The sequence below is a fragment of the Rhodococcus sp. 24CO genome (genome assembly GCF_050586165.1).
Lineage (GTDB): Bacteria > Actinomycetota > Actinomycetes > Mycobacteriales > Mycobacteriaceae > Rhodococcus_F.
The window spans coordinates 171,305-228,769 of record NZ_JAZFNF010000008.1 but is presented as its reverse complement, the minus strand read 5'-3'; the positions used below and the strand labels follow the sequence as shown (position 1 = coordinate 228,769).

Annotated in this window: 56 protein-coding genes (2 of these 56 only partly in view); 23 read left to right on the top strand and 33 right to left on the bottom strand. The window is 62.6% G+C overall.

All coding sequences use genetic code 11. From position 1 onward, the window contains the following. The 4 genes from V2B23_RS21280 to V2B23_RS21265 all read left to right on the top strand — a co-directional run. On the top strand, window positions 1–639 hold the 3' portion of the coding sequence (locus V2B23_RS21280) for a TetR/AcrR family transcriptional regulator (RefSeq protein ID WP_430952163.1). The gene continues 27 nt to the left of window position 1, outside the view; 639 of the gene's 666 nt are visible here — the last part of the coding sequence; the start codon falls outside the window, past its left edge; it ends in the stop codon at window positions 637–639. Between the two features lie 128 nt (window positions 640–767). Next, window positions 768–2,234, top strand: a complete 1,467-nt coding sequence (locus V2B23_RS21275) for a wax ester/triacylglycerol synthase domain-containing protein (protein WP_430952162.1) — start codon at window positions 768–770, stop codon at window positions 2,232–2,234. A 3-nt stretch (window positions 2,235–2,237) separates the two neighbouring features. Further along, window positions 2,238–4,550: a glycerol-3-phosphate 1-O-acyltransferase gene (locus tag V2B23_RS21270; RefSeq protein WP_430952161.1), complete on the top strand. Its 2,313-nt coding sequence runs from the start codon at window positions 2,238–2,240 to the stop codon at window positions 4,548–4,550. After that, entirely contained in the window at window positions 4,547–5,980 is a 1,434-nt protein-coding gene (locus V2B23_RS21265; protein WP_430952160.1) for an HAD-IB family hydrolase, read from the top strand. The genes V2B23_RS21270 and V2B23_RS21265 overlap by 4 nt, the downstream gene beginning before the upstream one ends. A 47-nt stretch (window positions 5,981–6,027) precedes the next feature. On the opposite strand, the gene V2B23_RS21260 is transcribed toward V2B23_RS21265, so the two are convergent. From V2B23_RS21260 to V2B23_RS21250, 3 genes are read right to left on the bottom strand one after another with little or no spacing between them, the layout of a single operon-like run. Beyond that, entirely contained in the window at window positions 6,028–6,858 is an 831-nt protein-coding gene (locus tag V2B23_RS21260; protein WP_033235501.1) for a sugar phosphate isomerase/epimerase family protein, read from the bottom strand. A gap of 7 nt (window positions 6,859–6,865) precedes the next feature. Beyond that, a complete protein-coding gene (locus V2B23_RS21255) occupies window positions 6,866–7,954 on the bottom strand; it encodes a hypothetical protein (RefSeq protein ID WP_430952159.1) in 1,089 nt (362 codons plus the stop codon). Continuing rightward, entirely contained in the window at window positions 7,954–8,904 is a 951-nt protein-coding gene (locus tag V2B23_RS21250) for a hypothetical protein (protein ID WP_430952158.1), read from the bottom strand. Before V2B23_RS21250 ends, V2B23_RS21255 begins: the two co-directional genes overlap by 1 nt. A gap of 66 nt (window positions 8,905–8,970) precedes the next feature. On the opposite strand from V2B23_RS21250, the gene V2B23_RS21245 reads away from it, so the two are divergent. Further along, a complete protein-coding gene (locus V2B23_RS21245) occupies window positions 8,971–9,756 on the top strand; it encodes a hypothetical protein (RefSeq protein WP_430952157.1) in 786 nt (261 codons plus the stop codon). Between the two features lie 57 nt (window positions 9,757–9,813). Here the strand turns inward: V2B23_RS21245 and V2B23_RS21240 are convergent, their stop codons facing one another. From V2B23_RS21240 to V2B23_RS21205, 8 genes are all read right to left on the bottom strand, one after another. Continuing rightward, window positions 9,814–10,503: a winged helix-turn-helix domain-containing protein gene (locus tag V2B23_RS21240; RefSeq protein WP_430952156.1), complete on the bottom strand. Its 690-nt coding sequence runs from the start codon at window positions 10,501–10,503 to the stop codon at window positions 9,814–9,816. Next, window positions 10,500–11,735 (bottom strand): sensor histidine kinase, encoded by a 1,236-nt coding sequence (locus V2B23_RS21235; protein WP_430952155.1) that lies wholly within the window; start codon window positions 11,733–11,735, stop codon window positions 10,500–10,502. The genes V2B23_RS21240 and V2B23_RS21235 overlap by 4 nt, the downstream gene beginning before the upstream one ends. A 162-nt stretch (window positions 11,736–11,897) precedes the next feature. Then, window positions 11,898–12,653: a phosphoglyceromutase gene (locus tag V2B23_RS21230; RefSeq protein WP_185993285.1), complete on the bottom strand. Its 756-nt coding sequence runs from the start codon at window positions 12,651–12,653 to the stop codon at window positions 11,898–11,900. 46 nt (window positions 12,654–12,699) lie between these two features. Beyond that, the gene (locus V2B23_RS21225) at window positions 12,700–14,301 is read right to left on the bottom strand and encodes an AMP-binding protein (RefSeq protein WP_430952154.1); all 1,602 of its coding nucleotides are present in this window, start codon (window positions 14,299–14,301) and stop codon (window positions 12,700–12,702) included. Between the two features lie 135 nt (window positions 14,302–14,436). After that, complete coding sequence (locus tag V2B23_RS21220) at window positions 14,437–14,967, bottom strand: YbjN domain-containing protein (RefSeq protein ID WP_430952153.1); 531 nt, start codon at window positions 14,965–14,967, stop codon at window positions 14,437–14,439. Then, complete coding sequence (gene mshA, locus V2B23_RS21215) at window positions 14,964–16,322, bottom strand: D-inositol-3-phosphate glycosyltransferase (RefSeq protein WP_430952152.1); 1,359 nt, start codon at window positions 16,320–16,322, stop codon at window positions 14,964–14,966. Before mshA ends, V2B23_RS21220 begins: the two co-directional genes overlap by 4 nt. A gap of 12 nt (window positions 16,323–16,334) precedes the next feature. Further along, window positions 16,335–17,162 carry an alpha/beta fold hydrolase gene (locus tag V2B23_RS21210; RefSeq protein ID WP_430952151.1) on the bottom strand — a complete coding sequence of 276 codons (828 nt, stop codon included), beginning with the start codon at window positions 17,160–17,162 and terminating at the stop codon, window positions 16,335–16,337. Beyond that, complete coding sequence (locus tag V2B23_RS21205) at window positions 17,108–18,334, bottom strand: MFS transporter (RefSeq protein WP_430952150.1); 1,227 nt, start codon at window positions 18,332–18,334, stop codon at window positions 17,108–17,110. Before V2B23_RS21205 ends, V2B23_RS21210 begins: the two co-directional genes overlap by 55 nt. Before the next feature lie 101 nt (window positions 18,335–18,435). Here V2B23_RS21205 and V2B23_RS21200 point away from each other — a divergent pair, with 101 nt between their 5' ends. From V2B23_RS21200 to V2B23_RS21190, 3 genes are read left to right on the top strand one after another with little or no spacing between them, the layout of a single operon-like run. Next, window positions 18,436–19,209 carry a PIG-L family deacetylase gene (locus V2B23_RS21200; protein ID WP_430952149.1) on the top strand — a complete coding sequence of 258 codons (774 nt, stop codon included), beginning with the start codon at window positions 18,436–18,438 and terminating at the stop codon, window positions 19,207–19,209. Window positions 19,210–19,254: 45 nt separating this feature from the next. Continuing rightward, entirely contained in the window at window positions 19,255–19,647 is a 393-nt protein-coding gene (locus V2B23_RS21195) for a PaaI family thioesterase (RefSeq protein ID WP_430952148.1), read from the top strand. Then, window positions 19,644–20,648 (top strand): tocopherol cyclase family protein, encoded by a 1,005-nt coding sequence (locus V2B23_RS21190; RefSeq protein ID WP_430952147.1) that lies wholly within the window; start codon window positions 19,644–19,646, stop codon window positions 20,646–20,648. Before V2B23_RS21195 ends, V2B23_RS21190 begins: the two co-directional genes overlap by 4 nt. Here V2B23_RS21190 and V2B23_RS21185 read toward each other — a convergent pair. Continuing rightward, entirely contained in the window at window positions 20,614–21,483 is an 870-nt protein-coding gene (locus tag V2B23_RS21185; protein ID WP_430952146.1) for a LysR family transcriptional regulator, read from the bottom strand. The genes V2B23_RS21190 and V2B23_RS21185 overlap by 35 nt on opposite strands. A gap of 70 nt (window positions 21,484–21,553) precedes the next feature. Here V2B23_RS21185 and V2B23_RS21180 point away from each other — a divergent pair, with 70 nt between their 5' ends. Further along, entirely contained in the window at window positions 21,554–21,913 is a 360-nt protein-coding gene (locus tag V2B23_RS21180) for a YybH family protein (RefSeq protein ID WP_430952145.1), read from the top strand. A 15-nt stretch (window positions 21,914–21,928) separates the two neighbouring features. Here V2B23_RS21180 and V2B23_RS21175 read toward each other — a convergent pair whose 3' ends face one another. Next, complete coding sequence (locus tag V2B23_RS21175; RefSeq protein WP_430952144.1) at window positions 21,929–23,191, bottom strand: ROK family protein; 1,263 nt, start codon at window positions 23,189–23,191, stop codon at window positions 21,929–21,931. Between the two features lie 317 nt (window positions 23,192–23,508). Here V2B23_RS21175 and V2B23_RS21170 point away from each other — a divergent pair, with 317 nt between their 5' ends. Both V2B23_RS21170 and V2B23_RS21165 read left to right on the top strand, forming a co-directional pair. Further along, window positions 23,509–25,830, top strand: coding sequence for an arylsulfatase (locus V2B23_RS21170; protein ID WP_430952143.1), 2,322 nt, complete (start codon window positions 23,509–23,511; stop codon window positions 25,828–25,830). 15 nt (window positions 25,831–25,845) lie between these two features. Then, on the top strand, window positions 25,846–26,595 hold the full coding sequence (locus V2B23_RS21165; RefSeq protein WP_430952142.1) for an SDR family NAD(P)-dependent oxidoreductase: 750 nt from the start codon (window positions 25,846–25,848) through the stop codon (window positions 26,593–26,595). Here V2B23_RS21165 and V2B23_RS21160 read toward each other — a convergent pair. From V2B23_RS21160 to V2B23_RS21145, 4 genes are all read right to left on the bottom strand, one after another. Next, the gene (locus V2B23_RS21160; protein ID WP_430952141.1) at window positions 26,592–27,341 is read right to left on the bottom strand and encodes an ESX secretion-associated protein EspG; all 750 of its coding nucleotides are present in this window, start codon (window positions 27,339–27,341) and stop codon (window positions 26,592–26,594) included. The genes V2B23_RS21165 and V2B23_RS21160 overlap by 4 nt on opposite strands. Window positions 27,342–27,358: 17 nt before the next feature. After that, complete coding sequence (locus V2B23_RS21155; RefSeq protein ID WP_430952140.1) at window positions 27,359–28,876, bottom strand: hypothetical protein; 1,518 nt, start codon at window positions 28,874–28,876, stop codon at window positions 27,359–27,361. An 87-nt stretch (window positions 28,877–28,963) separates the two neighbouring features. Further along, window positions 28,964–30,160, bottom strand: coding sequence for a L,D-transpeptidase (locus tag V2B23_RS21150; RefSeq protein ID WP_430952139.1), 1,197 nt, complete (start codon window positions 30,158–30,160; stop codon window positions 28,964–28,966). A gap of 33 nt (window positions 30,161–30,193) precedes the next feature. Further along, window positions 30,194–31,237 carry a UDP-N-acetylmuramate dehydrogenase gene (locus V2B23_RS21145; protein ID WP_430952138.1) on the bottom strand — a complete coding sequence of 348 codons (1,044 nt, stop codon included), beginning with the start codon at window positions 31,235–31,237 and terminating at the stop codon, window positions 30,194–30,196. 74 nt (window positions 31,238–31,311) lie between these two features. Here V2B23_RS21145 and V2B23_RS21140 point away from each other — a divergent pair, with 74 nt between their 5' ends. From V2B23_RS21140 to V2B23_RS21130, 3 genes are read left to right on the top strand one after another with little or no spacing between them, the layout of a single operon-like run. After that, the gene (locus tag V2B23_RS21140) at window positions 31,312–31,809 is read left to right on the top strand and encodes a DUF2505 domain-containing protein (RefSeq protein WP_033235518.1); all 498 of its coding nucleotides are present in this window, start codon (window positions 31,312–31,314) and stop codon (window positions 31,807–31,809) included. Between the two features lie 60 nt (window positions 31,810–31,869). Next, window positions 31,870–32,370, top strand: a complete 501-nt coding sequence (locus V2B23_RS21135) for a DUF2505 domain-containing protein (RefSeq protein ID WP_045063896.1) — start codon at window positions 31,870–31,872, stop codon at window positions 32,368–32,370. Window positions 32,371–32,376: 6 nt separating this feature from the next. Further along, window positions 32,377–33,165 carry a class I SAM-dependent methyltransferase gene (locus V2B23_RS21130; RefSeq protein WP_430952137.1) on the top strand — a complete coding sequence of 263 codons (789 nt, stop codon included), beginning with the start codon at window positions 32,377–32,379 and terminating at the stop codon, window positions 33,163–33,165. Between the two features lie 73 nt (window positions 33,166–33,238). Here V2B23_RS21130 and V2B23_RS21125 read toward each other — a convergent pair whose 3' ends face one another. The 3 genes from V2B23_RS21125 to V2B23_RS21115 all read right to left on the bottom strand — a co-directional run bounded on the left by V2B23_RS21125 (window position 33,239) and on the right by V2B23_RS21115 (window position 37,507). After that, a complete protein-coding gene (locus V2B23_RS21125) occupies window positions 33,239–35,095 on the bottom strand; it encodes an Ig-like domain-containing protein (RefSeq protein WP_430952136.1) in 1,857 nt (618 codons plus the stop codon). A gap of 255 nt (window positions 35,096–35,350) precedes the next feature. After that, the gene (locus tag V2B23_RS21120) at window positions 35,351–36,781 is read right to left on the bottom strand and encodes an Ig-like domain-containing protein (protein ID WP_430952135.1); all 1,431 of its coding nucleotides are present in this window, start codon (window positions 36,779–36,781) and stop codon (window positions 35,351–35,353) included. A 147-nt stretch (window positions 36,782–36,928) separates the two neighbouring features. Continuing rightward, the gene (locus tag V2B23_RS21115) at window positions 36,929–37,507 is read right to left on the bottom strand and encodes a type IV toxin-antitoxin system AbiEi family antitoxin domain-containing protein (protein ID WP_430952134.1); all 579 of its coding nucleotides are present in this window, start codon (window positions 37,505–37,507) and stop codon (window positions 36,929–36,931) included. A gap of 126 nt (window positions 37,508–37,633) precedes the next feature. Between V2B23_RS21115 and V2B23_RS21110 the strand changes: the two genes are divergently transcribed. Together V2B23_RS21110 and V2B23_RS21105 are read left to right on the top strand one after the other, a co-directional pair. After that, entirely contained in the window at window positions 37,634–38,404 is a 771-nt protein-coding gene (locus V2B23_RS21110) for an LmeA family phospholipid-binding protein (RefSeq protein ID WP_430952133.1), read from the top strand. A 79-nt stretch (window positions 38,405–38,483) separates the two neighbouring features. Further along, window positions 38,484–39,992 carry a DUF222 domain-containing protein gene (locus V2B23_RS21105; RefSeq protein WP_430952132.1) on the top strand — a complete coding sequence of 503 codons (1,509 nt, stop codon included), beginning with the start codon at window positions 38,484–38,486 and terminating at the stop codon, window positions 39,990–39,992. 28 nt (window positions 39,993–40,020) lie between these two features. Here the strand turns inward: V2B23_RS21105 and deoC are convergent, their stop codons facing one another. Then, window positions 40,021–40,686, bottom strand: coding sequence for a deoxyribose-phosphate aldolase (gene deoC, locus V2B23_RS21100; RefSeq protein WP_033235526.1), 666 nt, complete (start codon window positions 40,684–40,686; stop codon window positions 40,021–40,023). 64 nt (window positions 40,687–40,750) lie between these two features. Between deoC and purU the strand changes: the two genes are divergently transcribed. Then, a complete protein-coding gene (gene purU / locus V2B23_RS21095) occupies window positions 40,751–41,638 on the top strand; it encodes a formyltetrahydrofolate deformylase (RefSeq protein ID WP_430952131.1) in 888 nt (295 codons plus the stop codon). A 44-nt stretch (window positions 41,639–41,682) separates the two neighbouring features. Here the strand turns inward: purU and V2B23_RS21090 are convergent, their stop codons facing one another. The 6 genes from V2B23_RS21090 to V2B23_RS21065 all read right to left on the bottom strand — a co-directional run bounded on the left by V2B23_RS21090 (window position 41,683) and on the right by V2B23_RS21065 (window position 46,948). Beyond that, on the bottom strand, window positions 41,683–42,714 hold the full coding sequence (locus tag V2B23_RS21090) for an alpha/beta fold hydrolase (RefSeq protein ID WP_430952130.1): 1,032 nt from the start codon (window positions 42,712–42,714) through the stop codon (window positions 41,683–41,685). Window positions 42,715–42,764: 50 nt separating this feature from the next. Further along, entirely contained in the window at window positions 42,765–43,700 is a 936-nt protein-coding gene (locus V2B23_RS21085) for an AurF N-oxygenase family protein (RefSeq protein ID WP_430952129.1), read from the bottom strand. A gap of 105 nt (window positions 43,701–43,805) precedes the next feature. Then, window positions 43,806–44,099: a DUF2516 family protein gene (locus tag V2B23_RS21080; protein WP_033235530.1), complete on the bottom strand. Its 294-nt coding sequence runs from the start codon at window positions 44,097–44,099 to the stop codon at window positions 43,806–43,808. A 93-nt stretch (window positions 44,100–44,192) separates the two neighbouring features. Next, complete coding sequence (locus V2B23_RS21075) at window positions 44,193–45,062, bottom strand: heparin-binding hemagglutinin (RefSeq protein ID WP_430952128.1); 870 nt, start codon at window positions 45,060–45,062, stop codon at window positions 44,193–44,195. After that, complete coding sequence (locus V2B23_RS21070) at window positions 45,052–45,561, bottom strand: helix-turn-helix domain-containing protein (RefSeq protein ID WP_430952127.1); 510 nt, start codon at window positions 45,559–45,561, stop codon at window positions 45,052–45,054. Before V2B23_RS21070 ends, V2B23_RS21075 begins: the two co-directional genes overlap by 11 nt. A 103-nt stretch (window positions 45,562–45,664) precedes the next feature. After that, window positions 45,665–46,948, bottom strand: a complete 1,284-nt coding sequence (locus V2B23_RS21065) for a DUF445 domain-containing protein (RefSeq protein WP_430952126.1) — start codon at window positions 46,946–46,948, stop codon at window positions 45,665–45,667. A gap of 135 nt (window positions 46,949–47,083) precedes the next feature. On the opposite strand from V2B23_RS21065, the gene V2B23_RS21060 reads away from it, so the two are divergent. After that, window positions 47,084–47,812: a TetR/AcrR family transcriptional regulator gene (locus V2B23_RS21060; RefSeq protein ID WP_430952125.1), complete on the top strand. Its 729-nt coding sequence runs from the start codon at window positions 47,084–47,086 to the stop codon at window positions 47,810–47,812. A gap of 55 nt (window positions 47,813–47,867) precedes the next feature. Beyond that, window positions 47,868–48,722, top strand: coding sequence for a polyphosphate kinase 2 family protein (locus tag V2B23_RS21055; protein ID WP_430952124.1), 855 nt, complete (start codon window positions 47,868–47,870; stop codon window positions 48,720–48,722). Between the two features lie 7 nt (window positions 48,723–48,729). Here the strand turns inward: V2B23_RS21055 and V2B23_RS21050 are convergent, their stop codons facing one another. Then, a complete protein-coding gene (locus tag V2B23_RS21050; protein ID WP_430952123.1) occupies window positions 48,730–48,951 on the bottom strand; it encodes a hypothetical protein in 222 nt (73 codons plus the stop codon). Window positions 48,952–49,052: 101 nt separating this feature from the next. On the opposite strand from V2B23_RS21050, the gene V2B23_RS21045 reads away from it, so the two are divergent. Then, the gene (locus V2B23_RS21045) at window positions 49,053–49,631 is read left to right on the top strand and encodes a DUF2231 domain-containing protein (protein ID WP_430952122.1); all 579 of its coding nucleotides are present in this window, start codon (window positions 49,053–49,055) and stop codon (window positions 49,629–49,631) included. Window positions 49,632–49,667: 36 nt separating this feature from the next. On the opposite strand, the gene V2B23_RS21040 is transcribed toward V2B23_RS21045, so the two are convergent. Continuing rightward, complete coding sequence (locus V2B23_RS21040) at window positions 49,668–50,096, bottom strand: DUF6292 family protein (protein WP_430952121.1); 429 nt, start codon at window positions 50,094–50,096, stop codon at window positions 49,668–49,670. A 118-nt stretch (window positions 50,097–50,214) separates the two neighbouring features. Here V2B23_RS21040 and V2B23_RS21035 point away from each other — a divergent pair, with 118 nt between their 5' ends. Then, entirely contained in the window at window positions 50,215–51,486 is a 1,272-nt protein-coding gene (locus V2B23_RS21035) for a glycosyltransferase (protein ID WP_430952120.1), read from the top strand. A 56-nt stretch (window positions 51,487–51,542) separates the two neighbouring features. Here V2B23_RS21035 and V2B23_RS21030 read toward each other — a convergent pair whose 3' ends face one another. Then, window positions 51,543–52,043, bottom strand: coding sequence for an STAS domain-containing protein (locus tag V2B23_RS21030; protein WP_430952119.1), 501 nt, complete (start codon window positions 52,041–52,043; stop codon window positions 51,543–51,545). A gap of 380 nt (window positions 52,044–52,423) precedes the next feature. Between V2B23_RS21030 and V2B23_RS21025 the strand changes: the two genes are divergently transcribed. Together V2B23_RS21025 and V2B23_RS21020 are read left to right on the top strand one after the other, a co-directional pair. Further along, complete coding sequence (locus V2B23_RS21025) at window positions 52,424–52,855, top strand: ATP-binding protein (protein WP_430952118.1); 432 nt, start codon at window positions 52,424–52,426, stop codon at window positions 52,853–52,855. Beyond that, on the top strand, window positions 52,852–53,664 hold the full coding sequence (locus tag V2B23_RS21020) for a SigB/SigF/SigG family RNA polymerase sigma factor (RefSeq protein WP_430952117.1): 813 nt from the start codon (window positions 52,852–52,854) through the stop codon (window positions 53,662–53,664). Before V2B23_RS21025 ends, V2B23_RS21020 begins: the two co-directional genes overlap by 4 nt. A gap of 10 nt (window positions 53,665–53,674) precedes the next feature. On the opposite strand, the gene V2B23_RS21015 is transcribed toward V2B23_RS21020, so the two are convergent. From V2B23_RS21015 to V2B23_RS21005, 3 genes are all read right to left on the bottom strand, one after another. Further along, complete coding sequence (locus V2B23_RS21015) at window positions 53,675–54,715, bottom strand: NAD(P)-dependent alcohol dehydrogenase (RefSeq protein WP_430952116.1); 1,041 nt, start codon at window positions 54,713–54,715, stop codon at window positions 53,675–53,677. Between the two features lie 65 nt (window positions 54,716–54,780). Continuing rightward, window positions 54,781–57,087, bottom strand: a complete 2,307-nt coding sequence (gene metE, locus V2B23_RS21010; protein ID WP_430952115.1) for a 5-methyltetrahydropteroyltriglutamate--homocysteine S-methyltransferase — start codon at window positions 57,085–57,087, stop codon at window positions 54,781–54,783. Between the two features lie 90 nt (window positions 57,088–57,177). After that, window positions 57,178–57,465, bottom strand: partial view of a 3-hydroxybutyryl-CoA dehydrogenase gene (locus V2B23_RS21005; protein ID WP_033235540.1) — the 3' end only. 609 nt of this gene lie beyond the right edge of the window; 288 of the gene's 897 nt are visible here — the last part of the coding sequence; the start codon falls outside the window, past its right edge; it ends in the stop codon at window positions 57,178–57,180.

The window sequence follows — 57,465 nt, the reverse complement described above, 5'->3', positions numbered from 1 at the left end:
CAGGACGCTGCACTACCCCAGGACGCAACGCTGCCCCAGGACGAGGGGTGGCGCACCGTCGAACCACTCACACTGACGCCGCTCCTCACAGCAGCCCTGGCCACCTTCCACGAATTCGGGTACCACGGAGCCTCCGTCCGCGATATCGCCAAACGCGCCGGCGTCACCGTTCCGACGCTGTATTACCACCACGAAAACAAGCAGGGCATCCTCGTGGCATTGATGATGACCGGCATCGAAGCGGTCACCGACCGGGCACGCGAGGCGGTCGATGTTGCCGGACCCTCCCCCACCCGACAATTCGGAAACCTTGTCGAGGCCGTTGTATTGCACATGACCAGTCGAACGGACATCGCATTCCTCGATTCCGAACTGCGCTACCTCGAAGACACCGAGCGAAAAGCCTATGCCGCCAAGCGAAAGCACCTCGAGAACCTTCTTGCGGACGTACTGACAGCCGGTGTCGAAGAAGGCGAGTTCACGGTGACCGACATCGCCGGCACCGGGCGCGCCATGCTGGGCATGTGCCAATCGGTGTCACTCTGGTTCCGGCCGGACGGCCCGCAGACACCGCACGAAGTCAGTGTCTTCTATCGAGAAATCGCACTCAACGCAGTGGGCGCCGCAGCCACTGTCTGAATTGGCCGGTTCAGTCGAACGTCACATCTGTTCACTGCCACCGAAACCGGGACGCGCCGACGGTCTCGGGTCCACACTTAGATACAGAACGACGGGGTGGACCCGAAGACCGAGGGAGTTCTTGAAGTATGGCCGACAACAATCCATTTGTTCCTCCTAGTGCGGTCGACGTCGACCTCTCTGCGGTCGCGTGGGGCGCGAACCGGACGATGTCCGATTTCGAGACCGGGATGTGGCGGATGGAAGAAGCACAACCACAATTGCGCTCGCCGATCGTCGCGGTGGAAGTCCTCGACCAGGCGCCAGATTGGGATCGTCTACGCGGGGCTGTCGAATGGGCGTCGCACGTCGTACCCCGCATCCGGATGCGCGCTGTCGAACCCACCCTGAACCTGGGCAACCCGGTGTGGTCGGTAGATCCCGAATTCGACATCGGATATCACTTGCGACGCGTCCGTCTACCCGCGCCTGCCGATTTCGATCACGCACTGCGTATGTGCCGCCACCTCGCCACCGAACCGTTCGACAAGGCTCGGCCGCCGTGGAGCGCGCTGCTCATCGAAGGACTGGACGACGGCCGAGCGGTATTTGTCGTGAAAACCCACCACTCCATCACGGACGGCATGGGCGGAATCCAGATGATGACGCTCCTGCACAGCAGGCGCGCCGACCCCACACCGGACAAGCCCGATCGCACCCCGCCGCCGGCAGAGCATCTGTCCTCGATCGGCGCTTTCGGCGAAGAAGTAATCGGCGAGATCCGCCGGGCGCCGTCGCGAGTGGCACGACTCCTGCGCGGCGTCACCAACATCGCGGCCACCGCGATCACACAACCGATCAGCACAACCACCGAGGTCCTGGACTACGCCAACTCGCTGCGTCGAATTGTCACTCCGCCCGCCAGTTCCGGTTCTCCACTCCTACACGAACGCGGTCTCGGCCGCTGGTTCGGAACCTTGGAAGTTGGTGTGCCCGAACTCAAAGCAGGCGCAAAAGCAGCCGGCGGCTCACTCAACGACGCGTACGTCGCAGCGCTGCTCGGCGGATTCCGTCGCTATCACGACGCGTTCGGTCAATCGGTCGACAGTGTTCCCATGGGGATGCCGGTCAGCATGCGCACCGGTTCGGATCCGTCCGGCGGCAACAGATTTGCCGCCGTTCGCTTCAGCGGTCCGATCTCCGAGACGGATCCGGCCAAACGAATCCGGCAGGTCCGCGAAATCGTTCTGAACCTTCGCGAAGAGCCGGCACTCGACGCCCTCGATCTGGCTGCGCCCGTCCTCGCTCGCCTGCCAAATCAGCTCCTCGCGAGCTGGTACCTGTCCCAGTCCACCGGTCTCGATTTGCAAGCGAGCAACGTTGCGGGCGTTCCCGTCCCGGTATATCTTGCCGGCGCGAAGATCGAGCGGATGTTCCCGTTCGGTCCCGCCCCTGGCTGCGCTGTGATGGCAACGTTGGTCTCGCATGTCGGAATCTGCTGCATCGGAATCAATATCGACACCGCAGCCGTCACCAAACCTGCATTACTGATGCAGTGCATCCAAGACAGCCTCGACGAGATCGTGGCCCTCGGAACCACTGCGGAAGGTGTGTGAGTCATGACCGCAGACGCGACCCGGCAGAATGTCTACCTGACCGAGCCGATGACCGAAGACGAAGCCGGTGTTCTGCGAAAGTGGTTGGCCGACAAAGCTCGCGGCACAGCGCAGCCGTCGACTACCGTCGCGATCACCGATCGCACGCTCGGCGAACTGTCCCGCCGAACCGACGACCCGATGCTCGCTCCGTTGCGAGTGGTGTGGCTACCCAGCAACCAAACCGAGCAGAACGTAGTCGGGCGCGTTCGTAATGCGCTCGCCCCGCGAGATCCGTTGCACCCCGGCCGGAGCGCGCAGCGCCGCACACTGCGCACCGACCCCGACCGGTGCCAGGTCATCGAGGGCCAACCCGCGCCGCTCAGCGACCTGTCACGCCGCCTCGACGAAAGCGGCGGCGGATCTTTGCCCGAGTTCATCCGCCGTCAGGCTGCCCTCGCCCTCGAGCGAGCAGAACTCGAATTGATCGGCGGGCAGTACAAGGTGTCGCGATTCGTCGTGGACGAAATCACCGACACCCGGCGCTTCACCACCGAGACCATGGCCCTCGCCGACCGTCTCGGCATCGCTGTTGCCGAAGTGGACCGGCGTGCGCGCGAAGCACTCGAGGAAATGGTTGCCACGCAGAGCCGCCAGGCAATCGCGGTGTGGGATCGTTTGGGACGCTACTTCGCTCGCGCATACACGATTGACGTCGACACCAGCCGATTCGACGAACTGCGGGAGCTCAACAAGGAACATTCACTTGTTTTCCTTCCCAGCCACCGCTCGTATCTCGATCCGCTGGTGCTCCGCCCAGCGCTGATCAACAACGGCCTTCCGCTCAATCATGTGATGGGCGGACTCAACATCAGTTTCTGGCCCATGGGCTCCATCCTCAAGCGCAGTGGCACCGTCTTCATCCGTCGCAGCATCGGCGACGACGAGGTCTACAAGTGGTCGATGCACGAGTACATGCGGTACCTGCTCACCAAACGATTCAACCTCGAGTGGTACATCGAAGGCGGCCGTGGACGCACGGGTAAACTGCGTCCGCCGCGTTTCGGGTTGATGACGTATCTGGCCAAGGCTTTTCACGTCAGCGGCGCCTCCGACGTCTATCTGGTGCCGGTGGCGCTGAGCTACGACCAACTCTACGAAGTCGGTGCCATGGCCGCCGAGGCCCTCGGCGCCGAGAAGAAGCCTGAAGGCCTGCGCTGGATGTTCGGATACGTTCGGGCGCAAGGCAAGAGGAACGGCGTCGCGCACGTCACGATCGGGCGACCGCTTTCCTTTGCCGAAGCACTCCGGCAAGAACCCGACCAGCGCCTGGCCATTCAGAAGGCGGCGATCGAAGTGTGCCACCGCATCAACGAGGTGACGCCGATTACGGTGTCCTCTCTCGCGATGCTCCCCTTCCTCGGAATCGAGGATCGCGCGCTCACCGTCACTGAACTCACCCTCATCCTCACGCCCCTGTTCGAATACATCACGGCGCGCAAACTACCGCTCGCCGGCGATGTGGAACTCGACGATCCGCACGTCATCGACAAGGCACTGCAGACACATGTCGAGTCGGGCGTGCTGATGCATTTCGACAAGGGCGGCGAGAAGGTCTTCTACCTGGGCAAGGATCAAGGTCTTGTTGCAGCGTTCTACCGCAACAACACCATTCATTTCCTCGTTGCCCGGGCAATCGCGGAACTGGTTCTGCAGGCGGCGGTAGACGAGCAGTTCACCGACCCGATCCTCGACGGCTGGAATGAGGCCAAACGCATTCGGGACCTGATGAAGTTCGAGTTCTTCTTCAGCGACCGGGACACCTTCGAAGAAGAGATGCGCACCGAACTGGACCTGATCGACCCCAGTTGGAGCTCGGTCACCGCCGACCCGAACCGCACCGCGCACATCATCGAAGGCGTTCGCCCTTACCTAGCCCACCGTGTACTGCAACCGTTCCTCGAGGCGTACCAGGTGGTGGCCGACCAATTGGTCCTCGCGCCGGTGTCGAAGTCCTTCGACGAAAAGTCGTTCACCCGCAACTGCATCGACGTGGCCCACGAGCGTCGGTTGCGCCAGCAGATCGCCAGCAGCGAATCGGTATCCGGCGAATTGTTTGCCACCGCACTCAATTTGGCCCGCAATCGCAATCTCGTGGAAGCCGTGGACGACGGGGTCACCGCGCGTCGGATTGCCTTCGCCGAGGAACTGCGGGTTCTGGTCGACCGGTTGCGGCGGATCCGCGAACTCGCCCACTCCCGCCTCGACGCGGCAACCAGATCCTATGGCGCCGCAGCCACTCCCAATCCCACCCCTCACGAGGAAGCAGGACCGTGACCGGACTCGAGCGTCTGCACGCCGCGATCAAAGCGGCCCCAGCCGGACCCGACACCATTGCCGCGTTCGACCTGGACGGCACCCTCATCAGCGGGTACTCCGCCAGCGTTGTCTACCGTGATCGACTGCGGCGCTTCGATATCAGCCTCGGCGAACTGCTGCGGACCACCGGCGCCGCCATCGACACCCAGTTTCGCGGTGCCGACGTCGGCGCGCTCATGGACATCGCAGTCCGCGCGCTTACCGGCCGCACCGAGGAAGAACTGAACGACTGGGGCGAGCGGCTGTTCAGGCAGGAAATCGCCGCGATGATCTACCCCGACGCTCGCGAGATTCTCGCGGCGCATCGAAAGGCCGGTCACACCGTTGTGATGGCCACATCGGCCACGCCGTTCCAGGCCCGAGGGGTTGCCGCGGATCTCGACATCGAAGACGTGCTGTGCACGGAAATCGAAGTGATCGACGGCATGCTCACCGGCGACCTGTCGGCGCCGGCACTGTGGGGTCCCGCGAAGGCCGACGCACTCGCGACCTACGCCGAGAAGCGCGGCGTCGATCTGCGGAATGCCTTTGCGTATTCCAATGGTGCCGAAGATGTTCCGATGCTCGAATCCGTCGGCCGCCCCGTCGCCTTGAATCCTGATCGCACCCTGGCGAGTGTCGCGAGGCGCAAGGGCTGGCCATCCGTCACGCTGCGTAAACCACAACGCGGAGCAACTCCCCTCTCGACGGTGCGCACCGCCACCGCGATGGGAGCATTGGCTGCCACTGCTGTGGTGGGCTTCTCGGCCGGCTTGGTCACCGGCAACCGGCAACTGGGAGCCAACCTCGTAGGCACCTACGGCCCGGATATCTCCCTGTCGCTGTTGGGCATCGACGTCGACATCGACGGTGAGCACAACATATGGGATCACCGCCCGGCCGTCTTCATGTTCAATCATCAAAGCTCGCTGGACCTGCTGGTGCTGGGCACCGTTATCAAACGCGACGTGACGGGAGTAGCGAAGAAGGAAGCGGCAAACGATCCTCGGTTCATGCCGATCGGCGCCCTGTTGGACGTCGCGTACATCGATCGATCCAACACTGCCAAGGCCAAGGCGGCATTGCAACCTGCCGTCGACAAGCTGAAAAACGGCGTCTCGATAGTCATCGCACCCGAGGGAACCCGTTCCGCCACACCAAAACTCGGGGCGTTCAAGAAGGGCGCGTTCCACCTGGCCATGCAAGCGGGCGTTCCCATCGTGCCGGTTGTGATCCACAATGCCGGTGAACGCATGTGGCGAAATTCCCTTGTCGCCCATCCCGGCCCGGTCTACGTTTCGGTTCTCGACCCCATCTCGACTACCGGATGGCAACTCGACGACCTCGATTCTCACATCGAGGAAGTGCGCTCACAGTTCGACGCAGCACTCACTGCCGGACATCGCTGAATATCGGACATCACTGAACATCGGACATCACTGACAAGACGGAAGAATCAGGCCAGGTGCTCGCGTGCAAACGCGAGTGCCTGCGCCAGCATCGAGGATCTTTCCCGCCGCGTGCGAGCATTCTGAGTATTGATCTCGAGGACGGCCTGGCCGGTGAAACCTGTTGCGGCCAGGTGTCGGCATATCTCGGCGCAGGGTTGTGATCCGTGGCCGGGAATCAGGTGCTCGTCCATCGACGCGCCTCGCCCGTCCGCGAGGTGCAGATGCTGGAGTCCCTTGCCCATTCTCGCAGCCAGTTCGAATGCGTCCATGCCGGCAGTTGCGGTGTGCGACAAGTCGAGTGTGTAGTGGGAATGATCGGAATCGGTGGGATCGTACGACGGACTGAACGCCGACAATGCAGCTCCTGGACCGCCGCGCTTACGTAGCCGCTCGGCCGAGCGGTCCTTGCCGCCGAAAAAGCTGTCGGCACGCATGGGGAACATATTCTCCACAGCTACGACGACGCTGCTTCGCGATTCGAGGTCTACGACCTGATCCGCAAAGCCGTCGGCGTATTTGCGTTGCCACCGAAAGGGCGGGTGCACAACTACAGTGGTGGCGCCCAACGTCTCCGCAGTGCGGACGGACCGCTCGAGCTTCTCGATCGGATCGGCGCCCCACACGCGCTGCGAAATCAGCAGACACGGCGCGTGTACGGCCTGCACCGGAATCCCGTATTTGCGCACCAACGCCGCAACGCCACCGACGTCCTGGCTGACCGACTCGGCCCACACCATCAATTCGATGCCGTCGTACCCCAAGTCGGCCGCATAGCGAAACGCGGCTTCGGTGTTCTCGGGATAAACCGAGGCCGTCGACAAGCCCACAGCGATCATCGTCGGATCAACCCGAGGTCAACAAGAACGCCAGCGGACCCAAGGTCACGATCATGCCGACAACGACCGCAATCACAAAACTCGTGATGTCGTCCGTTTTCCGCAGAACTCGAACAACCGCGACCAGGCCGACGATAACGATCAGTGCAAGTACCAGCGCGACCCACGGCAGCATGTCCCAGAGCTTCTCGAAACCCTTGAACATCGCGCCACCGATGATGAGCGCAACAACAACCTGTCCAGCCAGGATCGCCCATTCACGGATCGAGTTCCGATCGCCGGCGTCTTCTGCGGTGGCGGACTCGGTCGGTGCAACCTCTTCCACCGCAGCCGGCGGGGACTCCGGCGCAGCAGCGGCAGCGGGTTCCGTCGAACCGGCATTCTCGGCGGGTTCGTCGCTGATCGAGTCCATCATCTCGGTGCTGACATCAGCATCAGCCGAGCTGGGTGCGACTCGCGGAGGCAGGATCGGCGAGCGCATCGACGGATTCTGGGCAACCTCGCGTTCTTGCCGCATCAGGTCACCCGCCAACGTCTGACCGGACAGCAGCGCAGGTTCCTGCGTCACCTTCGGTGGCCCAGCCGGCACCGACTTCCTGGTCGTGGTCTGCGGCACAGCCTGCGCGGGAACAACCGGCACAGCCTGAGTCGGCGCGAGAGGCACGTCCTTCTTCGGTGCGAGAGGTGCCCGGCTGACCCACTGCCCCGGCGCGCTCTTGGAGATCGGCTTGTGAAGGTCGATCTTGGTCTCGTCCGACTCGTCGTTCTCGACCGGCGGCTTGGACTGCGTCACCGGACCCTGAGTGGACTCAGGCTTGGTCTCGACGGAATTGGTCTCGACGGAATTGGTCTCGACAGCATTGGTCTCGACGGCACTGGTCTCGCCAGGCTTGGTTTCAGGCTGCGCCGGGGGTGCATCCGATTCGGCGGCCGAACGTGAACCGGCAGGCCGAACGATCGGAATTTCGCCGGTGAGCTCAGCTACGGAGATACCTCCGGCTACGCCCCTACGACGACGCCCACCGCGGGATTCGACCGTCTGACCGTTCCGCTTGAGCAGTTCCGCTACGGAAATCTGCTGACTGTCCTCGGCCATCAAGCACTCACCACCAATTCACCGCCCATTTCTGTGTCGAGCTTCCGCAGAATCAGACCCTCGCGCAATGCCCACGGACAAATTTCGAGTTCGTCCACTCCGAGCGCTCGCATGGTTGCTTCTGCGATGAGTGCGCCGGCCACAATCTGCTGTGACCGATCTGCACTCACTCCTTCCAATTCTGCACGGTCTGACGCCGTCATCCTGGATATGAAGGCTATGAGTTGCCTGAGTCCGCTGGCTGTCAGGGTCCGTTTGGCACGCGGCCCGGCTGCGGATGGGGCCGCGCCGGTGAGCCTGGCCAAGGAGCGGAAGGTCTTCGAGGTGCCCACGGTCCGGTCCCAGTCGCCGGCGCCGCGGAGTTCCTTGGCTGGTCCGAGCAGTTCTGCGTCCAACCAGTCACGGAGTACGGCGACGCGGCGCTTGCCGGGCGGGTCGGCGTGGAGCCAATCCCGGGTGAGCCGGCCTGCGCCGAGTTGGAGCGAGAACGCGACGTCGGGATCCTCGTCGCCGCCTGCGGTCAGTTCGAGTGAACCGCCACCGATATCGAGGTTCAGGATGCGTCCGGCGCTCCAGCCGTACCAACGGCGGACCGCAAGGAAGGTCAATCGGGCTTCGTCGACACCGGAGAGCACCTCGAGTCCTACGCCGGTCTCGGCGCGCACGCGGGCGAGCACTGCTTCGGAATTGTTGGCGTCGCGCACGGCGGAGGTGGCAAAAGCCATCATTTCCTCGCATCCGGACATTTTGGCGATACCGGCGAATTCCGCGACTGTGGAGACCAGCCGATCGGCTCCGACGACGGTGATGTCTCCGCCGTCGTCGGTGTTTTCCGCGAGCCGCAAAGTCGCCTTGGTGGAGCTCATGGGTGTGGGGTGGCCGCCACGGTGGGCGTCCACTACCAGTAGATGAACGGTGTTGCTTCCGACGTCGAGTACCCCTAGTCGCACATCGCCACGTTACTGGGTCTACGGTCTGCCCTTGTGACAGCAGGTAACCCAGACCGGTCCCACAAGATGACTCCAAGCCCCGAGGTCGACCTCGATTTCCCGCGCGAGTGGGTCGAATTTGTCGACCCCGACAACTCCGAACACCTCATTGCCGCCGATATGACGTGGCTGCTCTCGCACTGGACCTGCGTGTTCGGTACTCCGGCATGCCAGGGAATTCTCGGCGATCGTCCCGACGACGGCTGTTGCTCGCACGGCGCGTTTCTCTCCGATCAGGAAGATCAGGACAAGCTCGATGCGTCAGTGAAACTGCTCACAGCCGAGGACTGGCAGTTCATGGAGAAGGGTCTCGGCAAGAAGGGCTACGTCGAGGAAGACGACCTCGAGGACGAGCCGGCGCTGCGCACCCGCCGCTACAAGGGCGCGTGCATTTTCCTGAATCGGCCGGGTTTTGCGGGCGGTCAGGGCTGCGCGCTTCACTCCATGGCACTCAAGAAGGGCATCGAGCCGCTCGAGGTGAAGCCGGACGTGTGCTGGCAGCTTCCGATCCGCCGTACCCAGGACTGGGTGGACCGGCCGGACGGGGTTCAGATCCTCAAGACCACGATCACCGAGTACGACCGCCGCGGCTGGGGCGAGGGCGGCGACGACCTGTCCTGGTACTGCTCCGGCTCGCCCGACGCTCATGTCGGTCAGAAGCAGGTGTGGCAGTCGTACGCCCCCGAGTTGACCGAGCTACTCGGGAAAGCCGTTTACGACGAGCTGGCTCGCCTCTGTAGGCGCCGGGCCGGGCTCGGCCTTGTAGCAGTCCATCCGGCAACCACGATCGCTCAGAACAAAGCTCAGGCGTGAAAAAAAGTTCAGCCGCCCCACACAGTGTGTGGGGCGGCTGAACTTTTTCGTATGCCTTCAGGCTTCGAGCTTGTATCCCAGGCCACGCACGGTCACGAGATGTTCCGGCTTGGCCGGGTCCGCTTCGATCTTGGAACGCAGCCGCTTCACGTGCACGTCAAGGGTTTTGGTGTCGCCGACGTAGTCCGCTCCCCACACACGATCGATCAACTGGCCGCGGGTGAGCACGCGTCCGGAGTTGCGGAGCAAGTATTCGAGGAGATCGAACTCCTTGAGCGGCAACGTGATCGCATTGCCACCCACCTGAACGACGTGGCGTTCGACGTCCATCCGGACCGGTCCGGCTTCGAGGACACCGTTGTCCGACCCCAGGTCTGCCTCGTTCTCGACGCCACGGCGCAGCACGGCCCGGATACGGGCAATGAGCTCGCGGGCCGAATACGGCTTGGTCACGTAGTCGTCCGCACCGAGTTCGAGGCCGACAACCTTGTCGATCTCGCTGTCGCGTGCCGTCACCATGATGACGGGCACACCGGAACGAGTGCGCAGCGCCTTGCACACGTCGGTACCGCTCATACCGGGCAGCATGAGGTCCAGCAGCACGATGTCTGCGCCGGAACGATCGAATTCCGCCAACGCCGACGGACCGTCGTTGACGATGGTGGTTTCGAACCCTTCCTTGCGGAGCAGGAACGCCAGCGGATCCGCCAACGACTCCTCGTCCTCCACGATCAGCACCCTCGTCATCGTTTGGCCTCCATGCCTGTGTCTTTACTGCCTGAGTCTCGTCTACCGCTTCGCCCGGAACCGAGTGTTCCCGCGTCGCCGTCGTCGAGGTCGTCGGTCTCCTCCACATGCGCTGGTATCTGCAAGGTGAAGGTGGACCCGGTTCCTGGTTTGCTCCATACGTCGATGGAGCCGTTGTGGTTGGCCGCTACGTGTTTGACTATCGCGAGCCCCAGTCCGGTACCTCCGGTCTGGCGTGATCGCGCTTTGTCGACCCGGAAGAATCGCTCGAATACGCGTTCCTGGTCGGCTTTTGCGATTCCCTCGCCGCGATCGGTCACGGCGATGGCGACGTTGCCACCGCGCATCGAGCGACTGACCGACACCGGAGAACCCTTGGGCGAGTACGCAATCGCATTCTCGATGAGATTGGACAATGCGGTGACGAGCAACGTCTGATCGCCGAGAACTTCAAGTCCACTCGGATGATCGGTGGTGACGGTGATCTCGGCTGCCTCGGCCGACAACCTCGACCTCGACAATGCTTCGGAGACAACGGTATCCACGTCCACGACATCGAGGTCGGGAAGTTTCTCGGCTCCCTGCAATCGTGAAAGCGCGATCAGTTCCGTCACCATCTTGCCGAGGCGAATCGACTCGCTGTGCACTCGTTCGCCGAAGTGCCGCACCGATTCCGGATCGTCGGCGGATTCCAGCAAGGCTTCTGCCAGCAAACTCATTGCCCCGACCGGGGTTTTGAGTTCGTGACTGACGTTCGCAACGAAGTCGCGTCTCGTCGCCTCCATGCGAACCTGCTCGGAATCGTCGTCTGCGAACAGGACCACGAAATTGCGCTCGTCCTTGCTGAGCAAACGCGCCACGCCACGCACCGCGATCTTGTCGCGTCCGCGCTGCACGGTTGTCGCCGTCAGATCCACTTCGACGGGTTGTCCGGTCTCGAGCACCTTCAGGGCTGCCTGCCACGCCCGCTCTTCGACGCGGCGATTCTTGACCAGTCCCAACTCTTCCGCGCGGGGATTGAACAACACCACGTCGTGGTAGCCGTCGACTACGGCGATGCCGCTCTCGGACGCAAGAACGATCAGGTCCAGGACCTGCGACATGGTCAACCCGGTCTGTTCCGCAGCACGTTCCCGGTGCCGTGAGCTCAGCCTCGGAATCAGCACACCTCCGACGAGGTATCCGATCAAGCCGCCGACCACGATCAGCAGCACTGCAGTTGCGACACTCACGGCGCAATCGTACGTTCGCGCGTCGGGTGGGTTACGGCGGGTTCGAGCATTTCCGCCCACGTCATCCGCCCGGCGGGCGGCGTTGGCGCGCCGTTCATCTGCTGTTCGCCGAAGCCCCCCGAACAGTCAGTTCGAGGGGCTTCGGAGGTCATCATGTCGACGCTACTTCGCGCCCTGATTCGCAACTGCGGCAGCGCCTGCGGCGGCCGCCTCGGGATCGAGGTAGGTGCCGCCCGGGTTGAGCGGCTGCAGGTTCTCGTCGAGGTCGTAACGCAGCGGGATGCCCGTCGGGATGTTGAGACCGGCGATGTCCTCGTCGGAAATACCGTCGAGGTGCTTGACCAAGGCGCGCAGCGAATTGCCGTGCGCGGTGACCAGAACGTTCTTACCTGCGAGCAGGTCCTGGGAGATCGTGTCCTCCCAGTACGGGATCAACCTCTTGACGACGTCGAGCAGGCACTCGGTCAGCGGCACCTCGTCGAGGTTTGCGTAACGAGGATCGGTGTCCTGGCTGTATTCGCTGCCCGCTTCGATGGCCGGCGGCGGCGTGTCGTAGCTACGACGCCACAGCATGAACTGCTCGTTGCCGTACTCCTCTTTGGTCTGAGCCTTGTTCTTGCCCTGCAGGGCGCCGTAGTGGCGCTCGTTGAGACGCCAGTCACGGACCACGGGGATCCAGTGGCGATCGGCCGCATCGAGTGCGAGATTGGCGGTGCTGATCGCGCGGCGAAGCAGCGAGGTGTAGAGGACGTCGGGCAGCAGGCCGTGCTCGGCGAGCAGTTCGCCGGCGCGCTTGCCTTCGGCCATGCCCTTGTCGGTCAGGTGTACGTCCACCCAGCCGGTGAACAGATTGAGTGCATTCCATTCGCTCTCGCCGTGGCGAAGCAGGACCAGTGTTCCGATACTCATGCCGTTCATCCTGGCATGAGTACCGGAACACGTCTTGATCAACCCTGCGTCGAAATCAGCTCTGCGCTGCTTCCGCGGTGCGCAGATCCTTGCGGAGAATCTTTCCGGCCGCAGACTTGGGGACCGTACTGATGAAGGCAACCTTGCGAACCTTCTTGTGCGGTGAGACGCGCTCGGCGACAAACGCGATGACGTCGGCCTCGGACAACGCGGCACCGTCCTGCAGTACGACAAACGCCTTCGGCACTTCCTCGCCCTCCTCGTCGAGTACTCCGATGACGGCGGCGTCGGCGATCTGAGGGTGAGTGAGCAGCAGAGCTTCGAGTTCTGCCGGCGGTACCTGGTAGCCCTTGTACTTGATCAGTTCCTTGAGACGGTCGACGATGGTCACGACACCTTCGGCGTCGACGGTCGCAATGTCGCCGGTACGCAGGTAACCGTCGGCGTCGAGGGTGTCTTTGGTTGCCTGCTCGTTCCCGAGGTACCCGGCCATGATGTTCGGGCCCTTGCACCACAGTTCACCTGGCGTACTGACCTCACCGGAACCGGCCGCCGGGTAGGCGACCTCTTCACCGGTGCCCGGATCGACGAGTTTGCATTCCATGTTCGCGATGGTCGGGCCGCACGAGTCGAGCGGCATGTCGTCCCGGTCGAACGGAATCGCATGGCTGACCGGGCTCATCTCGGACATTCCGTAGCCCTGACGGACCCGGCAGTTCAGGCGATCGGCAACAGCCTTTCCGAGTGCGGCATCGAGCGGGGCGGCACCGGAGAAAATCGTGTGCACACTCGACAGGTCGTACTGGTCGACCAGTGGATGCTTCGCCAACGCAACCGCGACGGGCGGCGCGACAAAGATGTACGTCGACTTGTGCTCGGCGACGATCCGCAGAAATTCCACGAGGTCGAACTTCGGCATCGTGATCAGGCTCGCCCGGGCGTAGAGCGCGGCGTTGAGCAGCACCGTCATGCCGTAGATGTGGAAGAACGGCAGGACCGCGAGAATCTTGTCGTCGGAGCCGATGCCCATCCGCGGCATGATCTGGCAGACATTCGCGACCAGGTTGCGATGGGTGAGCATGACGCCCTTGGGACGGCCGGTGGTGCCGGACGAGTACGGCAGCACCGCGAGTTGGGTGGCCGGATCGAAGGAAACCTCGGGCGGCGTCGCACCTTCACCGAGCAGATCGCGCAGCGAGAGGTGTCCTTCGGCGCCGTCGAGGACAAACACGTTCTCCGCCGGGATGCCGACATCGTCGGCCGCCGCCTTGGCTTGCGGAAGGAGCGGAGAGACCGTGAAGAGGAACGTGGCCTTCGAGTCGGTGAGCTGCTTGGCGATGTCCTCGGCGGTGTAGAGAGCGTTGATGGTGGTCGCAACGCCTCCGGCACGCAAGATGCCGTGGAAGACGGATCCGAAGGCCGGGACGTTCGGTGAATGCAGAGCGACCACGTCTCCCACGGCGAGTCCGCGCGCGGCGAGGGCTCCGGCAACGCCGTTGATCTGCGCGATCAGCGAGGCGTACGTGGTGACGGTGCCCGAAGCGCCCTCGACAAACGCGGTCTTGTCGAGATCAGCGGGTTCGATGTTTCCGAACAGGAATTCGTAGACGCTGACGTTGGGGATGTCGACGTCGGGAAACGGACTCTTGAAGCTCAACGGTGCTCCTCGTGAAGGTTGCGCGGCAAGGTGACGAACAATTTACTGTGACTTACGGAAACAGCATTATTCCGTGATGGTAGTCACAAAGTAAAGAGCACCTTACGGGACACATCACCGATGTGTCTCACACAATTACTTCTCGACGGCAGCGTCCACTTCCTCTGCGTCTTCCTCTGCGTCCGCTTCGTCGATCAGATGCTTGAACGGTTGCAGGTTCGCCAGCGACTCCCCACGCGAGACGCGCCATGCCCATTCCCGCTTGATGGACGAGAAGAATCCGAGTTCGAGGATGACATTGAAATCGCCGTCCGCAGCCTCGAGGACCTGGCCGAGAACCCGATCGAGTTCGTCACCGGTCACCGCATGCTCGGAGATCTTGCCGACGAGGTAGATGTCCCCGACCTTGTCGAGCGTGTACGCCACCCCGTACAGACGACGGTTCCGCTTGAGCAGGAACTTGTAGACACCCTCGAAGTTCTCGTCGACCTTGCGGCACACAAAGGCTTCGACCCGCACGCCATGGTTCCCGACGGTCAGCAAAGTCGACGTCTTGAGTTTGTGCTCACCGGGAAGTTCGACGATGAAATGGGTACCGTCGCGCTTCGTGAATTCGAGTTCACGCTCGGTGAGGGCCTGCTCGATGGTGTCGGAAATACTGCTCATGTACGCACTCCTCCGGTCCGTCGCAGACGCCACAGTCCCCGCGCGCGGCGGGGTGAGAAGTCACTCGGACCGGTTCCGTTGTTGTAGTTGACGGCGGCTTTGCGGTAGCTCTCGAGGAGTCCGTCTGCGGTGTGTTCCCACGAGAAGTTCTCCGCGTGACGGGGAGCGCGCTCCGCCAGAGTTTCCAGACGCGCGGGTTCGGTGACCAGCGTTTCGAGAGCGCCTGCCCAATCCTGCGTCTTGTGCCCCTGCACCAGAAGACCGGTCTCACCGTTGCGAACGGCAACACCCAAACCACCGACGTCAGCGGCGATCACGGGAGTCCCACAGGCTTGAGCCTCGATGGCCACCAGGCCGAATGATTCCGAATAGCTCGGTACCGCAACAAGATCCGAAGCCCGATACACATCGACCAGCCGCGTCGGCGCTTGCGGCGGCAGGAAGGTCACCTGCGCCGTGATGCCGAGGGTGCTTGCGAGTTCGATCAAGACGTCCGGCTGAGCCAGTCCGGTGCCGGAGGGACCACCGACGACCAAGATCCGCAGCGGCAATCCGGGATGGCGGCTGATGACTTCCGCAGCGGCCCGGAGCAGGACGTCCGGCGCCTTGAGCGGTTGAATGCGACCGACAAACGTCACGATCACTTCACTGGGATTCAGCCCCAACGACGCCCTGGCCCGATCACGATCACCCGGACGATAGAGCGTCAGATCTGCGCCTGGCGCGACGACGTCGATGCGCGTCGGGTCGGCCCCGTACAACTCGTGGAGCGCTTTGGCTTCGTCGGTGGTGTTGGCAACAAGTCGATCGGACTCGGCCACAACCTGTTGCTCCCCGATCTGTCGAGCGGCGGGTTCGGGCGTATCCCCCTCTGCCATCGACAGGTTCTTGACAGCGGCAAGAGTGTGCGCGGTGTGGACGAGCGGAACGCCCCAGCGGTCCCGCGCCAACCAGCCGACCTGCCCGGACAGCCAATAGTGCGAGTGAATCAGGCTGTAATAGCCCGGTTCACGACGCGCTTCCTCTCGCAGGACTCCGGCGACAAACGCGCAGAGTTGCGTCGGGAGATCTGCCTTGTCGAGGCCCTCGAACGGACCGGCGGCGACGTTGCGCACCCGAACGCCCGGTGCGGCTTCGACGACGGGAGCGTCTGCCGATGACGTCGCGCGGGTGAAAATCTCCACCTCGACACCACGTTTTGCCAACTGAATCGCGGATTGCAGGACGTAGACGTTCATCCCACCTGCATCACCGGTGCCTGGTTGCGCCAAGGGCGAGGTGTGGACCGACAGTACGGCCACCCGGCGAGGGCGCGAAGTGTGCGTGGGTGTCACGACTCCATAGTGCCCTCTCACCGGGCGCGAACTCTAACCGAGGCTGGAGACGAACGTTCTCACTTCGGACACGAATCGGGTCGGATCCTCGACGAACGGCCCGTGATCGCAGCCGTCCCAGTACGAGGACTGCGACTTCGGAATCAGCTCTTCGGCGTGCTTACCTGCACTCACGTCGACGACGGAGTCTTCCGTGCCGTGCAGAACCAGCGCCGGAATGTCGAGGGAACGGAGCAGTTCGTCGTGACCGACCGCACGGTTGAACAGTGCGGCCCGCACGCGCGGGCGGGTCGCAAGGCTCGCACCGAACAGGGCCTGCGACTGGGCGCCTTTGCCTTCCGGCGGGCCGGTAAGCGCGTTGCCGAACGCGCCGAGTGCCCGAATTGCCTCACGGGGATCTTCCGACATGGCACCGGGAACAGCGCTGCGCATCGCCGCACCCACCTTGCCGCCCTTCTCGCCGCGTCCGATGCTCGTGATCGCTCCGACCAGAACGACGCCGGCCACAGCGTCTGTCCCGTGCGCTGCCAGGTAATCGCAGATCACGAGCCCGCCGTACGACCACCCGAGCAGCACGGCCTTTTCGATGACGCCCTCGGCTGCCAGGACAGCGGCAACATCGCCGGCCCAGTTCGCGCTGTTGTCGTAACCGCTTTCGGGGGCGTCGGAGTATCCGTGGCCGCGTAGGTCGACGGCGATCAACCGGTGCGAGGACGCCAGTTCACTCAGAACCTGCTCACCCCAGCACTGCGAGGACTGTGCCCAGCCGTGCAGTAGGACCAGCGGAGTTGCTTCCGGGTTTCCGGTTACGCGGTAGACGATGGACGTGCCGTCGACGCTGACGGCTTCACGAATAGACATGCCGTCACGATAGAGGCTGTGACCGCTGCGCCGACGGCAAGCGTGTACGCCGACGAGACTCCGTAGCGGTCGATCAGCTGCCCAGCCAGCGCGGATCCGAGCGCCACGCCGACGCCGAGGCCGGTCACCGTCAGCGTCATACCTTCGGTGAGTTTCTCGGGTGGAACGATCTGCTCGACAAGAGCGGTGGCGATGATGAGCGTCGGCGCGATTGTCGCGCCGGCCAGGATGTAGGCCGCTGCCAGTCCCGCGACGTTGCCGACCAGCAGGAGCGGAATGCTCAGCACGGTGACGGCAAGGGACGCGATCATCAGCTGTCCGCGTAGGGAGCGAGTCGGGTGCCGAGAGCCGAACACCAAGCCCACGATCCCTGATCCGCCGGCAAACAGGGCGAGGACGACGGTCGCCGACCCGGGAGAGTTCTGTTCCTGGGTAAACGCGATTGCTCCTACGTCGATGACGCCGAACATGGTTCCCAGCATCACCATCACGATGATGACGATCCACATCGCCGGATTGGCGAGAACCGAGCGTCCCCGGCCCGGTGTGCGTGGATAAATCTTGGGTTCCGTCGACCGCTGCGCCACGAGAAGGAGCGTGCCGACCACAAGAAGAATTACTCCCGCCAGCGGACCGGCTTCGGGAAACAACCCGATACTCAGACCGACCGAGAGCACCGGCCCCACCACGAAACAGAGTTCGTCGACGACGGATTCGAACGCAAAAGCGGTGCGCAACTCAGGTTTACCGACGTAGATCGAAACCCACCTGGCGCGAACCATCGCACCGATCGTCGGGGTCGCTCCGGCCGGGATCACCAGAGCGAACAGCAGCCAGTCCGGCGCTTCGAATCTCACGGACAGCAGCAGCGCACCGATCGAGATAGCGCTGACCGCAGCGGCCAGGGGCAGAACCGCGCGCTGCCCGAAGCGATCCACCGTGCGGGACACCAACGGCGCAATGACGGCGCAGGAAAGCGCGAACACTGCGGCGAGCGCGCCTGCCAACCCGTAGTCACCACGAAGTTGCGAGATCATCGTCACGATTCCGATGCCGATCATCGCGATCGGCAACCGCGCGATGAAACCGGCGGCGGAGAAGGCAACCGCGCCAGGGGCGGCGAATATTTCGCGATATGCCCCCATCAGGCCTTTATCGTCGGAACTGGTCATGACTGATTCTCGTGCACCACACAAGGTTCACAGAATATGTGCAGCCACCACAAATCCCGGGCCGAGTTGACCTGTCGGTAGCTTGCCCTACGATTGCGCGAATGAGTGTCCTGGTGTGTTTCCACGCCCATCCCGACGACGAAGTATTCATCACGGGTGGCGTCATGAGAATGGCTGCCGACGCGGGTCACCGCGTTGTTGTCGTCACGGCCACCGACGGTGCGCTGGGTGAGTATCCCGACGGCCTGTTGGACGAGTACGAATCATTGGCGGAGCGTCGCAGCCGCGAACTCGAGGCATCCACCGATGCCCTCGGTGCCAGCCGGGTCGTGTCGTTGCACTATCCGGATTCCGGAATGGTCGGCACCCCCGAGAACGAGAATCCCGGCGCTTTCTGCAATGCCGAAGTCGACGAGGCGGCCGAGCGTCTGGCAGAAGTTCTTCGCGAGGAGAACGCCGACATCCTGACTATCTACGACGCCAACGGTGGTTACGGTCACCCGGACCACATTCAGGTGCATTACGTCGGCATTCGGGCAGCTGAACTCGCGGGCACACCGCTCGTGTACGAGGCGTCCACCAACCGCGATCACATGAAGATGCTGATGCTGGCCAATCCGGAGTGGACGGAAGAAGCGCAGCCACCGGACATCGAGACGTTCGGTCTTCCGGCCGAACAGCTCACCACGGCCGTCGACGTCAGTTCGGTCATCAGCTCCAAGCGTGCGGCCATGTACGCGCACGCGACACAGGTCGGGGATTTCGGGCCGTTCCTCGACATGCCCACCGAGCAACTCACCGCGGCGTTCGGTACCGAGTGGTTCCGTCGACGCAACGCCCCGGACGGCCTGTCGGAAACTGCGCTTCCGCTGTAGCCGAAGCTCCACATCGGCTTCGACTTCTGGTTAGCATCGGTAGGCATGGACCTCGAACAGCTTGTCGCGAGCATGCCTTTTGCCGTTCATACCGGAGTGCAGTTGGACAGTGCGGCAGCCGAAGAGGTTGTCGGGCACCTCGATTGGGACAACCACCGCACCACCGCCGGTAACGGAATGCACGGCGGCGCCTTGATGACGCTGGCAGACAGCGTCGGCGCTGTCTGTGCATTCCTCAACCTGCCGCCCGGCGCAGGCACCTCGACTACCAGTTCGTCGACGGTCTTCACTCGAGGTGTCCGCAAGGGCACCGTCACTGCAACTGCCCGGCCATTGCATGCCGGCCGCAGCACCATCGCGATAGTCACCGAACTCCGTGACGACGAGGGCCGGCTGGTCGCTCAGGTCACGGCATCCCAGGCAGTGTTGGGGCCGTGAACCTTCCCGGGTACCGGTCATCCGGTGCCACCGCGCCGTACGGCAATCTGCTTGCCTCGCACGATGTTGCGATGGAGGGCTATTTCTGGCGGTTCACGCTGCCGGAAAGCGGCCGGGTAGTCATTGCACTGGCCGGAATCAATCGAGCGGCCGACGGCCATTGGTCGACGCTCGCGGTAGCCGCACATCCCGGCGGTTTCCTCGCCGACACAGAGCATCCCAGCGGATACGCCGACCCTGACCGGCTAGGCGCCTATGCGGACAACGCATTTCGTGGCACGACGCATCAGGTTCACGCCGACCTCGAGACCGCGCGCCTGGACGTGCGGATCACGAACCAGCGATTCTGGCCGCGTCGACGCTTCGGCGGTTCCAGCTACTTTCACTCTGTTCCGGCCCTCAATCAGTATTGGCATCCGTGGCTTCTCGGTGGCCGAGCCGACGGCACCGCGATCATCGACGGTGAAACCTGGGATCTCACCGGCGCGCAGGTGTACGGCGAGAAGAACTGGGGTAAGGGCGGTTTCCCCGACTATTGGTGGTGGGGCCAGGCTCAGGGGTTCACCGACCCGAATGCATGTATCGCCTTCGCGGGCGGGCAGATCAGCGCGGGGCCGCTACGCACCGAAGTCACCGCCGTTGTTGTCGCGTTGCCCGACGGAACCGTATTCCGGCTGGGAAACCCGGTCACCTCGCCCGTGACCACAGTGGTTGCCGACAACCGCTGGACACTACGCGGCCGCAATCACCTCTGGAGTGTCGAGATCGAGGGTAGCGCTCCCCTGTCGGACGCCCATATCCTCCCGGTTCCTCTTCCCGCGCAGCGCCGCAACGTTCCCGGTGCACTGGAACATCTTGGTGCCACGTTGACTGTGACCGTACGAAGGCGAGGCGCCGTGTACTGGACCGACACGTCTCACCTCGCGGCCCTCGAGCACGGCGGGTTGGACCGCGCCCAAGCGGAAGTCACGAGACGGGCGCAGATCGCGCCAGATCTATGAGCGCCGACGCCGCCGGATTCTTGCCACCGCCGGCGCGCCACACCATTTCCAACCTGGACCGGGCCTCGGGTTCGAGGTCGATCCGATGCAACTGTCCCACTGCGGATTCCGGGAGAACCGCCATCCCCAAACCCTGCGCCGCCAGTGACACGATAATCCCGAGATTGCTGGCCTCGAGCGCAACTGCCGGGGTGACGCCTACGGTCGCGCACGCCGCGTCGAGGCACGTCCTGATACCGGTTCCCGGCGGGAGACAGATCACGGACCGCGTCCCGAGTTCCGCGAACGGCAGAGTATCCAGTTCGGCAAGTGGATGATTCGCGGCCACTCCCGCCACCAGTCGCTCGTCGGTGATCACGCGGGATTCCAGATCTTCGGGCAGCTCCCCCGCCACCCCGACAACGGCTATGTCGAAGGTTCCATCCAGGACACCAGCGATAAGGTTGCGTGAATCATCTTCGGCCAGAGAGATATCCAGCCCCGGATGTCGGATGTGCAGCCGAGCCAGAAGATCTGTCAGGTCAGCCGAGGCACAGGCCGTCACCATCCCGACGGAAACCGATCCTCGGACCAGTCCTTTCAGCGCGTCCACGACGTCGCGAGCGCTGTGCACGGAGGCCAGGGCAGAGCGGGCGTGAGGCAGCACAGCGCGCCCCGCTTCGGTGGGACGTACCGTCCGCCCGCTTCGATCGAGCAGTTCCTGCCCGAGCTCGCGCTCGAGGCGTTTGATCTGCGCACTCACACCTGGCTGAGCGACATGGAGACGCTCGGCCGCGCGGGTGAAATTCGCTTCGTCCACCACTGCGACGAAGTACTCGAGTTGCCGAAGTTCCATAACAGTTGATTCTAGCTACGAGACAAACTAGATCTTGGACTTATCATCAGCATCGCAGCACGATGGAAGCATGACAACAACAGACACAACTCGAGAAGCCCGGACCCCAGAAGACCTCGCTCGCCTCTTTGTCGAGTTTGCCAACGCCGGTGACGCCGACGCAGTAGCGGGACTCTACGAAGAGGGTGCCGTGATGGCATTTCCGCCCGGTTCGCTTACCGTCGGGCGTTCAGCCATCCGCGACGTGATAGCACAGATGCTCGTCGCCGCACCCACATTCACCGTCGAGAAGGCGCTGCCGACGGTCGTCAGCGGCGATCTCGCCATGACCTCCACTGCACCGTCCGACGGTACCGGCGGACGCACTCAGGTTGCGCGCCGCCAGCCCGACGGACGCTGGTTGCGGGTACTCGACCGACCGGAACTGTAACCGGCACAGACGAAGTCAGACTACGGCGGCCCGGCGCATCGCTGCGGCCGGATCAGCGAACAGCGAACTCAGCGACACCACGGTCGACGCGTATTCCTGCACCCGATTCCCGAAGCCGGTGATCCGAATGTCCTTACGCTCCAAGGACGATGTCGTCGAGAAAGCCTCGGCGACGTACGGCGCGCCGGCCGGGTAGTCGGTGAAGGCCTGACCACCGAGGATCACACGATCCGGGTTGAACAGATCACGCAACAGTGCCACCGTACGACCCAGCACCCGTGCTCGTTCGACCAGGAGTTCATGCGCCGCAGCCGAACCGGCCGAGGCCGCCGCGTACACGTCGGCGATGGTGATGCGCTCGCTACCCTGAATCACCGCGCCGCTCGACAGCGCCTGCGTCACAATCGCTCGATCACTGATGGTCGCTTCCAAGCACCCCACGGAACCGCAGGTGCACCGGGCCGACGACCCTGTCGGCAGGTGTGCGATCGAGCCCGGTCCACTGGACGGGGTGTGCACGCGACCCTCGAAAGTGATCGCAATGCCTGATGTTTCGCGCGCATAGAAGTACAGCGCAGTGGTCCCGGTAGCCGGCGTCTCGGTGCGATCGGCGCTCAGCAGCAATTCCGATGCGGCCATGGCCTCGACGTGCGCGGCAACCGAAACCGGCAAGCCCAATCCGGCTCCGATGACGGCACCGACCTTCGCGCCCTTCCATCCCAATCGGGGGTGGTCGACCACGCCGGTAGCAGAGTCGACGCGTCCACCGATCGCAACGCCGACAGCCAGCGGCCGGCGTTTGTGCCACCGGGATGTGAACGATTTTGCCGATCGCGCGATGGTCGCAAGCGCAACAGATGAATTGGTGGTGGGCGTCGGGATTTCGACGGCGCCGAGCACCCGGCCCCGAATATCGCTGGCAATGATGCTGGTGACGGCTGCACCGATGTGGATGCCGACCGTCAGATACGGCTCGTGATTCACCTCGAACGGAACCTTGGGGCGACCGATGGCACCTGAGGCAATCAGATCTGCTCGCTCACGGACCACTCCGAGGTCGAGCAGGCTCGTGACCTGCCGATTGACGGTTGCAATGCTCAAGCCGGAGGCCTTGGCAGCAGTGTCCCGCGAAATCGGGCCCCGCAGCCGCGCGATGCGCAGGACCGTTGCCGCCGGTCCGTCGGCGATGCGCAGCTCAGGCGCAACAACCTGGGGCCGCGGTCCGGAGAGAATGGTTCGTGATCGAAGCTGCGGGGCAGTAAGTGTGGGGGTCGACATGGCAGTCCCTTGCAGAAGGAGGAGAAAGCGCACACTTCAGCCCTCAGACCGGCATCAATGCTGGTCAAGGAAGAAAGGGTGGAGAGCGGCGCAGAAAATTAGCTGCAGAAAGAACGGCGGCAACAACACAGTTCGCGTGCCAGAGGCAGACGCGACCCCAACGCAGCGGTCACATAGGTGACACGCAAAGCGGCAGGCTGGTCGGTCGACATAGATCCAAAAATAGCAGCTCTGCCCAGTTTCACAAATCGGGTGCGGTAACGATCACAGTGAATACAACTATGGCCAACCGCAAATACAGCTGTTGTAGTGCTGTCATGACCGGCGCAGACACCACTCCCCCACCACACGCACGCGGCTACGAGGGGTTCGGTGGCCGGATCGGCCGTACCGCAGCCGACTCGATCCCGTCTTGGCCGACGACAGCGTCGCCGGCGTCGGATTCTCCCAACATCGTTGTCGTCTTGATCGACGACATGGGATACAGCGACATCGGCCCGTTCGGATCGGAGATCGAGACACCGACCCTGGACCGACTTGCTGCACAAGGTGTTCGGCTCACCAACTATCACACGACGCCGCTGTGCTCGCCCTCTCGGGCTGCGCTCCTGACCGGAGTCAATCCGCATCGTGCGGGATACGGGTTCGTGGCAAACGCCGACCCCGGCTACCCGGGGTTGCGACTCGAACTTGGTGACGACATCCTGACCCTGCCTGAGATCCTTCGCGAATCCGGTTACGCCACATATGCCGTCGGTAAATGGCACCTTGTGCGTGATGCCAACCTCGCGCCGGGTCGCACCCGAGATTCCTGGCCGACGCAGCGCGGGTTCGACCGTTACTACGGATCACTCGAAGGCCTCAATTCCTTCTACTACCCCAATCAGTTGATCTCCGACAACTCCGTCGTCGACGTCGACGAGTATCCCGAGAATTACTATCTGACAGACGATCTCACCGACAAAGCGGTCAGCTACATCAAGGACCTCCGGGCACACGATGCGGAGAAACCGTTTTTCCTCTACTTTGCGCACGTCGCCATGCACGGGCCGCTGCAAGCCAAACCCGCAGATCAAGCCAAGTACCGGGGTCGCTACAACGAAGGCTGGGACCGAATCCGCGAGTCCCGCTTTGCTGCTCAGCTCGCGGCGGGACTGTTCCCCGAAGGAACGCGGCAAGCACCGCGTAATTCCGAGCCTGGCTTCGATGTTCCCGAATGGGATTCCCTGACGCCGGAACAACAGTCGCGGTTTGCCCGCTATATGGAAGTCTATGCAGGCATGGTCGATTCGGTCGATCAAAGCGTGGGCCGCATTGTCGAGACACTCGAAGAACTGGGAGAGTTGGACAACACCATCATCGTCTTCACCTCCGACAACGGTGGCACGGCCGAGGGCGGTTCGGATGGCACGCGAAGCTACTTCGCGCAGTTCGCGCATGTGCAGGACCCCGAGTGGGTGGGCGACGTCCCACACGACGAGTCGTTGATCGGTGGTCCGCAGTTGGGAGTTCACTACCCTCGCGGATGGGGACAGACGTCCAACACCCCGTTCCGGTTCTACAAGGGCCAATCGTTTGCCGGGGGTGTCCGAGTGCCGTTTGTCCTGTCCTGGCCGGCCGGTATCAAAACGGCTGCGGCCGACAACGGCATTCGAGACCAGTTTGCCTACGTCACCGATCTGACTCCCACTCTCCTCGATCTTGCGGGCATCGACGTTCCGACGGTGCGTCATGGCCTGCCTGCCAAGGAGTTCGACGGCGTCTCGGCTGCCCACGTTCTGCACTCGCCGGTGGCACCGAGCTCCCATACCGAGCAATACACCGAAATGACCGGCAACCGCGGGTACTACAAGGACGGCTGGAAACTGCTGGCGCTGGCACCCGACAACATCGACGAACCCGACTGGCAACTGTTCGACGTCACCGCCGACCCCACCGAACTGAACAACCTCGCCGCCCAGTACCCGGACAAGGTCCGCGAACTTGCCGACGCCTGGGACAACTCGGCGTGGGCGAACACCGTCTTCCCACTGTTGGGTAACGGCGTCGGAGCGGTGCGTCGGCCCGAGGAACAAGCACTGTCGCGGCCGGTGCGAATCCTGGCAGGCACCCCACCTCTCGAGCGATACCGATCGTCTCGGCTCATCGCCTTCCGCGACTTCGACATCACCGTAGAACTGAGCGGCTACCAGGACGGCGACTCCGGCGTCCTCGTATCGCACGGCGACCCCCAAGGCGGGTACATCCTGTACGTCGAAGACGGCCATCTCCATCTCGGATACAACGCGTTCGGGGACTACCGAAGCATCGACACCGGGCCGCTCGCGGTGGGCAGCACCCGCATCGACGTTGCGGTGACGGTCGCGCCGCACCTGCGCTGGAATCTCGACGTCAGCGTCGACGGCGTTCCGGCCGGCCACCTCCGCGATCAGGTCCAACTTGTGGGCATGGCGCCGTGGACCGGCATCTCGGTCGGTGTCGATGCGCGCGGACCGGTGTCCTGGGATCTGCACGGTCGACGCGGCAGCTTCCGCTACAGCGGCGCGCTCCGAGCCGTCACATACACCCCGGGAACCGTCCAGGTCCCGGCTCGTCACATCGAATCCATCGAACGGGAGGCAGAGTACGCGGCCGACTAGCCCTACGATTACGTCATGACCATTTCTTCCGATGCCCGCGTCGCTGTTGTCACCGGAGCCAGCTCCGGAATCGGCGAGGCCACTGCCCGCACGCTTGCCAATCAGGGATTTCATGTGGTGATCGGGGCCAGGCGCCTCGATCGCCTCGAGAAGATCGCCGAGGAGATCGGCGGCACCGCCCTCGAACTCGACGTCACCGACGAGGATTCCGTCGACGCATTTGCCGCGGTCCTGCCCCGCGTCGACGTCCTGGTGAACAATGCCGGCGGCGCCAAGGGCATCGCGACGGTCATGGAGGCCGATCTCGACGACTGGCGCTGGATGTGGGAGACCAATGTGCTGGGCACGCTGCGAGTCACAAAAGCGTTGCTGCCCAAGCTCATCGACTCCGGCGACGGTCTGGTGGTCACCATCACCTCGATCGCCGCACTCGAGGCATACGACAACGGTTCCGGGTACACCACCGCCAAACATGCTCAGGCCGTTCTGCATCGGACCCTGCGCGGCGAATTGTTGGGCAAGCCCGTTCGGTTGACGGAGATCGCTCCCGGAGCCGTCGAAACCGAATTCTCCCTGGTCCGTTTCGAGGGCGATCAGGAGAAGGCCGACAAGGTGTACGAAGGCATCACTCCGCTTGTGGCTCAGGACATCGCCGAGATCATCGGCTTTGTCGCGGCACGTCCGTCACATGTGAACCTGGATCAGATCGTCGTGCGTCCTCGCGACCAGGCAAGTGCGGGGCGGTTCCACCGGACCACCACCTAGCGTTGTTGCCTCTTCGTGGAAACGGCGGCCATGATCGCCGTTTCCACGTCGAGGGCGGAAGCCGCAACAGCGCTGAGCGTTTCACCGCCTCTCACGATGTACCTACCGTCGGCGGCGAAGTCGTTCCACTGAAAGACAACGTCGCCCCGGTGCGGCCTGCTGTCAACGGCGCTTCCCGACGCGATGGTGATTTCACCGATCGAGCTGCGCGGCCGACGAAAGAACCTCCCCAACTCCTCGGCTGGCTGCGGAACGTCGGCTCGACTCAGGATCGACTCTCCCGGAACATGTTTCGTGTTCCGAACCGGCGCAACCCGAAGCTTCCCCGCCGGGCATTGCGGCAGGTGCGTGACCATCGCGGACACCAGCACGGACGCCGGTTGCACCGAAAGAACAACATCGGAGCCGGAATCAACTGCCGCGCCTGGCAACTGCTGAACCAGCACTCCCCACTCGCCGACGATCGCACCGTGCAGCCGTGTCACCGTGTTCATCCGGGGGCCGTGAAATCCTGACACTTCGATGCGTACGGTGGGCTCGGCCAGTATCTGCAACGCGTCAGTCATACTCTCGTCGAGAATCTGCTGGATCCGCAGTGCCGCGTTTTTTCGCTGCATAGTCAGTTCGGTCATGGTTTCGGCCGCAGGACGGAATTTCAATGGGTACGGCAGTCTGTCCCGACCTACGGCTTCCCACAGAATCTGGAATTCCATTCCGGTGAAATGCCACTGTGACTGTGTGTTCACTGCCCCAGCACCGGTGTTCACTGCCCCAGCACCGGCGGCGTTACCATCGGCAGGTCCCCGATCAGTTCGTTTCCGTTGTCGAGAGTGATGAGGTAGCCCGGCGTCTCGTGCATCTTGTCGTCGTCGCCTTGTCCGCGGCCGCCTGCCATGCCTCCCATTCCGCCGGCCATCATGCCCCGGCTACCGGTTCCCCCGAGACTGCCTGCCGCACCGCCGCGGGCCCCGCTGCCGCCGGCACTGCCCAGGCCGCCGCCTGCCACACTGCCGCCCAAAGCGCTGCCACCCAAACCACTGCCACCCAAACCATTCGCGCCTAACCCACTGCCCGCGGTGCCGCCGCCCGCCCCACCTGCAGATCCACCGCCGCCAAATCCGCCAGCTCCAGGGCCGCCGGTGAGACCGGTACCTCCACCAAGTCCGGTGCCATGTCCGACACCAGGGATGGACCCACCGGCGACAGACTGCGGCACAGCGGAAGCCGCCGAGGTAGTCGAGGGCCCGGAACCACTTTCACCCTGGCCGTTTCCCGACCCGGAGACTCGTCCGCCGTCGCCGACCCCGTCGCCTGGCGTCGCACCTGATCCACCAGCCGAAGCACCGTTACCCGCGCCGTCGACGGTCGGTTCAGTCCCGGCGCCACCTGCCGAATCTGTTGTGCGCTGTTCCAATCCGCTACCACCGCTAGATGATCTGCCCGCGGCGGACGCCGCTTGCTCGTACGACATCTGATCGGTACCGGTCTGGAACGGACTACGGCCACTGGTGGTTCCGCCGCCGGAGGTGATGGGATTGAATGCGGGCGGCAGGACGGGAACCTGATCATCGGCACGTTTCAGATACGGCAGGTACATCTCCTTCATGACTTGGCGCGCCAGTCGCTCCGCTTCCTCTGCTTCATGTTGCGCCTGACGCCACGACTCCCCTGGAATCATGCTGATGAGCTGTTCCCCAAGCGATGCGTCGTTTGGCCGCGGTATCGACTGTTTTGCCTGTCCCAGCGCGATCCTTGCTTCTTCGACTTTGTTGGCTACCAGTTGCACTCGGGTCTGAAGTTCCTGGCCGTCAGCCGAGTACGCAAGAACAGCCTCCAAGGCCGCAGATCCACCCTTGCCCTGCCAGCCGTCACCGATTGCCGATCCGACTGCGAGGTTGAAGGCCGAGATTCCATTCACGACCCGCTCCGATATCTCGGTCCAGGCTTTACTGATCGCGACAAGAATGTCGGGCTTCATTTCGTCGACATGCGCAAAAATTTGAGCATGAGACATGGCGTCGAAGGGGTCGTCTTCAATAATGGCGTGTTCGCTGTACTCCAACGCCGTCGCCCGCGGAGTCAGTGCATCGCGGATTGCCCAGTTCACTTCGCGTTCCAGGTCTGCGAGCGTCGATGCTTCGGCGATTGTGTCGTCGAACTCGCCGCGATCGTCGGTGAAATGGTGGAGCACAGCAGTCGGCGTCAATGCCACATCGGCGATACGACCGGGCACCGATGCCACAAGGGCGAGACCATCCGCCACAACATCATGAAGACTCACGACAATCCCCCGAATTCATCCGCGCCTACCTGAGTAGACGCATCGGTGATGCCAGGGGTTCCGCCGCGGAAGGAATTTCTTGTTTGCTCAGGCGAGCGCGGACATGGACTTCCAGGTCGGGACATCGATCGCCCAGTCGTAGATGTCGCCGTCGGCGGCGGAGAGGTCGATCGACGTCCCGGTCACCTCGACGGGGTCGCCGTACAGCGCGGTTCCGAAATACTCCTGCGCATCCGACATCGAGAGATTGATGCATCCGTTGGTGACGTTCGACGAACCCTGAACTCCCGTGGTTTCCGGGTTTGCGTGGATGAACTCACCGTTGTTGGAGATGCGAACGGCCCACCGTTCGCGGACGTTCTCGTAGAACGGCGGATTGGACATGAGGAAATCTTCGTACTTCTCGGTCACCATGTGGATGCCGCTGCGCGTGACGTTGCGGGCCTCGTTGCCTTCGCCGTAGCTGACGGGGATGTCCATGATCGTCTGGCCGTCGCGGACGACCTGCATGCGGTGGCTGGGCGCGTTTGCCTTCACGATCTGACTACGACCGATGGTGAAATCGAGAGTGAGGTCCTGATCGCCGTACGCGCCGCCGCCGTAGCTCAGTCCGTACAGCTTCGCGTCCAGATGAACGACGGTTCCCGGGACCCAATACTCGGCGGGACGCCAATGCGCGCGCGAGCCCCCGTTATCGTCCGGCAGCCACGCCCATGAACCGGCGGTCGCCGGAACGCTCGTGACGACAAGAGCCTTCTCCACCGCTGCTTTGTCTACGACGGAGTTGTCGAACTGAAGGGTGATCGGCGCCGCTATTCCGACTTCCTGACTGTCTGCGATGTTGAGGGTGCCGCCGGTCTGCGAATCGGGTGCCAATGTCGTGAAACTGCCCTCGACGGGAACGGTTTTCCCGTCGGTGCCGGTGGCGGAACCGGACCACGAATACGTGGCCGCGTACCCGAGAGCCTCGCTGACGACGTAAGACGTCCGGTCCGCAGACAGCTGACCTGCGACGGGTGTACCCGCCGAGTTGTGCAGCGCAACCTCGTCGAGAGTGCCACCCGTGACCGTGACGGACACCGGGGCGATCGGGCTGACGTCCCTGGTACCGACAACCGGCGTCGCGACAACCTGCGCAACAGGTGCTTTTTCAGCTGGTGATGCCTCGCCGGCCGTCTCGGCGCCACCGATGGTGCATCCCGCAACAGCAAGCATCGCCGCAAGCAGAACAGCTACCAAAGCAGCAAGACGCGAACGTTTTCTCCGAATACCCAGCTGATGCACCTCAACAGGCTACGCGCGCTAACTATTGTCAGCTCATATCCGGCAACCCACGGTGACCGGTTCCGGCTCGAGACGCACACCGAACGCGGCGTCCACGCCGTCCCGCACGGTGCGGGCGAGAGCCACGATGTCCGAGCACTTCGCATCACCGCGGTTTGTCAGGGCGAGTGTGTGACGAGTCGACAACCGAGCCGGTGCGTCCTCACCCGGGTACCCCTTGGAAAAGCCGGCTCGCTCGATCAGCCACCCCGCCGACAGCTTGGTTCCGCCGACCCCCGGATACTGCGGGACAGTCACATCCCCGAGCTGCGTCGTAATCGCGGAAAGAACTGCGGGCAGCCGATCCTCGGGCACAACCGGATTGGTGAAGAAGGAACCCGCGCTCCACGTGTCGTGATCGTAAGGGTCGAGCACCATCGCCTTACCGGCGCGCAAACCCAGAACAGCTTCGCGGACCTGCGACGACGGCAATCGATCACCTTCCTGAGCATCGAGTGCCGTGAACAGTTCCCGGTAGGCCAGGGGCGCGCTCAGCCCGTCCGTTGTCGCGTCGAATTCGACGGCCAGAACCAGCGCTGCGTCCGAATGCTTGAGGACGCTCGAGCGGTAGCCGAGTTGCAGAGTCGACGGGTCGACCCAGGACACCTCTCCGGTGCGACGATCGAGCAACTGGACCCGCCGAAGTCGCGAGCCCACCTCGACGCCGTACGCGCCGACATTCTGCACGGGGGTTGCACCCGTCGAACCGGGGATTCCCGACAGGGCTTCGAGTCCGCCCAATTCCGCGGCAACGGATTGACCGACCACCTCGTCCCACACCGCGCCGGCCTCGGCGACAACACGATCCGTGTCGAGGGTCACCGTGGTGTTCGCCACACGAACCACAACTCCGTCGAAACCCTCGTCCGAAATGACGAGATTAGACCCGCCCGCCAAGATCAGCGTCGGCACATTCTCCCGGTCGAGAAGCCGAACGACGTCGACCAGAGACTGCGTCGTCGGGCATTCCGCGAGCAGCCGCGCAGGTCCTCCTACCCGGAGCGTCGTCAATCCCGACAGGTCAATGTTCTCGGACACGAAAGCGCCGGAATCTACGACGCGTTGGCCAATGGTTACGTCCCACACATCGGTAAACGGTAGCCTCCACAATCGTGAGCCGTCGCATCGAGCATTCATCGAAGTACACCGTCCCCGTCGCCAAGGTCCATGAGGCGGTGACGTCGGAGCAGTACTGGCGTGACCGTATCGCCGCAGTAGGTGGCCCTGGCGCCACCATCGACGAACTGACTGTCCGGGACGAAACCGTCGCAGTCACCATGTCTCAGGTCATTCCGGCCGAGCACCTCCCCTCCATGGTCTCCAACTTCATCAAGGGTGACATCGTCATCAAGCGCAGCGAGACCATCGCACCGCTCAACGGCGGAACCGCGACGGGAACCTTCTCGGCGCACGTCGACGGCGTCCCAGCACGCATCGAGGGCACCCAGGTGCTCAGCGGAGACGACACGGGCTGCACCTTGAGTGCCACCGGTGAGGTCGAGGTCAAGATCCCGATTTTCGGCGGCAAGATCGAAAGCGCGATCGTGGACGAGGTCACCCGCCTGATCGAGGCGGAGCAGGACTTCACGCGGGACTGGATCGCAAAATAGGGCATTGCGGGCGGGGTAGGTTTTTTCTGTAACAGCAGGTAGCCGGTATCGTTTGCGATCATGGCTCGACGCATCGACTACTCCGCCCGCTACCAGCACTCCCCCGAACAGGTCTACGAAGCACTGACCGATCGCGGATACTGGGACGCCCGGGTCGAGGAGATGCGCAAGCATTCCGAAAATCGGGTGGAACATTTCGAGGTCAGCGATTCCGGGATCGAACTCGTCCTGCACCATGTCCTGCCCCGTACTGATCTGCCCGATATCGCGCAGACCGTCATGCGCAACGACCTGATCATCACGCGCACCGAGTCGTACAGCCCGTTCGGTGACACGGTTACGGGAACCTACGAGGCCTCCATCCCAGCCGGACCGGGCAGTCTCACCGGAACCATGGAACTGTTCGGCACCGAAACAGGATGCACCCTGCGGACGTCCTCGGAAGCCAAGGTGCATATCCCCTTTGTCGGCGGGAAGTTGGAAGAGCTGATGCTCACCAATCTTGTCGACCTCTTCCGCACCGAAGCTCAGGTCACCGCGACCTGGCTCGCCGCTCGCTGACCCCCGGTGAAGACTGCTCCACCCCCGAAGATCGAGGGTGTCATCACACGCGGGACAACCGGCATCAACCGTCTGCGGCGCAGCGACCGCTGGCTCGTGCACAACCGAGCCATTCAACGTGCATTGCACGACGCCGCCGACCCACTGATCGTCGACCTCGGCTACGGCGCGCGCCCCGACACGACGTTCGAGATGGCCGATCGCCTCACCGCAGTTCGACGCGACCGCCGGGTCATCGGACTCGAAATCGACCCGGCCCGCGTGGTGGAAAGCCGCAACGGAGTCAGTTTCGCGCGCGGCGGGTTCGAATTGGCGGGTCTGTCACCGGTTTTCGTTCGCGCTTTCAACGTATTGCGCCAGTATCCCGAAGACGCGGTGGAATCGGCCTGGTTGCACATTCAATCCGGTTTGGCGCCTGGCGGTTTGATACTCGACGGGACGTGCGACGAACTGGGGCGTCGGTGCGCCTGGGTGCTGCTCGATGCGCACCGACCCCTGACCCTGACCTTGGCGTGGGATCCCTTCGACATCGAGAAACCTTCGGACATCGCAGAACGATTGCCCAAGGCCCTCATTCACCGCAATGTTCCGGGAGAGCCGATTCACGCACTACTCACGGCCGCGGATCGCGCGTGGGCCACTGCGGCGCCCCATGCATCGTTCGGTCCCCGTCACCGGTGGGCTGCTGCGCTGGAAATCCTTCGTGGGCAAGGTATTCCTGTCCAACCCGCGCGGCGACGCCTGCGTGACTGCATCCTGACCGTGCCCTGGCACGTCGTAGCACCGAACCCCTGAACTCGCAGACACGAAGCGCCTCGCCGCGGAGATGTTCTCCGCGGCGAGGCGATATCGTCAATACTGGTTCGAGCTAGGAACCGAAGATGGTGCCCAGGTCTCCGAGCGAACCGCTTTCAGTGCCTGTGCCAGGCTCTGCCGTGACCTTGACGGTGACGCCGGCCTGCGTCTCGGAACCAAGATATCCGTCAGTTCCGCTGAACACCGCGGTGATCCGACGATCGCCGACCTCGGTGAAGGTATGCGAGAGTGTGGCTTTACCGTTCACTACCGCAACCGGTCCGCCGATCGGGGTGGTTCCGTCCATGAACTGGACCGTTCCGCCGTTGAGTGTAGGTGCAACGGCCGCAACCAGATCGACCTGTGCGCCCTTCATGGCGGACGCCGGAGCGCTCACAGTGATGGACGTTTCCTGATCTTCCGCGGCCGGAGCCGTGACCGAAACCGCTTGCACGACCGAGGTAGAGGTGAGGAATCCGCTCGCGCCCGAGTACACCGCCGTAATGTCGTGAGTGCCGACACTGCCGAACTCATGCATCATCGACGCCTTGCCGTCGACGACCGCCACCGGCGAACCGAGAGTGCCCGAACCGTCCTTGAACTGCACCGTGCCGCCCGTCGGCGCCGGTGTGACCGTCACGGAAAGACCCACTGCCGTACCGGTTTTTGCGTTCGCGGGAACAGTCAAGACCGTCTGGGTCTGCTGGTCGACAGGAGCCGGTGCGTCAACCTTCACAGTCTGGACACTCGAGGTCGAACCCAAGAAGTTCCCCGAACCGGAGAATACCGCGGTGATGTGGTATTCACCGGCGTCGTTGAACGTCGGTGTGATCGTGGCTTTACCCAAGGCGTCCACGGGAATCGGGGAGCCCATATCTCTGGCTCCTTCCTTGAACTGCACCGTGCCGCCCGCAGCACCGGTCGACACCGTGGCAGTGAACGACAATTCCTCTCCTGTCGAAGCGCTCGACGGACCGACGAGGGTGGTGGTGGTGCTCTGCTCGACCACGACGGGAGCGACCGTCACGGTATGCGGCGTCGACGTCGAGGTCTGGTAGACACCTGCTCCGGAGTACACCGCCACGATCGAATGCGCTCCGGCTGCATAGGAACTCGTGATCGAGGCCTTGCCGTTGGCGTCGACGGTAACGGCATCGCCGAGGGCGGTTGCGCCGTCCTTGAACTGCACCGTGCCACCCACCGGAACAGGCGAGACCGAAGCCTCGAGTGTCACGGATTCACCTGCGATCGCGTTCGCTGGACCGGTAATCGCGGTTGTCGTGGACTTGTCCGCTTCGGACACAACGACGTCGACTGCCGACGACGTCGAGGTTGCCACCATCGTGTTGCCGAGGTACGTGGCCGTCACGCTGTGCGTGCGGACGCCGGTCGGTGTCCAGGCAAGTGTGGCAACACCATTGGCGAGCGCGCCCGAACCGATCGTGGTGACACCGTCCAGGAACTCCACCGAATCACCGTCGGAACCCCCGGTAACCGTCGCCTTCAGCGGAACGGACTGCCCCAACTGCACACCACTGACCGGGGACAGCGTCGTCGTCGAGACGTTCTTCGCCACGCTGATCGACGGACCGACACCCTTGAGCTGCCCCGACCCCAAGGTCCCACTCACATGCAACTCAGTCGTCAAATCCACACCACGAGCACAACCCGCACCGACCGTATAACTGAACTCAACCGTTCGGAACTTCGGATTGATCAGACCACCATCCCAGTAAACCGCCCAACTGCCCGAGATCTTCGCGTAGTCGGCAACAACCTCGACCTTGTCACGGCCGATCACCGAACCGTCAACCTTGGCCGAATCCGTCACATAGGTAAGACAATCCGGATGAACATCTTTGACCTGCTGCAAGTACTCGAGGGAACCAGTTCGAGTCAGTACCGACTTCACGGTAATCGTGTCACCCACGCTGGGCGTTCCGTTCGAAATAGTGCGCACAACCTTGTAACCGTGCACATTTCCCTCCGCCGTCACCGGAGCCGCCCCCCGCAACCCCGACACCAGCGACCGCTACGAAACCCGCAGCAACAGCAAAAACACCCACACCACCGACAACACGGCGAACAGAACCAACAGACATAGATTTTCCTTCTCGAGAAGCGAGCGATATAGGTGATGCCCCACCGCTTCACGCGAACGGGGCATCACCAGGCGTCGAATGCCTTAGGAACCGAAGATGTTTCCGAGCGAACCTGTTCCGCCGGTGCCGGGCTCTCCGCCCTCGACGGGTGCTGCGATCTGAACGGAGACCTGATCGGCCGAAGCCGTCACCGTTCCGGCGCCCGAGTATTCGGCCGCGACGACTCGCTGGCCCTTTGTTGCCGGCGTCCACGAAATGCCGGCTTTGCCAGAAGAATCGACCGTCGCTGTGCCGATGACCGACTCACCGTCCTTGAAGGTGACTGTGCCACCGGCGTTTGCGGGGTTGATCTGGGCCGAAATGGTCTGCGCAACACCGACCTGTCCTGCTGCTGCACTGAGAACTGTTGTGGAACTTGTTGTTCCGGTGGGTTGCTCGGCAACTGTTGTACTCGCTGTAGCGCTCGAGCCTGCGACTCCGGATCGGTCGGCGAACACAGCTTCGACGGTCTGCGCTCCTGCAACCGTCGGAACCCAGGCGTACGTGGCTTCGCCATTGCCGGCGACCGGTACCGAAGCCAGAACCGTGGCGCCGACTTTGAACGTCACTGTCCCACCTGTTCCCGGCGCAGACACCGTCGCCTTGAGGGTGGTCGACTTGCCCACCTGAGCGCCCGAGATCGGCGCCAGCGTCGTACTCGACTGAGCATCGGCCTGCGAAACGTTCACGTTCAGCGCCGCCGAAGCCGACCCGACCGCCCGTGCGGTGTCGGCGAATTTCGCGGTAATCGAATGATCTCCGCGAGTGGACGGCGTCCAGGCAAGTGTGGCAACACCATTGGCGAGCGTGCCTTGACCGATCTTGGAACCGGCGTCGAAGAACTCCACCGGATCACCGTTGGCGCCACCGGTCACCGTCGCGCTCAACGTCACCGATTGTCCCACCTGGGCACCGCTGACCGGGGACAGTGTCGTCGTCGAGACGTTCTTCTGAACATTGATCGACGGGCCACGCCCGCCTGTCGTGTCATTCACCCAAGCCGAACCGTCGAAATGCACTGTGCTCGCCAAATCAGTACCGCGATCACACCCCGCGCCGACCCGATACTGAAACTCGAACGACTTCGTATTGTTCTGATACAACGGCCAATCGGTGATGCTCGCGCTCACGCGCACCGAGTCAGTGCTCACCGGAGTCTCCGGGGCGTACGCCTTCCCGTTCACCTTCGCCGAACCCTCGACATACGTCATGCACGACGGATGAAAATCCCGAACCGCGTACAGATAATTGACCACAAAGTCGGTCCGCTTGAATACCGTGGTGGAAGTGATCACATCACCTTCGGACGGCGTCCCGTCACTGATAGTTCGAGTGATTTTGTAACCACTCGAATTGAACTCAGCCGTCACCGGAGCCGCACCCGCAACCCCGACACCGGCAACCGCTACGAAACCCGCAGCAACAGCAAACACACTCAAACCACCGACAACACGGCGAACACCACTCACAGACATCCCTCTCGACGACGGAGCAGACAGGCGTCCAGTACAGGCGTCTAGGACAAGTGTCCATCTGCTTTGATGCCGTGACGTTATCCCTTTGCTTGTAACGCAACTACGCTTTTCGCCAAATTGGTGCATTTAGCGCAAAATCGGTTACGACTACAGGCTTGCGGTGAGTGCCAATTCCACGCGAACAGCCACGTCGACGGCGGCGCTCTCACACGAGCGGTACAACTCATGGGCGTCCAGCCGACCGATCGCGACTCCGTCGGACACCACTTCATTGAGCAGTTCCTGGGAAATACCACCCGACGCAATGTCGAGGACAGTGCGCACCGGCGTCGTAATTCGAATGGCTCCGAACTGCTCGCATTCCGATTCTGCGAGCAAGCACCGGTGCAGAGCAAGCTGACGGGTCGGCGCCGAAACGGGCACGCCGACGGACAAGTGCAGGAACCGTGGTTGCAAGTGCCCGAGACCGTGAAGTTCGGCAGCGCTGTAATGCGAGACGGTTGCCCGGCCGGCAAACCACGTACACCATTTGGCAAACTCGTCCATCGCGGTGCGGCGCACCCGATCCAGTCGGAACAGCCCCGGACACTCCGAAATCCAGGTTCCGGATTCCACGAGCCCGTCCCAGTCACTGCCGGCACAGCCCAGGGCGGCAGCCTGATCAGTCGCAACAAACCCACATTGACGCAAGGCCAACAATTCGAGTGCTTCGTAGTCTGGAGCCATGACCACCTCCGGTGACCGTCTGGAGCGCTTTCCCGCCAGGCTACGGCATCCTGTGTTTCAGATCACAGTATCGGACGGGCGCGTATTCACAGAGTTCGTTCAGAGTCGTCGGGAAGAATCCCTGAGATGACTGTCGCAGCAAACAGCGCGCCCCCGCGCAATCGTGTGCTCATCATCCTGCTCGTCGTAATCGCTGTACTGGTCGCAGCGCTTGTCGGCGGAGAACTCTACGTACGCAATCAAGTCAAGAGCTGCATGGCCGACCAGTTTCAGAGTGAACTCGGCTCACAGGTAGACGTGGGCTTGAGCTGGAAGCCGGTACTGCTTCAGGCCATCGACAAGAAGGTCCCGTACATCACCATCGACAGTGACGATTCGTCATTCGGGCCGGCCACGGGGATGCAGGTGCACGCCAAGGTCAACGACATCAATCTCCAACCGTCTGACGGAAACAGCGGAACCATCGGAAGCTCGAGCGCCGATGTCACCTGGTCCACGGCCGGAATCCTGGCGACACTCCAGGAACAGACTTTCGGCGGACTTGTCACCGGCGTCACGGCTGACTCCGCCGCTGGAACTTTGGCCTTCGACGTCGGACCCGCGGGCCTTGCCAAGCTCACGGTCAAGCCGACCATCTCGGGCGGAGTTGTCGACGTACAAACCGTCGGCGCCGAGATCCTGGGCTTCGGACTGCCGACCGACTTGGTCGACGGCATCGTCGCGACCCTGACCGACAGCTTGCAGACCTACCCCCTGGACATGAAGCCCACCGAGCTCACGGTGACCGACGACGCGATCGAGATTTCACTCGAAGGCGGCGCCTTCGCAATGCCCGTTGCCAACGCCTCGGCCCAGAATGCATCCGCGGTTCCCGACAGCTGCGGAATTCTCACCTGATCTCTACCTGTTATCGGACTTTTCCGACTGATTTCGGATAGCTGTTCTATTCGAACAGGATTTCGATTACGGTGGGAGGATGTTCGATCCAGGGGTGGGAAGTTTCGGTATCTCAGCGCAGCTGAGCGGTACCGAAACCGATTGCGCCCTCATCGATCTCATGAGTGAGTTGCATTCATGTGAGGCGATGCTGGTCGAGCGGAAACTGGCCGTGGTGGCGGAGTTCTTCACCCGTCGTAGTGCCGAGCATGTCGAGGGCGGTACGTGGACGTCGTCGGCGCACGAGCTCGCCGAATCCGAGATCGGCGCGGTCCTGACGATGGGGCGGGCCGCGGCGGGGAAGCTCATCGGGTTGGGTTTTGCGTTGAAGACGCGGTTGCATCGTACGCGGGCGGCGATGGCCCGCGGTGAACTCGACTTCTATCGTGTCGGTTTGATCGAGTCCGCTACCGCGAATGTCAGTGACGAGTTGATCGACGAAGTCGAACGCTTGCTGCTCGAGCAGGTTCTCGCCCCACCCGTGGACGGTGGTATCGGGTTGACGGGTCGCCGCTTGACGGCGGCGATCGACCGGATCGTGGCCCGCCTTGATCCGGAAGGACTGCGGGAGCGCCGACGTCGAGCGCTGGCGGATCGGTTTGTCGGGGTCAGTGCCGCCGAGGACGGTATGGCCCGCATCCTCGGCAGTATCCCGGCGGAGCAGGCGCGTGCGTTCGACGGCCGGTTGCGGGAATTGGCGATGTCGGTGTGCCGACACGATTCGCGTACGTATGAGCAGCGCCGCGCTGATGCGTTGGGCGCTCTGGTGAGCGGTTCCACGGTGCTGGTGTGCGACTGCGACCGCGGGGATTGCCCGCAGGACCGAAGTGGTCTGGTGATCATGCGCCGGCCACTCGTGCATGTCGTGATCAACGAATCCGCACTAACCGCAGGCTCGAATGAACCCGCCCACCTCGACGGGTACGGCGTCATCAGCGCCGAGCACGCCCGCGACATCGCGAAAGACGCAGACGTTCGGGAGGTACGGGTGCCAGAAACACCTGTGCCCGCGTCGGCGACGGTCTACCGCCCCGGCGCGGCACTCGATACGTGGCTGCGAGTCATTGCGGGAAGCTGCCAGTGGCCGCACTGCGATGCCCCCGCCTGGAATTGCGACCTCGACCACAACGTTCCTTTCAACCACACCGACCCCACACAGGGTGGGAAGACGGTTGCGTCGAATCTGAGTGCGTTCTGCCGCAACCATCACCGCCTCAAGCACTCCGGAAAGTGGCGGCTCGCCCCGAACCTGGATCGCAGCATCACCCTGACCTCGCAGACCGGTCACTGCTACCGCACCAGAGCCGCCGGACTACTCACCGGCCAACAGGAACCACCGCCACCGGAAGGAGGAACCCGGCGACGAACACGTTTGGAAAACAAAGCTGCCCGCATCCGAAGTGAACGCAAACATCGCCTCGTCAAGATTCAGTACCGGGCGGCAAAACATGCGGAACGGAAACGACGGCAAACGTTCCAGATCTCCACACCCCGAAAACGAGTGCCCCAAAAAACCGTCGACTACGGTAGCGACCCGCCGCCATTCTGAATCACGTCAGAATCAGGGCAGTCCGGTGCTACTCCCCCAGACCGTCGAGCACGGCACGGGTTCCCGACAGCCCGAGGCGGGTGGCGCCGGCAGCAATCATGTCGAGCGCCGCCTGCGTGGTGCGGATTCCTCCGCTGGCTTTGACTCCCACCGACGGCCCGACGGTTTTGGCCATCAACGCGACGGCCTCGACGCTTGCCCCGCCTGCGGGGTGGAAACCTGTGGAAGTTTTCACGAAGTTCGCGCCCGCATGTACTGCCGCACGGCAGCATTCGACTATCGCTTCATCGGGCAGTGCCGCAGTTTCGAGGATCACCTTCAGTACCGCGTGCTCGCCCATGGCTTCACGGACGGTGAGTACGTCGGCAAGCACAGCGTTGTAGTCACCGGCGAGTGCTGCCCCGACGTCGATGACCATGTCGATTTCGCGGGCACCTTGATCAACAGCGAGACGCGCTTCGGCGCCCTTCACCAAGGAGTGATGCTTGCCGGACGGAAAGCCGACCACAGCGGCGGTAATCAGACCGTCGGCGCGGATCGGCAGCATCGACGGTGAGACGCACACAGCGAGAACGCCCAGTTCCCGGGCCTCGTCGATCAGCGCCGTGACGTCGGCGGCCGTGGCTTCGGGTTTGAGCAGGGTGTGGTCGACCATTGCGGCAACCTGTGAACGAGTGAGCGCAGCGTGGGCCATGAAAGAAAGCTTGGCATACGACCATGCGTCGAGCGGCACTGCGACACCTGAGAGACTAGGCGGTATGACCGCTGCACCCTCGACTGATGATCGACGCTACGTACTCTCCCTCGGCTGCCCCGACACGACGGGCATCGTCGCGCGCATTTCGTCTTTCCTCACCGATGTGGGTGGCTGGATCGTCGAAGCTGCGTATCACGCTGACGCAGACACCGGATGGTTCTTCACTCGTCAGGCCGTGCGGGCGTCATCGGTGAGTATCAGCATCGAGGAACTGCGTGAGCGTTTCAAAGCCGTTGCGGCCGAGATCGGACCCGAAACCGAATGGACGCTGCACGATTCGGGGGCTCCCAAGAAGATCGTCCTGCTGGTGAGCAAGGAAGGTCACTGCCTTCACGACCTCCTCGGACGCGCGGCCGGCGGCGAACTCCCAGCCGAAATCAGCGCAGTCATCGGAAACCACGAGGACTTACGCAGCGTGACCGAGCGTCACGGGATCGACTTTCACCACGTGCCCTTCCCCAAGGACCCGGCCGAACGCGGACCGTCCTTCGAGAAGGTGCGCGCCCTGATCGACGCCCATGACCCGGACGCTGTTGTCCTGGCTCGGTTCATGCAGGTTCTGCCGCAGTCACTGTGCGAGCATTGGGCGGGCCGCGCGATCAACATTCATCACAGTTTCTTGCCGTCGTTCATCGGGGCCCGCCCGTACCACCAGGCTTTTGCGCGTGGTGTGAAGCTGATCGGTGCGACGTGCCACTACGTCACCGCGGAACTTGATGCCGGCCCGATTATCGAGCAGGACGTTATCCGCGTCGACCATGCCGACGATGTTGCCGACATGGTCCGCCAGGGTCGCGATATCGAAAAGCTTGTTCTTTCCCGCGGTTTGCGGTGGCACCTCGAGGATCGAGTGTTGGTCCACGGCCGCAAAACTGTGGTGTTCAGCTAACCCGGTGTTCAGCTAACCCGGTGTTCAGCTAGCAGGGCGATCAACTAGAGATTGCGCAACCGCACGATCTCGCGGTCGAATTCGTCGATGCTCTCGATGGACGACATGTGACCGACGCCGGGAATCACGATCAGCCGTTCGAGGTTGCCGGCTTCGTCGAGCACCTGCGCAAGTTTGCGTGCGTGGACGGGTGGCGTGAGTCGGTCGAGTGATCCGACGAGCACGGTGGTCGGCACTTCGAGATTGTCGAGTCCCTCGTGAATGTCGAGTGTGCTCAGGGCCGCTCCCCAACCGCCACGGATGCGCGGCTTGCACTCACGAACGATGTTCTCGCAGAACTGAACTTCGGCTTTGGTGGCGTTGGGCGACATCGAGACGTACTGGATTGCCTTGGTCATCGCGCCCGAGGACACGAATGGCACGGGCGAGCTGAGGATGGCGCGGCCGACCGGAACCGGTACCCGCGGGAAGCGTTCCGGGAGCGGAATCACGGTGGTTTCGGCAATCAGGCGATCACTTGCCGTGCTGGCCAGCATCACCGCCGACGCGTACTTCTTGACGTCGTCGGGGTGCTTTCCGGCCCACGCGATGATGCTCATGCCGCCCATGCTGTGCCCGACGATGACAGCTTTCTTGTCTTCACGGACAGTCGCTCCGAGCACTGCCGAGAGGTCGTCGGCGAGTACGTCGGGTCCCAGCGGAAGAGTGCCGACGGTACTGCGTCCGTGTCCGCGCTGGTCGTACGTGATGACGCGGTATTCGCCGGCCAGCGCGTTGACCTGTGGGTACCAGAATTCGGTTGAGCAGGTCCAACCGTGACTGAGCACAATCGGATCACCGTCGGCCGGGCCGTATGCCCGGATGTTGATGATCGCGCCGTCTTCGGTGGTCAGTTCGCTGATGTCCGCTTTGAACGTCGGGGTCTTCAGGAGTGCGTTCGGTTCGACGTCGGAAACGAGGGTGAGACCTCTCGTGGAGCTCCGACGACGGATAGCGGCGACGGCTGCTGCAAACGCTCCGGCTCCGGCAACTCCGGCCAATACCCGGAGTGTGGTGGTTCGCGAACTGCTGGACATGCATGTACCCCTGACTGAATTCGAAAGAAGATCGATACGGATGATGAGTGTCAGATGATGTGCGCTCGGCGCAGCAGCATCGTTGACGGGCCGCCGATCAGGCCGACCTCGGTGAGAAATTCGACGGTATTCGCGCATCCTCGACGCACCATGTCGTGGTAGTGGACATTGTTTTTCGCGGCGTGGATTGCCGCTTCGGCGTCGAGTCCGGCGGCTGCGTAAACGTTTTTGTTCACGAGGCTGGTGACCACGAAGTATGCGGTGACGGCAAGTACGAACCGGATGCGAGCTTGCTGGAACCGGGTGACGTGGGCTGCTCGTCGGACGGTTTCCTCGCGGGCGAATCTGATGTGGCGGGCTTCTTCGACCACGTGGATTCTGCTGACGGTTCGGGTGAGTGGTTGGACTCGGGTGTCTCGCATGAATTCGCGTTGCATCATGTCGAGGATTTCTTCGGCGAAGAGTGTTCCGCCGTAGGCCAGGGATCCTGTGGCCGTTGCCTTGAACGGGCGTGCGGCGGTGCGGATCCAGGCCTTCGGCCGGTAGGACGGGACGCCGAACTTTGCTGCGGAGCGCGCGAACATCGTGGAGTGCCGGCATTCGTCGGCGATTTCGGTGAGCGCGAATTGCACGTGCGCTGTGGACGGATCGTGGAAGTAGATGTCGCGGACGAGCATCTGCATGAGGATCATTTCGAACCAGATGCCGGTGCCCGCGATGCTGGCTGCTTCGTGGATGGTGAGGGTGATGCGTTGTTGCTGCGTCATCTCGTCCCACATCGGTGTGCCGTAGAGGCTGCACCATTCGGGGCTCATCCCGTACAGGTCGCCGCGGACGGGCGCTTCCCAGTCGATTTCGATCAACGGGTCGTAGGACGTGCGCGCAGCCGAGGCGAGGAGCTTGGACGCTGTTTCCTGGCGGTCACCGGCACGCGTCAGTCGGGATTGGCGCCGATCGTTCGTAGATCGGTCATGCTCGACAGACATCGCAGTTCACTCCCCACGAGGACCGACAATCTATGTGTGACTGCCGTTAACCCACAATAGCACCGCATAGTGCCACCCCGGTGGGGACGAACCGCTGAAAACGCGCTACCAGCGCGGACCGCGCTGGATGTCGTCCACGCGAGGCCGCACGTCAACGAGATAGACGCAGATTGCGACTACCGCGATGATGCCCAGCATTCCCACCGGAGACGTCACCAACAGCACCAAAGCCGCCACGACAAGGATGCCGAGCCAGATCGGCTTGGTCAGCTTGTTGACTGCGGTGAACGCGTCGGGGCGCTGCCGCACGGCATGCACGATCGCGAAGACAGCACCTGCCAAGGCAAGCAACTTCAGTGCGAGAAAAATCAGGCCGATAATGCCATCCACAGCTACCACGTCTTACATCCTAGTTTCCGTACGCCGACATCACGAACAGAAGGCTCCTGCACCCGAGAGCGCAGGAGCCTTCTCACCAGTCGAGCCAGCTGATCAAGCCTTCTTGGTCGGTGCAGCCTTGGTCGGTGCAGCGGTCTTGGCCGGAGCGGCCTTCACCGGTGCGGCAGCAGCCTTCGCGGGAGCAGCCTTCGCCGGTGCAGCCTTGGCCGGAGCAGCCTTCGCGGGTTCAGCCTTCTTGGCAGCTGCCGTTGCGCGCTCCTGGACATCGGAAGCGGCAGCGGTCACGCGAGCTGCAGCTTCCTTGGAAGCCTCGTCTGCCTGGTCGCCGAGGTCGAGGACCTTGAGCGCAGCTTCGTCGCCCACATCAGCGATCTTCTCGCCGGCGTCGGAGATCTTCTCGCCAACCTCTTCGGCGGTGTCGGAGATGCGTCCGGCAGCGCGGCCGGCCAGCTTGGCAGCCTGCTCGCCCACGGCGCGCGTCTGACGGGCAACGGTTCCGAGTGCGTCTTCGGTCAGCTCGACGGCGTCACCGAGAGCGGACTCCGCAGCGGCGATGCCCTCTTCGACGGCCGGCTGCTTGCGGATGCGCTCAACTGCATCTTCGCCGCGCTCTGCCAGCGAGTTGTACAGATCGCCTGCAACCTTGAGGTATGCCTCGGCGACCTTGCGGAGCTCGTCGGGTGCAAACTTTTCGCGCAGCTCGGCAAGCTCCTCGGGCAGCTCGGACGGCAGGCCGGCGAGACGCTCACGAAGAGCCTCAACGCTTTCCACGACATCGCCCTGCACTGCGGCGAACTTTTCGCGTGCACCGTCGACGCGGCCGGTGACGTCGTCCTGACTGGTCTCGGCGCGCTCACGAACCTGGGCAACAACGTCGGCAACGGCCTGGACGACGAGGTCGCCGGCGCCGACTGCGGCGTAGATCGAGGTCTTCACGTTGTCGATGGCAGTCTTATCGGTCATGGTGTTCTCCTTCTGGGAGGTCTGAGTCCGGAATTGTGGTGGGGGCTGTGCTCTGGGCTACTGCAGCGGGCCGCGTCGAATCGTTCTCCCGACAGAACGAGTCGTAGATCTCGAGCAGCACTTGTTTCTGTCGCTCGCTGATGGAGGTATCTGCGAGTACGGCGTCACGGATCGGACTGTGTGGCCGTTGTTCGAGATATCCGGCCTGGACGTAGAGGACTTCCGAAGACACTCGGAGCCCTTTTGCTATTTGCGCGAGCACGTCAGCTGACGGTTTCCGTAGGCCTCGTTCGATTTGACTGAGGTACGGATTGCTTACACCGGCGAGCTGTGCAAGTTGGCGCATCGAGACTTGTGCGGCTTCGCGCTGCGCACGAATGAATCCCCCGATGTCGTGTGCCGCAGAGCTGACGACGCGCGCTGCCAAGTCGCTGGCTCCGGCTGCGGCACCGGATGATTCACGTTCTCCTTCATCGGAGTTCGTCGACTTCGCAGACATTGCGTCTTCCCTTTCCTGTGGACATTTCCCAGAGTAAGAGAGGGTGCTAACTATTGCAAGCACTACTGCTAGCACTGGGGTGCACGTCACATTCGAGGGCCGACTAGCCGAAAAGCAGCGTCGATACCGTGTAGATGAACAGACCGGCTATCGCGCCGACGACCGTGCCGTTGATGCGGATGAACTGAAGATCACGACCGACCTGAAGCTCGATCTTGCGACTTGCTTCTTCGGCGTCCCAGCGCTCGACGGTGTCGCTGATGACTCCGGTGATCTCGTCGGTGTAGTTCTCCGCGATGTACGTCGTACCGGAGGCAAGCCACCCGTCGACCTTCCTGCGCATCGACTCGTCGTCGCGCAGGCGGATGCCCAATCCGACGACGTTCTCGGCGACCTTGGTCCGCAGGGTGCTGTTGGGATCGTCTACCGATTCCATGATCAGCCGCTTAGCGACCTTCCACGTCGCGGACGCGAGTCCGGTGACTTCCTCGCGCCCCATGATCTCGGCCTTGATGCCCTCGGCCTTTTTGATCGTCTCCGGATCGTTCTGCAGATCGTCCGCAAAATCGATCAGGAAGCGATTGGCCGCGAGCCGAACCTCGTGCTCGGGATTTGCCCGCACCTTCCACGTGAACTCGACCAGTTCCTTGTAGATTTTCTCGCCGAGCATCGCGTCGACAAATTTGGGTGACCACGCGGGCGAGTCCCGGACGATCACCCGGTCGATGGTCTCCTGACTGCCGAGCGCCCACTGATGGGCGCGTTCGGCCAGCAGTTCGATGATCGGCAGTTGCTTGTTCTCCTTCAGAAGCTCACCGAGTACCCGACCGATCGGCGGGCCCCACATCGGTTCCGCCAGACGTTTGACGATCGTGTGGTCGATGACCTGCGCGATGTCCTCGTCGCGCAGCACTTCTACCAGTCCGCGCAGGATCGTCGACGTCTCCGCGGCAACACGCGCAGCATTGTCCCGCTCTGCCATCCACGTGCCGAGCCGCAGCGGGATCTGCGCCTGCTGCACCTTCGCGGACACAACGTCCGGGGCCAGGAAGTTCTGACCGACAAACGAACTCAAACTGGCCCCGAGCTGGTCTTTCTTGCGTTTGATGATCGCCGTGTGCGGAATCGGTATGCCCATCGGATGCCGGAACAGCGCCGTGACGGCAAACCAGTCCGCCAGCGCGCCGACCATTCCTGCCTCGGACGCGGCCCTCACATACCCGACCCACTCGCCCGCGCCGCGTGATTCCTGCCATCGACAGATCAGATAGACGACCGTCGCGAAACCGAGGAGACCGGTCGCGAAGAACTTCATCTTGCGGAGGTCTCGACGCTTGGCGTCGTCGCCGAAAGTCGAGTCGAAATCGTTAAGGCTCAATTGCTGCACCCTTGCCATTGTGCCGAAAGCTTGTCGCAGGTGCGTCGAAGCCGCAGGTGCGTGCCCACCGTAATTGCCCGGACACTAAGCTGAAACGGAATGAGACCGCTTGGACGTGGATCGCACCACAGATATGAGATACCCGTGGCTAAGAACGCTGTGCAGGACAACGAGCAGGTAGACGGCCCAGTTGTCGCTGACACGAAGCCCGAAAAGTCCGACGGACGCAAACGACGCTGGCGCGAGCACAAGATCGCCCGACGTGAAGAGCTTGTCGACGGCACCATCGCGGCGATCCGGGCGCGTGGCCGTGAAATCGGTATGGATGAGATCGCGTCCGAAATCGGTGTGTCCAAGACTGTTCTCTACCGGTACTTCACCGACAAGAGTGACCTGACGACCGCCACGATGATGCGGTACGTCGAGACAATTCTCGCGCCGCGCATCTATCAGGCCATCAGCGACGAACTCGACGATTTCGAACTGACACACGCCACGATCACCGCGTACGTCGAGACTGTTGCGTCGGACCCGGCGATCTACCTCTACGTCATGGCCAACGGAGCCGGCGCAAGCCGCGACGTCGTCGCCGAGTCGGAGCGCATGATCGCCGAACTCCTGTCCACGGTGCTGGGCAATCGTCTGCGCGAGATGGAAATGGATTCCGGTGGATCTCTGCCGTGGGCGTACGGCATCGTCGGCGGTATCCAGTTGGCGACGCACTGGTGGATCTCCAACAAGTCGATGTCTGCTGAATCCTTGATCGACTACCTGACAATGATGACGTGGGGCGGCATCACCGGAATCGCCGCCGTCAAGGGTTCACCGGCCAAGTTCAAGTCCATGCCGCATCCGCTGATCGCTCCCGAATAAGACTGAGCCTGAAGTTCCCACGGAGGCCACCTCGGCTGTGGCACAGTCTGCGGGTATGACCGACGACTCACTGTGGGAAACTCCGGCCATGACGACCCTCCGATCGCAGCCTGGCTTCGATCTCGAAGGTCTCGACCGCAACAGCACTCCGGGATTCACCGGAAAGAAAGCTGACGGCGAGCGTCTCCTCGAAGAACGCGGCGCGGTGCTGTCGGGCTTGCAGGAAATGTTGTACGCCAACGGTCGCTCGGGCGACTCGCGATCAGTCCTCCTCGTCCTGCAAGGAATGGATACATCAGGCAAGGGCGGGATGATGCGCCACGTCGTGGGCCACGTCGATCCGCAAGGCGTCGACCACGCGTCGTTCGGTGTTCCGACAGACGAGGAAAAGCAGCATCACTACCTGTGGCGGATCAAGAAGCAACTCCCCCGCGGCGGTTATCTCGGTGTATTCGACCGCTCTCACTACGAGGACGTTCTTGTGGTGCGAGTTCACGATCTGGTGCCGCCGGATGTGTGGGGAGCACGCTACGACGAGATCAATCAGTTCGAGAAGGAACTGGTCGAGGCCGGCACCACCATCGTCAAGGTCGCGATGTTCGTCTCGCTCGACGAGCAGAAGAAACGTCTGCAGGAGCGACTCGACCGGCCGGAGAAGTACTGGAAGTACAACCCGGGCGACGTGACCGAACGAAAACTGTGGCCCGCATATCAAGAGGCCTATCAGGCGATGCTCGACAAGACGTCCACCGAGTACGCCCCGTGGTACGTCGTGCCATGTGATCGCAAGTGGTACAGCCGCATCGCCGTCACCGAGCTGTTGATCAACGCGTTCGAGAATCTCGACCTGTCATGGCCACCAGCCGATTTCGACGTCGAAGTCGAGAAGGCTCGACTCGCCGAAGCCTGATAGAGGCTCAGAACAAGTGGGGCGTTTCCCGATGCACCTTGTGATCGTGCCGAACGGTTCCGCTGTACAGCGCGATCATCAGACCTATGGATACGGCTGCCGCCAGCCCGGAAACCAGCGCCCAGCCGACGTTCCCTGATCCGGCTGCAAAGAGGAATCCACCCAGACAGACAACAGTGACAAGAACAAGGAAGTACGACGCCCATGCCGCAAAGAGATTGAGCTTCATGATGGCTCCTCGGGGTCGGATCTCTTTCGATTCGACCGTACGCCGCAGACCTATGCTCGACAAGCGGGTTTCCCTGGCGGCACCTGGGGTAGCCGAATTACATGAATATCGGAAACCTTTTCCGCAGAATCGAATCCGCCGACCAACTGGACGGTCCGTCCACAGGGCTTCAGCGCAGAATCCTCGACGCGGCCTCACGCTCGCCGGCTACGCGCAAAGTTGCCTCGATCCTTCGCGGATCACCAGTCGAGCACCCACTACATCCCGCACTGGTGGCCGTCCCCATCGGAGCGTGGACTGCGTCCGTTGTCTTCGATTATGTTGTGCGGGAGCCGAAAACAGTGCGCAACCTGATCCTCCTCGGACTCGTCACAACACCGCCCGCCCTCATCACCGGCTGGCTCGACTGGTCTGAACGCAACACGGTCGCGCGCCGGGTCGGGCTCGTTCACGCCGCGAGCAATGCGGTAGGCATCGACGCTTTCCTGGTGTCGTATTTCTTGCGCAGCAACGATTCCCCGCCGCCGCCACTCGCGCGGTTGCTGTCACTGGTCGGGCTGAGCGCTATCGGCGTCGGCGGCGCACTCGGCGGGCACATCGTGTTCCGGCTGATGGACGATCTCGACGCCGAGACGGCGTCAGCGCCGGTCCTGGATCCGGCGCTGAACGTAGTGAACTAATAGCGCTGAACGTAGTGAACTAGCGGATCTGAAGGTTCAGTGCGCGTCGTGTCCGTACTGACGTAGCAGGCGCGCAGTCCGATCGGAATCTGCCAGCGGACGATCGTTGGTCCACGACGCGCGTCGGCGCATCCGGGCCTCAGGGGTGCCGACACTCGCGCCGAATGCCGCGACCACGTCCGCAGTGGGCACTGCGTCGTCCCCGAGGTATCCGAGAACGATCAGATCCTCACCCGATCGGGTTTCCACTGCCAACGCCCAACCGCATGTTTCCTCCCACAGCAATGCAACTTCCCGGCCAGGGAAGCGTGGAACCTCTCGATCGAGGGCGATGTACGCCTCCATCGGATGCTCACCCCGGCAGCACCATTGCTCGATTCCTGCGCCGACGCCCTCGGCCACCGATTGGATGTACCGCTGGAATCCGAGCCCCACACTCGCGTCGACTAGTACCTGTTCGGTCATCGATCCACTCCTCACCTTGCGTGCTTGAAATGTGCCCATCCCGGGGCGAAGCGAAACCCGGTTCAGATCCCCAACCGGGGGTATCCGAAGACGAAACAGTCAACCGAGAGGCGCCCAGATGACTTATTCGCCCGCCATCGCACCCGGACGAATGCTCAATATCTCCATGGTGTCGGTCAATGCGGACCCACTGGCTCAGGTGGGCAATTCCCTTGCCGGACGCCAGCATCTGCACGTCGACGAGCTGTCTTCGGCGCTCGTTCGCGCGGGCCATGACGTCACGGTGTACACGCGGCGGCAGAGTGCACACGGCCCCGACCGTGTTCGTGCACGCGGCGGCTATACCGTCGTGTATGCCGAAGCCGGTCCGCTGCATGCGCTGAGCGACAAGGAACTGCTGCAGTATCTCGGCGAATTCGGTGGTGAACTACGCAACTTGTGGACTCTGGATCGGCCCGATGTAGTGCACGCTCATTTTTGGATGTCGGGTATCGCCACGGAACTGGCAACGCGAATCCTCGGCATTCCGGTTTTGCAAACATTCCATTCGCTCGGTATCACGGAACGGCGCCATCTCGGCTTGTCCGACGAAAACCCCTCGGAGCGTTCCCATCTGGAGCAGTTGGTCGCGAAGGGTGCGACGCATGTAATCGCAACGAGCTCGGACGAGGTGTTCGATCTTGTTCGGCTCGGCTCCCCTCGCTCGCGGACGACCATGGTTCCGTCCGGCGTCGACATCGACCACTTCACACCGGAGGGGCCGCGGGCAAAACGAAACGCGCCGCACCGATTGTTGTGCGTCGGAAGGTTGGTCGAGCAGAAAGGGTTCGACGTCGCGATTGCGGCTCTGGCGTCGCTGCCCGACACCGAACTGGTGGTGGCCGGAGGTCCACCGTCGTCAGGTCTGCCTACCGACGAGATCGCCACGCAGTTGCAGAAACTCGCCGAACGACTGGGCGTCGCGGATCGAGTGAAACTTCTCGGCCGCGTTCCCCACCAGTCGCTGCCGAAGTTGATGCGGTCGGCAGACGCACTACTCTGCACGGCCCGCTACGAACCGTTTGGCATCGTCGCACTCGAGGCTATGGCTTGCGGTGTTCCCGTTGTCGCGACACCGGTCGGCGGACTGCGCGACACAGTGGTGGACGGATTGACCGGACACCGCGTTCCGGTCGACAATCCGAAGCAGACCGCAAGGGTGGTGCGGCACCTGCTCGACAACGCGGAGGAAGGAGCCTTGTTCTCACGCGCGGGTAGAGCCAGGATGTGCGAATCGTATTCGTGGGAACATGTGGCCGGCGAAGTTGTGCGGACCTACGGTCGCTGCGTTACCGCGCCGCCCCGCACGCGGGCGCACAGAGTCGCTCACCGAAGCGAAGTAGCTCGGTGAGCGACCTGATTCTCCTTAAGTTCGATACTCCTTGACGCTGTATGACTCAGCGCCTTTCAGGCAAGGAAGCGTTTGGTTTCGCCGAGGCCGACTGCGTGCTCCAACGAGGTGTAGCAGTCGAACATGGATTCCTGGCCGGCAGCTTTGAGGAGACGCTGAACCGGTCGCCCACAGATCAAGGCAAGAGCACCGCCGGCATCCCGGGTGAGGGTGGCAAGGATCGACAACGACGACAACCCGCACATACCCATGAATTCGAGATCCGACATGTCGACAACCAGGGTCCGACCCGGCACAACCTGGCTGGACAGATAATCGCGGAATGCGTTGACGCTCAACAAGTCGATTTCACCGCGAACCGAAATCACGACGGTAGTGGAACTGACCTTGTTCGCGCGAAACGAGGCAGTCGACGTCGCCGATGGCGGCGGACCGTAGTCGAGCGAACCTCGACCTGCGTACGAAAGACCCGGCTTCGAACCTGCGTTCGACTTCCCAGAGGCAGAGGGCCCAGAAAGAGGCGATCCTGGAACAGATGATTTTGGAACAACAGTCATGGTTCTCCCATCCCGCAACGGCATACACTGTGCAAAGAAACGGGGGATATCCATCAAGGGCGCACGCGATATCGGGCCCCATAAATTAATGGATAATCCCTCATCGGCTGTGTGCTCAACCTCGGTTAGGAACAGTACCCCGAGATGACGGAGGTCACAAGCGCGGTGTGAGCGTTCGGTTCGGTCGCACGTCACGAACTGGTGGTCAAGATTGTGCAAAGTTATGGTTTGAACTGCACCCTTTCGAGGTAATCCCCATTAAGCGTCTGCGCACCGGCGTAGATATTTTCTGTATAGGGGTGTCTGTGATCGTATCGGTCGGTATGGTTCACCGCACCAGCGTCCGGGGCCGGCACCTGGTACGACGATCCGGAGAACTCATGCAACATCTCAGCGCAATCGAACCCGAACAGGATCGCACTCAACCCGTCGTCGAGTTGAGAATCCGGGCAACCCTGGACCAACTGTCGATATTGCGGGCGCTCGCTGCAACCGTCGCGATTCAAGAAAGCTTCGACCTCGACGCCATCGCCGACATCAGGCTGGCTATGGATGAGATCTGTACGCATCTCATCGTCCGAGCTCTCCCCGACTCTGTACTGGTGTGCCGATTTGTCTACGCGGCGTCCCAACTACATATTTCGGTCGCAACCACGACAGCTGAGTCCGACGGCGCCGACCAGCGATCCTTCGGGTGGCACGTCCTGACCGCCCTCACCGACTCGATTTCCCTCGATCAAGAAGAAGACCCGAATAGCGCCGGGTACATCACGACTATGAAGTTCACCAAAGCCGACGGCAGGCGCCAGTGACATCGTCCGCCCATGGGACATCGTCCGAGCATGGCCCACCGCGGCCGCGTCGCCGGTCGACAGATGAGTATCGAGACGTCATAGCCGTTTTCGAGAAGCTGGACACCCTCGATCGTCACGGAGTTGAGTACGAGCGAGTGCGGGCCGCCCTCATCACGCGCTGCTTGCCTCTGGCCGAGCACATCGCCCGTCGGTTCGACGGACGCGGCGAGGCACACGACGACCTGGTTCAGGTCGCACGGCTGGGTCTGGTCAACGCGGTCGACCGGTTCGACGTCAGTCGTGGATCGGACTTCGTGTCGTTTGCCGTCCCCACTGTCATGGGAGAAGTCCGTCGACACTTCCGGGACACCGGGTGGGCGGTCCGCGTTCCTCGCCGCATGAAGGAACTGCACTTCCAACTCGGCCAGGCGATCAGCGAGCTGTCACAGCAGTTGGGGCACGCTCCGACCGTCGACGAACTCGCCGCGACCCTGGGTGTCGAACGCGAAGAAGTAGCCCAAGCGCTCATCGCCGGAAATGCTTATCAGACAGTGTCGGTGGACGGCGCTGCGTCCAACCACACCGACGATCTTCCCCTGGTGGAAACACTCGGCGATTACGACGCGGCTCTCGAAAATGTCGAAAATCACGAAGCTCTGCGTCCGCTGCTCGAGAAGCTACCGGACCGGGAAAGGACCGTGTTGATGCTGCGGTTCTTCGGCAATCTCACACAGACGCAGATCGCCGAGAAGGTCGGGGTATCTCAGATGCATGTGTCGCGGTTGCTCGCGAAGACCCTCAGTAGCCTTCGCGAGCAACTCGACTAGCCCGCAGTGATCAGATCGTGGCCGCGTCGATGACAAATCGGTAACGGACGTCGCTTGCGACCACGCGATCGTAAGCGGCGTTGATCTCACTTGCCGGAATGAGTTCGATCTCGGCCCCGATTCCGTGTTCGGCACAGAAGTGCAGCATCTCCTGAGTCTGCGGAATGCCGCCGACCATGCTGCCGGCCAAGCTACGACGGTTCGCGGCAAGCGAGAACGCGCGCACCTCGATCGGCTTCTCGGGCAATCCCAATTCGACCAGGGTTCCGTTGAGTGCGAGCAACGACATGTACGCGTCGATGTCGAGGTTGACCGACACGGTGTTGAGAATCAGATCGAACTGTCCACGCAATTCCTTGAACGTTCCGGGGTCCTTGGTGGCGTAGTAGTGATCCGCGCCGAAACGCAGGCCGTCGTCCTGCTTGCTCAGCGATTGACTCAGGACGGTGACCTCGGCACCCATCGCTTTGGCGATCTTCACACCGACGTGGCCGAGACCACCGAAGCCGATGATCGCAACCTTCGTGCCCGGTCCGGTTTTCCAGTGCCGCAGTGGCGAGTACAACGTGATGCCTGCGCACAGAAGCGGCGCCGCGACGTCGAGTTCGATGCCGTCGGGGATCGACAGCACAAAGTGTTCATTGACGACGATGGACGTTGCGTACCCACCTTGGGTGCGCTCGCCGTCGCGGCCCTTGGCGTTGTAGGTGCCGGTCACTCCGGTGCGGCAGTACTGCTCCTCACCGGCAATACACATGTCGCATTCCCCGCAGGAGTCGACAAAACAACCGACACCCACGCGGTCACCGACCTTGTGCGTAGTCACCTCGGAGCCGATCGCGGCAACTACACCGGCGATTTCGTGTCCCGGGACAACCGGGTATTTTGTTCCGCCCCACTCATTTCGGGCGGAGTGGATATCGGAGTGGCAGATTCCGGCAAACTTGATGTCGATGAGAATGTCCAGTGGACCGAGCTCGCGTCGTTCGATGGTGGTCTTCTCCAGAAGACCGTCAGCGGACATAGCGGCGTAAGCAGCAGCAGTAACCATGGGTACATGCCTACTCGCGCAAGAAGGGACCTGCAAATTGCAGGTCCCTTCTTGCACCGATTTGTCTAGTTACCGGCATCCTGAGCGTTCTCGGCCCGGCGACGTAGTCGCCTTGCCGCCGCGACCAAGTTACGCAGCGACGGCTCCAACTGCCACGGATGGCGAGTCTTGAGCCCACCGTCCGGGTTTGCCCACAAGCGATCGAGAGAAATCGATTCGCTTGCTTCCGTGAGCAATTCGTCGAGTTCGTCGATATCCGGGATCCTCGCCGAACGGGACTCGTACACACCGGGTCCGACGCCGTGGGTGAGCGCGCCTTCCTTCAGTGCGTCGAGCACCCACGTGATGGAGCGGGTCGCGACGATAGCCGTCACATCGGCGTCCAACCGTTCGATGGCGTCGACCACCGACGACCGAGCGGAGTACGTCAGATGCGTGTGGATCTGTGTTTCCGGCTTCGCTCCACCTGTTGCCAGACGGAACGCGTCGACGGCCCACTCCAGGTAGGCCTCCCGGCCGTCCTCACGTAGCGGCAGCAGTTCACGAATTGCGGGCTCGTCCACCTGGATGATGGCGATGCCGGCGGCTTCGAGATCTGCAATTTCGTCCCGAATGACAAGGGCCAGTTGCTCTGCCGTTTCGTAGAGCGGCTGATCCTGACGGACGAAAGAACGGGCGATCATGGTGACGGGTCCGGTGAGCATGCCCTTGACCGGCTTGTCGGTCAGCGACTGCGCGTACGCAATCCACTCGACCGTCATCGGCTTCGGACGCGCGATGTCTCCGTAGAGAATCGGCGGACGCGTGCAACGGGATCCGTAGGCCTGCACCCAACCGTTGTGCGTGAAGGCATACCCTTCGAGCAGTTCGGCGAAGTACTGGACCATGTCGTTGCGCTCGTGCTCACCGTGCACGAGGACGTCGAGTCCGATGTCCTCCTGCAGGCGGATGGTGCGTTCGATCTCTTCCTGGATGCGCTTGTAGTAGTCGTCCCACTCCAACCGCCCCTCGCCGAGTTCATAACGCGCCTGGCGGATTTCGTTGGTCTGCGGGAACGAGCCCAATGTCTGAGCCGGCACCAACGGCAGGTTCAGCCGTTCCTGCTGCGCCTTACGACGCTCTTCGTACGGAGCGCGGATACGATCTTCGGGCTTGACGGCGTTGACCCGGGCTCGCACCGCGTGCTTGAGCTTGAAGTGCACCTTTGTCGGGCGCTTGCGCCACTTGTCGGACGGACCTTCGGCGAGGGCCTTCGCAAGTGTGACGACCTCGCCGACCTTCTGCTTGGCAAAGGCCAGACGATCCGCGACGTCTCCCGGGATGTCGTACTCGGAGAGTACGTCGTACGGCACGTGCAGCAGCGAAGACGACGTGGAGACAACAAGATCCGGGACAACGTCCTTGAGCTCGTTGAGGTACGTCAAGGTATTGAAACGATCTACGCGCCAGACGTTTCGGCCGTCGACAACACCCGCATAGATACGCTTGCGCTTGATGTGGGGAACCGCAGCCAGTTCTTCGGCCGTGATCCGGCCGTGCACGAGGTCCAGCCCGAATGCCTCGATCTTGGTGGCAGCCAGGATGTTCAGAGCCTCGCCGAACTTGCCGTACGGTCCCGTCACCAGCAGACGCGGACGCAGCGGCGCGGTGGACAGCTTCTCGTACGCCCGTTTGAGCGCATCGAGCTCTTCTGCCGAGCGATCCTCCGTCACCGAAGGCTCGTCCAGCTGAACGCACGTTGCGCCGGCCTTAGCCAACTGCTCGAACAGCTTCTCGTACACGGGAAGTAGATCGTCGAGTCGATCGAGCGGAGTGAAATCGGCGTCGACCGCTTCGGTTGCCGGCCCCACTTTGGAGAGCAGAAGCAACGACACCGGTCCCATGATCACGGGACGCAGTTCGATGCCTCGTTCCTTGGCACGCTCGAATTCGTCGAGCAACGCCTCCGAGTGGAGTGAGAACTCCGTGGCGGCATCGATCTCGGGCTGACGGTAGTAGTAGTTGGTGCCGAAGAACCGGACCAACTCGAGGGGCGGGAAGTCGGGACGACCACGCGCCATCGTGAAGTAGAAATCGAGTGGGTCCAAAGCGCTTTCGAGCGGCTTGAACCGCTCGGGCACGGCACCGAACAGCAAGGCGTTGTCGAGAACGTGATCGTAGAACGAGAAGGTATTGCCGGGAACCTGGCTCAATCCCGTTGCAGCCAATTCGCTCCAGGTCGATTCCTGAAGTTCCTTGGCAACCGCGAGAAGTGCGTCCTTGTCGGAATTGCCGTGCCAGTAGGACTCGAGGGCACGCTTGAGCTCCCGCCGCGGCCCGATGCGCGGGTACCCCAGGACGCTGGAGCCGAATGCTGCAGTGCTGCTGGACATGCGGTCGACCTTTCTAACCGAGGGGCGCAAGCGCCCTGTGCGCCTTTGTGGTAGCCGTAACTACCAGAAAGGCACACAGGGCCATTGGCCTTAGCTTGCCTGCTTGGCGGAACGACCGTTGTCGGTGTACTCGTAGAACCCTGCGCCGGACTTCTTACCCGTCAGACCGGCCTCGACCATACGGAGGAGCAGCGGCGGGGCGGAGTACAGCGGCTCCTTGAACTCTTCGTACATGGAGTCGGCGATGGACTTGACGGTGTCGAGTCCGACCAGATCCGTCAGAGCCAGCGGACCCATGGGGTGCGCGAGGCCGAGAACCGTTGCCTTGTCGATGTCTTCCTTGGTGGCGAAGCCCGACTCGACCATGCGGATGGCCGA

Bases quoted from the DNA above. Each gene is read 5' to 3' on its own strand.
- V2B23_RS21275 (WP_430952162.1), top strand. From the start codon at position 768: ATGGCCGACAACAATCCATTTGTTCCTCCTAGTGCGGTCGACGTCGAC.
- V2B23_RS21270 (WP_430952161.1), top strand. From the start codon at position 2,238: ATGACCGCAGACGCGACCCGGCAGAATGTCTACCTGACCGAGCCGATG.
- V2B23_RS21260 (WP_033235501.1), bottom strand. From the start codon at position 6,858: ATGATCGCTGTGGGCTTGTCGACGGCCTCGGTTTATCCCGAGAACACC.
- V2B23_RS21255 (WP_430952159.1), bottom strand. From the start codon at position 7,954: ATGGCCGAGGACAGTCAGCAGATTTCCGTAGCGGAACTGCTCAAGCGG.
- V2B23_RS21245 (WP_430952157.1), top strand. From the start codon at position 8,971: ATGACTCCAAGCCCCGAGGTCGACCTCGATTTCCCGCGCGAGTGGGTC.
- V2B23_RS21240 (WP_430952156.1), bottom strand. From the start codon at position 10,503: ATGACGAGGGTGCTGATCGTGGAGGACGAGGAGTCGTTGGCGGATCCG.
- V2B23_RS21230 (WP_185993285.1), bottom strand. From the start codon at position 12,653: ATGAACGGCATGAGTATCGGAACACTGGTCCTGCTTCGCCACGGCGAG.
- V2B23_RS21220 (WP_430952153.1), bottom strand. From the start codon at position 14,967: ATGAGCAGTATTTCCGACACCATCGAGCAGGCCCTCACCGAGCGTGAA.
- V2B23_RS21210 (WP_430952151.1), bottom strand. From the start codon at position 17,162: ATGTCTATTCGTGAAGCCGTCAGCGTCGACGGCACGTCCATCGTCTAC.
- V2B23_RS21205 (WP_430952150.1), bottom strand. From the start codon at position 18,334: ATGACCAGTTCCGACGATAAAGGCCTGATGGGGGCATATCGCGAAATA.
- V2B23_RS21200 (WP_430952149.1), top strand. From the start codon at position 18,436: ATGAGTGTCCTGGTGTGTTTCCACGCCCATCCCGACGACGAAGTATTC.
- V2B23_RS21195 (WP_430952148.1), top strand. From the start codon at position 19,255: ATGGACCTCGAACAGCTTGTCGCGAGCATGCCTTTTGCCGTTCATACC.
- V2B23_RS21185 (WP_430952146.1), bottom strand. From the start codon at position 21,483: ATGGAACTTCGGCAACTCGAGTACTTCGTCGCAGTGGTGGACGAAGCG.
- V2B23_RS21180 (WP_430952145.1), top strand. From the start codon at position 21,554: ATGACAACAACAGACACAACTCGAGAAGCCCGGACCCCAGAAGACCTC.
- V2B23_RS21175 (WP_430952144.1), bottom strand. From the start codon at position 23,191: ATGTCGACCCCCACACTTACTGCCCCGCAGCTTCGATCACGAACCATT.
- V2B23_RS21170 (WP_430952143.1), top strand. From the start codon at position 23,509: ATGACCGGCGCAGACACCACTCCCCCACCACACGCACGCGGCTACGAG.
- V2B23_RS21165 (WP_430952142.1), top strand. From the start codon at position 25,846: ATGACCATTTCTTCCGATGCCCGCGTCGCTGTTGTCACCGGAGCCAGC.
- V2B23_RS21135 (WP_045063896.1), top strand. From the start codon at position 31,870: ATGGCTCGACGCATCGACTACTCCGCCCGCTACCAGCACTCCCCCGAA.
- V2B23_RS21120 (WP_430952135.1), bottom strand. From the start codon at position 36,781: ATGTCTGTGAGTGGTGTTCGCCGTGTTGTCGGTGGTTTGAGTGTGTTT.
- V2B23_RS21115 (WP_430952134.1), bottom strand. From the start codon at position 37,507: ATGGCTCCAGACTACGAAGCACTCGAATTGTTGGCCTTGCGTCAATGT.
- V2B23_RS21110 (WP_430952133.1), top strand. From the start codon at position 37,634: ATGACTGTCGCAGCAAACAGCGCGCCCCCGCGCAATCGTGTGCTCATC.
- V2B23_RS21105 (WP_430952132.1), top strand. From the start codon at position 38,484: ATGTTCGATCCAGGGGTGGGAAGTTTCGGTATCTCAGCGCAGCTGAGC.
- deoC (WP_033235526.1), bottom strand. From the start codon at position 40,686: ATGGCCCACGCTGCGCTCACTCGTTCACAGGTTGCCGCAATGGTCGAC.
- purU (WP_430952131.1), top strand. From the start codon at position 40,751: ATGACCGCTGCACCCTCGACTGATGATCGACGCTACGTACTCTCCCTC.
- V2B23_RS21090 (WP_430952130.1), bottom strand. From the start codon at position 42,714: ATGTCCAGCAGTTCGCGAACCACCACACTCCGGGTATTGGCCGGAGTT.
- V2B23_RS21085 (WP_430952129.1), bottom strand. From the start codon at position 43,700: ATGTCTGTCGAGCATGACCGATCTACGAACGATCGGCGCCAATCCCGA.
- V2B23_RS21075 (WP_430952128.1), bottom strand. From the start codon at position 45,062: ATGACCGATAAGACTGCCATCGACAACGTGAAGACCTCGATCTACGCC.
- V2B23_RS21070 (WP_430952127.1), bottom strand. From the start codon at position 45,561: ATGTCTGCGAAGTCGACGAACTCCGATGAAGGAGAACGTGAATCATCC.
- V2B23_RS21055 (WP_430952124.1), top strand. From the start codon at position 47,868: ATGACCGACGACTCACTGTGGGAAACTCCGGCCATGACGACCCTCCGA.
- V2B23_RS21050 (WP_430952123.1), bottom strand. From the start codon at position 48,951: ATGAAGCTCAATCTCTTTGCGGCATGGGCGTCGTACTTCCTTGTTCTT.
- V2B23_RS21045 (WP_430952122.1), top strand. From the start codon at position 49,053: ATGAATATCGGAAACCTTTTCCGCAGAATCGAATCCGCCGACCAACTG.
- V2B23_RS21040 (WP_430952121.1), bottom strand. From the start codon at position 50,096: ATGACCGAACAGGTACTAGTCGACGCGAGTGTGGGGCTCGGATTCCAG.
- V2B23_RS21035 (WP_430952120.1), top strand. From the start codon at position 50,215: ATGACTTATTCGCCCGCCATCGCACCCGGACGAATGCTCAATATCTCC.
- V2B23_RS21030 (WP_430952119.1), bottom strand. From the start codon at position 52,043: ATGACTGTTGTTCCAAAATCATCTGTTCCAGGATCGCCTCTTTCTGGG.
- V2B23_RS21025 (WP_430952118.1), top strand. From the start codon at position 52,424: ATGCAACATCTCAGCGCAATCGAACCCGAACAGGATCGCACTCAACCC.
- V2B23_RS21015 (WP_430952116.1), bottom strand. From the start codon at position 54,715: ATGGTTACTGCTGCTGCTTACGCCGCTATGTCCGCTGACGGTCTTCTG.
- metE (WP_430952115.1), bottom strand. From the start codon at position 57,087: ATGTCCAGCAGCACTGCAGCATTCGGCTCCAGCGTCCTGGGGTACCCG.